This window comes from Flavobacterium sp. 2755 (assembly GCF_031455715.1).
GTDB lineage: Bacteria > Bacteroidota > Bacteroidia > Flavobacteriales > Flavobacteriaceae > Flavobacterium.
Genome location: NZ_JAVDTG010000002.1, coordinates 749,731 through 807,401 on the forward strand (window position 1 = coordinate 749,731; position 57,671 = coordinate 807,401).

A 57,671-nucleotide genomic window follows, 5' to 3' on the forward strand; every position below is an offset into this window, starting at 1 on the left:
CAATTTGATGTGCTGTTTCTTTTGCCATTCCCGCCCACAATTTGTTCTGTGTTGCCATTTTGGTGCTTTTGTAAAAATTATAAATTAAAGCAACAAATAAAAATATAATCAGCAATAAGGCAATTGGGTAATATTTTAGTTTGTTCAGTAATTCAGAATTACCATAATACAAATGTTGATATCTTCCCGGAGCATATTCAAACGTTATGGGTTCATTTTCGCTTTTTAAATTTCTCAGGAAATTTTTTAATTTTTTCTTGTCATTAAGAACATCATCAGGAACGTTTTTAGAACTCACAACGTTATCATAAAGCATTACTATAGCTGGAATTGAAGTGTTGTTGCTGAAAATTTCAAGCGGAAGATCTACATCGGTATTTTCGTCTGCATTAACGATTGTAATTTGCGCATTCGCAAAAAGGTTCATTTTTAGACGTTCTTCATTTTTAAAAATTTGGAAAAAGGTATAAGTGTTCCAAAGAATCAAAGTAATGATTGAAAAGGAAATAAGAATTATGACCCAGCGAGTTGTATTTCTACTTTCAGAAAAACGCATAAATTAATTTTTGAGGTATAAATATAACGAAATTAACACATTTTATATTTTGCAGGGCTTTAAAAGTTTTTTTGGTTTTATCTTCTAAAACTATTTCCATGAATTGAACGATTTCTCTACTTTTGTATGACCGAAATGAGGTTCGGTTAAACTAGAAAATTATGATTAGCATCAATCCAAAAGAAATATCAACGCCGCAGCTGCATGCTTATCTGCAAAGTTCGGTAGGGCCGAGACCAATTGCTTTTGCAAGTACAATAAGCGAAAAAGGAATTCCAAATTTGTCGCCATTTAGTTTCTTTAATGTCTTTAGTGCTAATCCGCCAATTCTGGTTTTTTCGCCATCAAGACGTGTGCGCGACAATACAGTAAAACATACTTTAATTAATGCCGAAGCAACAAGAGAAGTTGTTATAAATGTTGTAAATTACGATTTAGTACAACAAACTTCGTTAGCAAGTACAGAATATGGAGAAGGTGTAAACGAATTTATCAAAGCAGGTTTAACCCAGATTCCGTCAGATTTGGTAAAACCATACCGCGTAAAAGAATCTCCGGTTCAGTTTGAATGCAAGATAACGCAGATTATTCCGTTAGGAACAGAAGGAGGGGCAGGAAATCTGATTTTGTGTGAAGTAGTAAAAATGCATATTCACGAATCAATTTTAGATGAAAACGGAGCAATCGATCAGCATAAAATAGATTTGGTTTCAAGACTTGGAGGAAATTGGTATTCAAGATCCAATCAAGGGCTTTTTGAAGTAGCAAAACCCTTGACAACACTGGGAGTAGGCGTAGATGCAATTCCGGATTTTGTAAAAGAAAGTGCTGTTTTTGATGGAAATGATTTAGGAAAATTAGGCAACGTAGAAGTATTGCCTACAAGCGAAGAAGTTAGTATATTTGTGAAGGAAAATTTTTCTGTGAAAGGAGTTTTAAGCTCAGATGATCAGGAAAAGGTACACTTAGAAGCCAAAAAATATCTGAATAATGATGATATAGAATCGGCGTGGAAAGTGCTTTTAGCTAAAAAATAAGAATAGAAACAATAATTAATTATAGACGAAGATGGAAGTTATAGGAAAAGTAAAAGTGGTTAATCCTGAACAGCAAGTTAGTGCTTCATTCAAAAAAAGAGAATTAGTAGTTACTACAGATGAGCAGTATCCACAACACATTTTAATCGAATTTACACAAGATAAATGCGATTTATTGAGCAGCTATAAACAAGGAGAGGCAGTAAAAGTTTCTATCAATTTAAGAGGAAGAGAATGGGTTAATCCACAAGGAGAAACTAGATATTTCAATAGTATTCAAGGTTGGAGAATCGAAAGAATGGCGCCAGAAGGTCCTGCACAAACTCCGTCAGTTCCTGCTGCAGAAGCTTTTGCTCCAGCTACAAATTTAAACGAAGACGAACCAGACGATTTACCGTTCTAAGAAAGTTTAAATTTCAAAACATAAATTCCAAATTCCAATTCATTCGCATGAATTTGGGATTTGGAATTTTATTTTTGAGTTCATTTTGTCATTACGACCAAAGGGAGAAATGACAAGATTGCGAAAGTTTGGAATTTGGAATTTTAAAAATTGATTATTTAAAAAGATGTATTTCCTATTTGACAGATTATATTTTCCACCCGTTTCAGAAGCTGATGAAGAAGGTATTCTGGCTGTAGGTGGTGATTTGAGCCCGGAACGATTAAAACTGGCGTACAACAACGGAATTTTTCCGTGGTTTAACGAAGGTGAATCGATTCTTTGGTGGGCTCCGGATCCGCGTATGGTTTTGTTTCTAGATGAATTAATTGTTTCCAAAAGTATGCGTAACATTCTGAACAGGAATATTTTCACTGTTACTTTTAATACACGTTTTAAAGAAGTAATTTTAAACTGCCAAAAAATATTGCGCGACGGTCAGGACGGAACCTGGATTTCTGATGAAATGATCGAAGCATATTGTGAACTGCATAAAGAGGGAATTGCAAAATCTGTTGAGGTTTGGCAGGATGAGGTTTTAGTTGGCGGTTTGTACGGAATAGATTTAGGACATGTTTTTTGTGGCGAAAGTATGTTTTCTAAAGTATCAAATGCTTCAAAAGTGGGGTTTATATATTTAGTAAATCATTTAAAAAAAGAGAATTATAAATTATTAGATTGTCAGGTTTATAATCCGCATTTAGATAGTTTAGGCTGTCGCGAAATTGATCGTGACGAATTTATGTCCATTTTAAAAAGTAAATAAAAATGAGTGCAGTTCATGTTGTAAAAGAAATTTATATTTATCCGATAAAAAGCTTAGCAGGAATCAGTGTTCAATCTGCTCTAGCTGAAGAAATGGGATTTGAAAATGACCGAAGATGGATGCTAATCGATGCAGATAATCAAATGATAACGCAAAGAGAACATCGCATTATGAGTCAGTTTTATCCACAAATTTCAGATGGAAAAATCAGTATAACTTTTCAGGATCAAAAGCATGAATTTTCTATAAACGAACATTTAGAAAACGCTATAAAAGTGAATGTTTGGGATGATAAAAGCGAAGTTGTTGAGGTAAATCATGCTACTTCAAAATGGTTTAGCCAGCATTTGGGTTTTGAATGTAAACTGGTCAAAATCAGAAAAATTGGAAGCCGCAAACATGAAAGTACCAGATTAAAGGAAACTTTTAATGTAAGTCTGGCCGACGGCTATCCTTATTTATTAATTGGATCAAAAAGCCTGGATTTTTTGAATGATAAACTCAATGAAAAAATTACCATAAAAAGGTTTCGTCCAAATATTGTAATCAGCAGTCAAAACGAACATGAAGAAGACGATTTTAATACTTTTAAGATTGGAGAAGTTCAATTTAAAAATGTAAAACCTTGCGGTAGATGCATTATGGTTAATAATGATCCAGAAAATGGACGTTTAAAAAAAGAGCCTTTAAAAACCTTAAGCAAATACAGAAATGTAAATAATTCCGTTTTATTTGGGACTAATATTGTGAGTTTAAACTCTGGAAATATTAAAGTTGGAGACGCAGTTGTTTTCTAGAAATTCAGTTTTGTAAAATTCCAGTTTAGCGTATTAAAAAGAACCAATTCATTTTTTAAAGCAGGTAATTCTAAAATTAATTTAAGCGTTTCGTGCGCCATCATATTTCCAATAATTCCGGGTAAAGTTCCCAAAACGCCATTTAAATCACAATTCGGAACATCTTTTGGATCAGGCATTTCTGGAAATAAATCCCGAAGGTTTTTACTTCCGTTATGATTGAAAACAGCAATTTGCCCTTCAAATTTTAAAATACTTCCGTAAACCAAAGGCTTGTTAAGTTGAACGCAAGTATCATTGACCAAATAACGTGTTGTAAAATTATCTGAGCCATCCACAATTATATCATATTGCTGTATAATTTTTGAGGCATTTTGAGAAGTTAGTTTCTCCTGAATTGCTTCAACTTCAATTAACGGATTCAACTTTGAAAGAACATCTTTAGCCACAATTGCTTTAAATTGCCCAATTTCATTTTCAGTATATAAAATCTGTCTGTGCAGATTGTGAATTTCGATCGTATCAAAATCCATAATTCCGATAAAACCCACTCCGGCTGTTGCAATATATTGTAAAATCGGACAGCCTAAACCGCCCGCACCAATTACTAAAACACGTGCTCTTTTTAATTTTTCCTGACCTTCGTCTCCAATTTCAGGAAGAATAGTTTGTCTGTTGTAGCGGAGGAATTCTTGTATAATGCTCACTTTTGGTAATTTTAGATTGTTGATTTTAGATTTTAGATTGCTGAAAAAGATAAAAAAATCTGAAATCTAAACTCTGAAATTTGAAATAAAAGTTTTATCCCAGTCCTTCCAAACAGGTTCATAACCTGCATTTTTTATGATTTTTGAAATTTCTTCTGCAGAGCGTTCATCGCTGATTTCGAATTGTTCCAAAGATTGCGGATCAACGACATAACCACCCGGATTTGTTTTTGAACCGGCACTCATACTGGTAACTCCAATTGGAATTATATTGTTTCTGAATTTTTCATTTTCACGGGTTGAAATAGAAATTTCTAAATCTTCATTCCACAAACGATAAGCGCAGATTAATTGTGTCAAATCTTTATCGTCCATAATAAAATTGGGTTCGATAATTCCTTCGGCGGGACGGAGGCGGGGAAATGAAACCGAATATTTGGTCTGCCAATATTTTTTTTGAAGATAATCTAAATGCAAAGCATTGAAAAAGCTGTCGGTTCGCCAGTCTTCTAAACCTAGTAAAACGCCTAAACCAATTTTATGAATTCCTGCTGTTCCAATCCTATCCGGAGTTTCAAGCCTATAATCGAAATTTGATTTTTTGCCCTTGGTATGATATTTTTTATAAACTTCCTGATGATAGGTTTCCTGATAAACTAAAACCGAATACACTCCAGCGGTATGTAAACGCTCATAATCTTCGGTAGAAAGCGGCTGAACTTCAACAGAAATAATCGAAAATTCTTCCCTAATTAAAGCAATTGCATTGAGGAAATAATTGATGTTAACAGTGTAATTTGCTTCGCCGGTAACTAATAAAACATGGTCAAAACCTGTATTTTTTAGAGCTTCAACTTCGAGTTTTATTTCAGCATCAGAAAGTGTTTTTCGTTTGATTTTATTGTCTAAACTAAAACCGCAATAGGTACAGATATTTTGGCATTCGTTGCTTAAATACAACGGTGCATACATTTGAATCGTTTTCCCGAAACGTTTTTTGGTGATTTCATGGCATTTCTGCGCCATTTCTTCCAGATAATTTTGAGCAATGGGAGAGATCAAAACCAAAAAATCATCGAGATTGAGTTTGGTTTTTGCCAAAGCTCGTTCGACATCTTTTGATGTGGTTTGGTATATTTTCGATTGAATAGTATCCCAATTATATTGCTCAAAAATAGATTTGAATGTGTTCATTGGATTGTTTTTATTTCACGCAGATTTTGCAGATTTAGGCAGATTAAAATTGATTTTTATTTATTGATATTCTTTATTCTTTTTTATATTTTATTGACAACTCTTTTTATATCATTTAAGATGTTAAGGGTATTAAAGTTTACAAGTAAACCTAATTTTATATTAGTTAGTCGGAGATAGGTTGCAATTTGTTTGTAATGTATTGGTGCTAATTCTTCGACAGATTTTAATTCAATTATTACTTTATCTTCGACTAACAAATCGAGTCTAAAAGCGGCATCTAATATTATTTCTTCATAATTAATAATAATTTCTACTTGCTTTTTAACCTTTAGCTCTAATTTTTCTAGCTCATAAAACAATGCACTTTCATAAACAGACTCAAATAATCCTGGCCCTAAATTATTATATACTTTAAAAATTGCTCCTCGTACTAGATATGATATTTCATTTTCAGTCATTAATTCTTTAGTTTTTAATTTAATCAAAATTAAAGAATTTTCTTTCTTTTTAAATAAATCGTTTACACGAAAATTTTACAGATAAACAATAAATTAATCTATATTAAATCTGCCTAAATCTGCAAAATCTGCGTGAAACAAAATTTTATTCATAAAGAAATGAAGTCAAAGGACTTGAAGCCACAGCATAATTTTGTTGATTAGCAATTCGGGCTTCAAAAGCTTTTCTTCCTGCTATTACGGCTTCTTTGAAAGCTTCGGCCATTAATTTTGGATTTCCGGCAACGGCAATTGCTGTATTAACCAAAACAGCATCGGCGCCAATTTCCATTGCTTTCGCAGCGTCAGATGGAGCGCCAATTCCGGCGTCGACAATTACAGGAACATTACTTTGCTCGATTATAATCTCAAGAAAATCCATTGTTTTAAGCCCTTTATTGCTTCCAATAGGAGATCCTAAAGGCATCACGGCAGTTGTTCCAGCACTTTCTAAATGTTTACACAAAACAGGATCAGCGTGAATGTAGGGCAGAACAAAGAAACCAAGTTTAGCCAATTCTTCCGTAGCCTTTAAAGTTTCAATTGGGTCAGGCATTAAATACTTTGGATCCGGATGAATTTCCAGTTTAACCCAATTTGTTTCAAGTGCTTCACGAGCTAATTGAGCAGCAAAAACGGCTTCTTTTGCATTTCTCGCTCCGGAAGTATTCGGCAGTAAATTGATATTTGGATGTTGTAAATGTGAAAGAATCGCATCGGTTTCAGTTTCTAAATCGATACGTTTTAAGGCAACAGTAACCAATTCGCTTTCCGAAGCTAAAATCGCTTCTTCCATTTCTTTATTTGAACCAAATTTCCCTGTTCCTAAAAACAAGCGTGATTTGAAGCTTTTATCTCCAATATTAAACAATGACGTTTGCATATAATTTTTCCTTTAATTGTTTAATTAGTATTTTTTTTTCTGAACTTTCTGTAATGATTCCAGAAACCGCAATTCCGTGAATTCCGGTTTCCATTAATGGACTGACATCTTTTAATGTAATTCCGCCAATAGCATAAACAGGAACATCGATTTTATTCTTTTTCATTTTTTGGAGAATTTCAAAATAGCCTGATAATCCTAAAATCGGACTTAGTTTTTCCTTTGTAGCCGTAAATCGAAAAGGGCCTAAACCAATATAATCACAGCCATTTTTGACATGATTTTGAATGTCTTCAAAAGTATTGGCCGTTCCTCCAATAATTTTTGTTGTTCCTAAAATGGCTCTCGCTTCATCGATTTTCATATCAGTTAATCCTAAATGAACGCCGTCTGCCGCAATCTGCTCAGCGAGATGCAAATCGTCATTTATAATAAAATTAGCCAGATACTCTTCGCACAAAGGTTTTACCTTCTCTGCTAAAGCAAATGCTTCTTTGCTGGTTTGATTTTTAAAACGCATTTGTACCCATTTACAGCCAGCATCAAGAGCCTGATGAATATTGTACAATTGTTCTTTGCTGGTTTCGCCCTGCGAAATGTATTGCAATTTGTTATACATAGTGATATCCAATTAATGTTGAACTTGAACTCAGGTAATTTTCGATATATATTTTAGCATTTTTGCAGGCTTCTGTTATATTTTGATTTAAGGCCAAATTGGAAGCAATTGCAGAAGAAAGCACACAGCCCGAACCGTGTTTTTCAAAGCATTTTTTATTGGTTGGAAGCAAATCCAAAACTTCATTTTTAAGAAATAAAAGATCAGTTCCTATTGCTGATTCGTTATGTCCGCCTTTTAATAAAATATTTGTTGGAATCTCATTTTGCGACCGAAGATTCTTTGAAATAAACCCCGGAAATAAAATTTCAATTTCATGGTAATTCGGTGTAATCAAATCGATTTTAGACAAGATTTTATGTAAATCAGAATAATCTTTAATAGTCATAAATTCAAATTTTGTTGCCGATCTAAGAACAGGGTCCCAAACAATTTTAGTGGAAGGAGACAGCATTTTAATCGTCGAAATAATTCGGTTTAAATCATGTAAAGAAGAAATAATTCCAATTTTAACGGCACTGATTTTATAATTTAGAAATAACGTTTCGATAGAACGAATAACAAAACTCAAATCTGTCCATTGAATCTCATAAAATGTATTTTCGGTCTGAATCGTATTGGCTGATGTAATGGCAAAACCGGTTACTTTATGCTGTTCAAAGGTTTTGATATCAGCTAAAATACCAGCGCCGCCAGACGGATCTAAACCTGCTATTGTAAGTACGAAAGGACGATTTGCTGACATAATTTAAATTGTTTTATCGGATTTTCATTATTCCAAATAGTTCCTAAAAGAGCGATATCATCAAAGCCATTTTTCATTGTTTTTTGAATGTTTTCAGCATCAATTCCGCCTAAAGCTATCACTTTTGTTTTATAGTTTGTTCTGGATTTTAATGCTTCAAAAAGATCGGTTTTTGGCTCGTAATTTTCTTTGGAAATACTTTTAAAGACAGGGCTTAGAAATGCATAATCAAAATCATTTTCCAGAGAATTAAAATCTTCTATAGAATGTGTTGATGTGGAAAAATTATACCTACAAGGTTTTGGAAACCTTGCAGGAAAATCATGAATGCGGTTTCTTTCTTTTTCAGAAAAATGAATTCTGTTAATTCCAAAATCTTCAGCTAAGTGATGGTGATTGTGCAAAATCAGATTAGACCGAAATTCTAATTTTATCTGATTAATGAACTGTACCATTTCTAATTCTGAAAAATCAGGTTTCCGAATATGAAGCAAAGACAATCCTTCTTCAAATAAAGAATGAAAAATTCGAATTTCATCTTCAATAAAAAAAGGATTTGTAATTACAATCATATCTTTCTTCTATGCTCTTTAGTCTATTTTCTTTTAAATATAAATCTCTTTTCCCTGTTCAATAAACTCTTCTGATTTCTCCTGCATTCCTTTTTCTGCGGCAGCGACATCTCTAATTTCCTGAGATATTTTCATAGAGCAGAATTTTGGGCCACACATCGAGCAAAAATGCGCCACTTTTGCACCATCTGCTGGAAGCGTTTCATCGTGAAATTCTCTTGCTGTATCTGGATCTAAAGCCAAATTAAACTGGTCTTCCCAACGGAATTCAAAGCGTGCTTTACTCAAAGCGTTATCTCGATATTGCGCTCCCGGATGACCTTTTGCCAAATCTGCGGCATGTGCCGAAATTTTATAAGTTATCACCCCATCTTTCACGTCTTTTTTATTAGGTAAACCTAGATGTTCTTTTGGTGTTACATAACACAACATTGCACAGCCATACCAGCCAATCATAGCAGCTCCAATTGCCGATGTAATATGATCGTAACCCGGTGCAATATCTGTCGTTAAAGGGCCTAAAGTGTAAAATGGGGCTTCATGACAATGTTCTAATTGTTTGTCCATGTTTTCCTTAATCATGTGCATTGGTACGTGTCCAGGACCTTCAATAAAAACTTGCACATCATGTTTCCATGCAATTTTTGTCAATTCGCCTAAAGTTTCGAGTTCAGCAAATTGTGCAGCGTCGTTAGCATCGGCAATTGAACCCGGACGTAAACCATCTCCCAAAGAAAAAGCAACATCATATTGCTTCATGATTTCGCAGATTTCTTCAAAATGGGTGTACAAGAAATTTTCTTTATGATGAAATAAACACCATTTTGCCATAATGGAACCGCCTCTCGAAACGATTCCCGTAACACGATTTGCAGTTAAGTGAATGTATCGAAGTAAAACTCCGGCATGAATTGTAAAATAAGAAACACCTTGTTCTGCCTGCTCGATTAAAGTATCGCGGAAAATTTCCCAAGTTAAATCTTCGGCAATTCCTTTTACTTTTTCTAATGCCTGATAAATCGGAACGGTGCCAATTGGAACTGGGGAATTTCGAATAATCCATTCTCTGGTTTCGTGAATATTTTTTCCTGTAGATAAATCCATAATCGTATCAGCACCCCATCGACAAGCCCAAACGGCCTTTTCAACTTCTTCTTCAATACTCGAAGTCACAGCGCTGTTTCCAATATTGGCATTAATTTTTACTAAGAAATTGCGCCCCACAATCATAGGTTCACTTTCTGGATGATTGATATTGTTCGGAATAATAGCTCTTCCACAAGCAACTTCAGAGCGAACAAATTCTGGAGTAATTTTACTTTTTGGGGTATTGGCTCCAAAACTATGACCACCGTGTTGGCATTGCATGGCTTTAGTTTGTTCGTTTAAAAGTTCGATGCGTTGGTTTTCGCGGATCGCGATATATTCCATTTCCGGAGTAATAATTCCTTGTTTCGCGTAATACAATTGCGTTACGTTTGCGCCTTTTTTAGCTCTTTTTGGCTGATGTAAATATTCAAAACGAAGATGATTCAGAGTTTCATCTTTTAATCGGCTTTGACCGTAATCTGATGTGATTTCGCTTAAAATCTCAACATCATTTCGATCCAGAATCCAGCTTTCGCGTAAGCGTGGCAATCCTTTTCTAATATCAATTTCAATATTTGGATCTGTGTATGGACCAGAAGTATCATAAACCGTTACAGGAGGATTTTTTTCGATTCCACCGTTTGAAAGTTTCGTGTCGCTAAGATGAATCTCGCGCATCGCCACTTTTATAGGATGAATTTCACCATCGATATATACTTTTTTAGAATTCGGAAATGGGGTTCTGGATATTTGTTCTTCTGTTGTCATCGTGTTTTTTGTTTCAGGTTTGAAGTTTAAAGTTTCAAGTTGATATGGATTATGTTTTTTAACGCATTTTTTTCCGTAGAGACGCACTGCAGTGCGTCTCTACGGCCACTATATAATTGGAATTTGGTCCCGATAGCTATCGGGAGGAATTTTAGCCTCCTTGTGTGGCAGAAATAATCAAAATTTCGTCAGTTTCGTGTACGAAGAATTCGTTCCATTTGATTTTTGGAACAACGGTGTTGTTAATAGCAACGGCGATTCCGTTTTGTTTGTGCGGAATTTCGAGATCGAGTAATGATTGAACGCTTAGCGATTCAGCATTGAAATGTTTGGTTTGTTGATTGATTTTTAGTTCCATTCCTTCTTGAATTAGTATACAGTTATACTTTAGGAATGGCTACAAGAACGCATAAAAATGCGCGCAGAAGTCATCTTACTTTTCCCTACGCTAGTATGAACTAGATCAGGTTCAGAGGGTAAAATCTCAGCCTACAAGTTGTAGACACCCCTAAAGTGTGAAGCAAATATATGTAATTTTTGTTTAAAAAGTTTCAGGTTTCAAGTTTCACGCTCAAAAAACTGAAAACTGCGACTGAAAACTGAAAACTATTTTGTTCTCGTCCAGCAGTCTTCGATATGATCATTGACCATTCCGGTGGCCTGCATGTGAGCGTAAATAACGGTTGAACCTACGAATTTAAATCCGCGTTTTTTTAAATCTTTGCTGATAGCATCTGAAAGCGGAGTCGTAGCCGGAACATCTTTTAAAGTTTTAGGATTATTGTTGATAGGCTTTCCATCGGTGAATTTCCAAATGTAATCTGAAAAACTTCCAAATTCTTCCTGAACTTTCATAAAAGCCTGAGCGTTTGTAACTGCAGCTTTTATTTTTAATCCGTTTCGAATAATGCCTGTGTTTTGCATTAATTCCTCGATTTTATCTTCAGAATAATTGACGATTTTTTTATAATCAAAATGATCAAATGCATTTCTGAAATTCTCTCTTTTATTTAAAATGGTAATCCAGCTTAATCCAGCCTGAAAAGTTTCTAAAATTAAAAACTCAAATAAAGATGCATCATCATAAACGGGAACTCCCCATTCTTCGTCATGATATTTTTTGTATAAATCACTGGCAGAGCACCAGCCGCATCTTATTGGCTCCATTTTTTTTATTTTAAAGGTATAAAAAAACCTCAAATCAATTAAGATTTGAGGTTTTTGAAATTTAAATTTTCGAAATTATTTTTTCTTATATACAGAAACTGCACTTATTGAAACTCCACCTTCAGAATATGTGAATTTTACTTTTAAAGTGTTGCTAGTTAATTCTGCAATTTCATACTTTACTTCTTCATCACTATATGTTAGAGTTATAGTATTTCCATCTTTTTTCCAAGTACCTTCTTCACTATATGTACTACACTTTGAATCCCAGTATTCAGATGTTGTATCTACAAATTTACCATCGTTAGAATATGTCATTGAAGGAATTTCACATCCACCTTCGTTGTCATAAGCTTCTAATGCTTCTTGTCCATTAAAAACTACACCTTGATGAGTAATTTCCCATTTTCCTTCAATTGATCCGTTGTCATCATCATCACTGCTACAAGATACTGCTGTTAATCCTAATGTCAAAACTGACACGAAAAGAATACTTAATTTTTTCATTTGGGTTGATTTTATGTTAATTTTTTTGGCGAAAATAACCTCTTTTTTAACAAACCTCTAACGGAAAATGAAGCTGTAAGTATTTTTTTTAACATTTTCTTATAAGTTGTTGAATACCAATACCAGGTATTTATACCTGTTTTTTAAAAGGTAATTCTTTTCTTAAACAGCTTTAATTTTATATATTATTTTTCTTCTTTTTCTTTGTCTAAATATTTCTTAATTAAGTGGTGTCCTAGGTAAATTGCAGGAGTTAGTAAGATGGCAATCGATAATTTAAACGTGTATCCAATTAGTCCAGACGAAATAAGAGTGTCAAAATCGATTTTTCCAGGAAGCCAAAAAGCGATTCCTAAAACAATGAAAGAATCAAACAATTGTGAAATAACTGTAGAGCCAGTTGCTCTTAGCCATATTTTCTTTTCTCCGGTTCTTTTTTTGAAAAACCAAAAAATCCAAACATCTATTAACTGCGATACCATAAAAGCAACTATACTTCCGAAAATAATCCACATACTTTGCCCAAAAACGGCATGAAACTGCTCATTGTTAACTGGGCTGATTCCTTTTGCTGCGGGAATTACAATCGCCATAAATAAAAGTAAAAAAGCATAAGCGATTAGGCAAGCGGTTATAAAAGAGAGTTTTTTTACTCCTTTTTCGCCAAAGTATTCATTAATTAAATCGGTGGTTAGAAAAACAATCGGCCAGGGCAAAATTCCTATACTCATTACAAAAGGGCCAATCTGAATTAATTTTCCTCCAATAAGTTCAGCCACAACGGCATTCGTGATAAATATTCCTGATAGAACTACAAAGACAATTTCTTTTCGGGTCTTAAACATGTTATTTTGGTTATGATGATTCAAATTTAAACTATTTCTTCAAATGTTCGAAATGGATTAATGAGTTCGTTTGAAGTTTGCTTTTGATTGGTTAATTTTGAGATACTGTGATATTTTCTTTTGGAAATTATTTAAGCAGAAAATTATTAATGCATTTTATTATGAAAACACAAATAGATTTAAATAATCCTTTACTTCAGGAATGGTCTGGTGCTTATGGAGGAGTTCCGGATTTTACGAAATATAAAATCTCTGATTTTAAACCTGCTATTGAGTTTGCTATTCAGGAAAAATTAGAGCAGATTGATGCAATTGCAAACAATACTGAAGAACCTACTTTTGATAATACAATTGTGGCTTTAGAGCTTTCTGGCGAAAAACTAGACAGAATTCATGCCGTTTACGGAATTTACAGATCCAATTTAAGCAGTCCGGAATTTAATGTAGTTGATACAGAAATGTCTCCAAAACTGGCAGAAATTAGTGATAAACTTTATCAAAACGATAAATTGTTTCTGAGAATTGAAAAACTATACAAAGCTGCCGAAAGTAAAAACTTGAATGCCGAACAACAGCGTTTGCTTTGGCTTTATTATACCGATTTTGTTCGAGAAGGAGCGGAGTTAAATGAAGAAGATAAAAAGGAAGTGGCCAAAATTAATCAGGAACTTGCCGGACTTTTTACGCTTTTCAGCCAAAAATTACTGGCAGAGGAAAATGATCAGTTTTTAGAATTAAAATTTGAAAAGGATTTGGATGGTTTGCCTGAGGAATTTAAAAATGCCGCAATTGCTGAAGCCAAAGAAAGAAACCTGAATAGTTTAGCTAGTATTGGTAACACAAGATCTTCGATAGAACCATTTCTGACTTTCTCAAATAGAAGAGATTTACGAGAAAAAGCATTTGATATTTTTGTAAAACGCGGTGATAATAAGAATCAAAATGATACCAATGAAACGCTGGTTTCAATTTTACAATTACGTGCAAAGAAGGCTAAAATATTAGGTTTTAAGAATTTTGCTGAGTGGAGTTTGTCTAATAAAATGGCTAAAGCCCCACAGAAAACTTTGGATTTAATGGAATCGGTATGGAAACCGGCTGTTGAAAAAGTGAAAAATGATGTCGCCGCAATGCAGGAAATGGTAAATAAAGAAGGCGGAAATTTTAAAATTCAGCCTTGGGATTATCGTTATTATGCCGAAAAAGTGCGCAAAGCAAAATATGATTTAGACCAAAATGAGATAAAACAATATTTGCAGTTAGAAAATTTACGTGAAGCCATGTTTTGGGTTGCGGGCGAATTATTTAATTTAGGATTTAAACAATTATTTGATGTTCCGGTTTATCATCCTGATGTTCGCGTTTGGGAAGTTAATAATAAGAATACGGGTAAATTAATCGGACTGTGGTATTTTGATCCTTATGCGCGTGTTGGCAAGCGTTCTGGAGCGTGGATGAATTCGCATAGAGATCAGCAGAAAATAAAACAAAATGCACTGCCTATAGTATCGAATAACTGCAATTTTATAAAAGGAAATAGTGATGATCCGGTATTGATTTCTTGGGACGATGCTACAACTTTATTCCATGAATTTGGGCATGCTTTACATGGTTTATGTTCAAATGTTACTTATCCAAGTTTATCTGGAACTTCGGTTGCGAGAGATTATGTTGAATTTCCTTCGCAATTACTGGAACATTGGCTGGCAACTCCAGAAGTGCTGAATAAGTTTGCACTTCATTATAAAACAAACATGCCATTGTCTGAATCCTTGGTAGAAAGAATAGAAAAAGCGGCAAATTTTAATGAAGGTTTTGCAACTGTCGAAACCATTTCGAGTTCTTTTGTGGATATGAAACTGCATTTAACAACTGAAACTGTGGATCCGCATCAATTTGAAAAAGAGGTTTTGGCAGAAATTAATATGCCGTCAGAGATTGTGATGCGACATAGAATTCCGCAATTTGCTCATATTTTTTCAAGCGATGGATATGCAGCCGGATATTATAGTTACTTATGGGCTGACGTAATAAATGCAGATGCTTATGAAGCTTTTCTGGAAGGAGACGGCCCTTATGATAAAAAAGTAGCAGAACGTCTTTATGACATTGTTTTAAGTGTTGGGAATAGTGTAGATAATGAAAGGATGTATGAGGATTTTAGAGGACATGCTCCAAAATCGGATGCTTTGATGCGTGCGAGAAATTTTCCAGTTGAGAGTTAAAAACTGAAAATAAAAAAGCCCGAATAAATTAATATTCGGGCTTTTTATATTGAAATAATAATATATTAACCTAAAGTAACTCTTTTGAAACCTGTGATTTCAACGTTGTATCCTTTAACGTAATCACCAACTTTTTTACTATCGTCTTTGATAAAGTTTTGATCTAACAAAGCTTTTTCTTGATCTAAAGTAGTGTTGTCAGAGATAAAACGCTGTACTTTTCCTGGAATAATTTTGTCCCAAATTTGCTCTGGTTTACCTTCAGCTTTTAATTCAGCTTTAGCATCTTCTTCAGCTTGTTTTAAAACTTCTGGAGTTAATTGAGAGTAAGAAATGTATTTAGGAACATTTTTTAAAGTTTTTCCTAAACGTTTTGCTTCTTCATTATCTTTTTCGATTACAGCAATACGAGCAGCAAGTTCAGATTCAACGAAAGCAGGATCAAAATCTTTGTAAGATAATGTATCAGCTCCCATAGAAGCAACTTGCATAGAAACATCTTTAGTTAAAACGTCAGCGTTAGCAATTGGTGCAGAAATTGCAGTTAATGCAGCAATTTTGTTAACGTGAACATAAGATCCAACAAAAGCACCTTCTAAAATTTCAAAACCACCGATTTCGATTTTTTCACCGATAACACCAGTTTGCTCGATTAATTTTTCAGCAACAGTAATTCCGTTGAAATCTGAAGCTAAGAAATCTTCTTTAGAAGAAAAATTGATAGCTCTTTCTACTAAATCTTTAGCCAAAGTTACGAAAGCCTCATTTTTACCTACGAAATCTGTTTCGCAGTTTAAAGTGATGATAGCTCCTTTAGTGTTGTCAGCATTAACAAAAGAAACAGCAGCTCCTTCAGAAGACTCACGGTCAGAACGGTTAGCAGCAACTTTTTGTCCTTTTTCTCTAAGGACTTGTATAGCTTTATCGAAATCTCCATCAGCTTCAACTAAAGCTTTTTTACAGTCCATCATTCCGGCACCTGTAGATTGTCTTAATTTATTTACGTCTGCAGCAGTAATTGTTGCCATAATATTTTGAATTTTAATGTTAAAAGTAAAAATTCCATCTTTTAAATTCTAAACTCCAATTTTATTAAATTATCAACATAACGTTTTTAATTTGTGGTTGGATTTTAGAATTTAAAATTTGGAATTTAAAATTTGATTTATTCTTCAGTTGCAGGAGCAGCTTCAGCCTCAGCAGCAGGAGCAGCTTCTTCAGCTACTTCAACTTCTTTTTCAGAACCTCTGTCAGAAAGACCTTCGATAACTGCAGTAGTCACTAAAGATAAAATTTTGTCAATTGATTTAGAAGCATCATCATTTGCAGGAATAACGTAATCAACCTCTCTTGGGTCAGAATTCGTATCAACCATTGCGAAAACTGGAATGTTTAATTTTTGTGCTTCTTTTATTGCGATGTGTTCAGCTTTGATATCTACTACGAACAATGCTGCAGGTAGTCTAGACATATCAGCGATTGAACCTAAGTTTTTCTCTAATTTAGCACGTAGACGATCAACTTGCAAACGCTCTTTTTTAGATAACGTCATGAAAGTACCATCTTTCTTCATTTTATCAATAGAAGACATTTTTTTAACTGCCTTTCTGATAGTTACGAAGTTAGTTAGCATTCCACCAGGCCATCTTTCAGTGATGTAAGGCATGTTTGCAGCCTTTGCTTTATCAGCAACGATGTCTTTAGCTTGTTTTTTGGTAGCTACGAATAAGATTTTTCTACCTGATGCAGCGATTTTTTTCAAAGCTTCGTTAGCTTCTTCAATTTTAGCTGCAGTTTTATATAGATTGATAATGTGAATACCATTACGCTCCATATAAATGTAAGGGGCCATGTTTGGATCCCATTTTCTAGTCATGTGTCCAAAGTGAACACCTGCTTCTAGTAAGTCTTTTACTTCTATTTTGTTTGCCATTTTTGTACTAGTTTACGTTCTGTTGATTAGCAATGTATAAATGGCGATTTCTCTGGCTTTATACATTTAGATGCTAAACTATATCCTACCTCGATAGGAGAGCAACAATAACTGTGTTTTTTAATTTCAATAAATAATTGATAATGTCTTGTCCCATTTGAACAAGACAGGTAATATTAACGTTTAGAGAATTGGAATCTCTTACGAGCTTTCTTCTGACCGAATTTCTTACGTTCAACCATTCTTGGATCTCTTGTTAATAAACCTTCTGGTTTTAGGATAGCTCTGTTTTCGATGTTCACTTCACACATAACACGTGCTAATGCCATTCTTACAGCTTCTGCCTGACCAGTTGAACCACCTCCGTAAACGTTTACTTTTACATCAAAGTTACTAGCATTTTCTGTCATAGATAATGGTTGTAATACTTTGTATTGTAAAGTTGCAGTTGGAAAGTAAGTTGCGAATTCTTTTTTGTTTACAGTGATTTTACCTGTTCCTTCAGAAACATATACACGTGCAACAGCGGTTTTTCTTCTACCGATTTTGTGAATAACTCCCATTACTTAAGATCGTTTAGGTTAACAGTTCTAGGTTTTTGAGCTCCGTGAGTATGCTCAGCACCTACAACAACATTTAGATTTCTAAAAAGTTCAGCTCCTAATTTATTTTTAGGTAACATTCCTTTTACAGCTTTTTCTACTAATAATGCAGGGTTTTTAGATTGCAATACTTTAGCAGTTAAAGTTCTTTGTCCTCCTGGGTAACCTGTATGACGCATGTAAATTTTGTCATTCATTTTTGTACCTGTAAGGTTAATTTTTTCTGAGTTGATAACAATTACGTTATCTCCACAGTCAACGTGCGGTGTGTAACTTGGCTTGTACTTACCTCTTAAGATCATCGCAACCTTTGAAGCAAGACGACCTAAGTTGTGACCTTCTGCATCAACAACAATCCACTCTTTAGTTACAGTGGCTTTGCTAGCTGAAATTGTCTTGTAGCTTAATGCGTCCATAATATTATTTTAATTAAACATTCCATCCCCAATAAAGGGGATGCAAAAGTACAATTAATTATTTTAAAACCAAATACCTGAAAAGAATATTTTATATCCTGAAAATCAGGCTTTCAGTTTTTATTTTTAAAACCATAAAAAAACCGCCTTCACAATAACGCTAGGGCGGTTCAAAATTAAGTTTATTTTTAACTAAACAATAAATATATTGGCTATATCGACAACTTGTTGTGTCGTTAACGGTTCATCATAAGCTTCTGATCCTGCGGCAGCACCAAATGCTGTAGCTGTATTGAAGCCTGCCTGCATCGTTACTCCTTCGCCATCATAAACGGCCTGCGTTGCTGCCGGCATTCCGGCACCTCTTTCAGCATTAGAGATCCAGCCTTTTAAACCTCGCAGTCTTCTAACTTCAGAAGCGTGTCTGGCCTCAACTGAGTGAATTTGTAATGCTGCTGTCAGTAAATCCGGTGTAGATATTAAGTTAGCGGCCTGACCTTTATAAGCTCTTACGCCTGTATCTTCAAAGGCTTGTGCCAATGCCAGAAACGTAGGATAGTCATTAAAAGGATCAAATGCTCCGCCTACGGTAAAGTCAAAAGTAGGTTTTGGAACAAAATTGGCGCTCATTGTTCCGCCAAGTCCGGCAATTAAAAACGAAACGTGATCTGCTTCGTGTGCAGCGATTTGCTGAAAAACTTTTAAATCGCGTCCGCCATTTTCAGAAGCCGGAATAACTCCAGAATCTAATGCGATAGCATAAAATTCGTTTTCAAGATATTCCAGAGTCAATGCAAACTGCAAAGCTCCAATTGGTGTAGCCGGAGTTGCCGTTATGTCTTGTGCAAAAGCTTTATTTGTAAAAGCAGCTAATCCAAATGGGATTGATGCCATTGCCAGGTTTTTTCCGATATTCCCAAACTGCGTAAAACTGTCTCTTCTTGAACCAGTGCTTTTCATTAAGCTGTCATCAGTAAAGGATTCTATAAATTTTAAAATATTCATAATTTCTAATTTTTAGCTAGTTAAGATTAAGGTAAATAGTTTGCCGTGAATTTTGTGGTAATAAATCCTGCGGCAACTGGTAGGATTTTTGACGGATCTTTTGCAACGTCTAATCCGGTTGAAGTGCTTATAATATCGTCTCCAGCAAAATCTTTTGAATTCGGGTTGATTAAACTTCTAATGGCAGAAGCATGTCTTGCTTCTACAGAAACAATTTTTCCGGCTAATAATAAATAATCAGGGCTTTTAATAAGTCTGCCCGCTCCATTATAAGCGGCAACACCAGTGTCTTCAAGTGCTTTTGCGGTAGCTAAAACTTCGGTACGGCTATTAAAATTTAAAGCACCATAACTAAAGGCTAAAGAAGGAAGTAGTTGAGAACCAGGATCTGGAAGTGCTCCGGTTAAAGCGGCTTTAAAAAAATCTCTGTGCACTACTTCGTGATGATAAAGATCTGTTAGAACCTGACGTTCTGTGTCGTTAAATACGGTATTAAAGTTGGAGGCATTTACGACTTTAGTGTAAAAATCAGCTTCTAACTGCTCTAAGGCGTATGCGTAAGTTAGAACACCAAAGTCTCCTGAACCTAAGTCAAAAACACCATTTTTGACTCCAGGTAAGGAATTATCCTCCATATTGTCATCGTTATCATTGTCGCTGCAACCAGCTAAAACCAAACCTGCGGTAACTAATGTTAGTCCACTGAGCTTCAGAAAGCTCCTTCTGCTATCCAGGGAAGGGTTGACTTCCTGAATTTTAACTTCGTTTTTCATAATCTAGGCTTTTATTAAGTTAATAACATTGTATTAAGTTTATTAACGAAATTTTTAGACATGCGGTTTCAGAAAATTCTTCTTTTTTAGAATTATTTCGAATAGATGGTATTATTTGAAATAGTGGTAGGGGTTTTTTGTTTTATTTTCGGTAATTCTACTATATTTGTATTAATTACATAAACTTTTATTAGATGAAAGCTAAAGCAACTCTAAAACAAATTGCGAAGGAACTAGGTGTTTCTGTGTCTACAGTGTCTAAAGCACTAAACGACAGCCCGGAAATAAGTGAGCAGACGAAGGTGAAGATTAAAGAGTATGCCAAACTCAAAAATTATAAACCGAATGTTATTGGTCTGAATTTGAAGAATCGAAAAACCAAAACAATTGGTGTAATTATACCTAATATATTAAACTCCTTTTTTGCAAAGGTTTTTAGCGGAATCGAAAAGGTTGCCGATAAAAAAGGATATAATGTAATTACGTGTATTTCGAATGAATCTTTAGAGAAAGAAATTCATACGCTTGAAATGTTAAGCAACGGAACTATCGACGGATTTATTCTTTCGGTTTCTGAAGAAGCTCAAAAGCTACAGGATTACAATCACTTTTCGGCTATTATTAATGACGGAACACCAATTGTAATGTTTGACAGAATTGCTGATGAAGTAGAATGTGATAAAGTTGTAGTAGATGATTTTGACTCAGCTTTAAACTCGACGCAGCATTTAATCAATTTAGGTTGTAAAAATATCGCCTTAATTTCTTCTGTAGATAATTTGAGTGTTGGAAAATTAAGAGCCGATGGATATTTAAAAGCTTTAAAAGACAATAATATTCCGGTAAACGAAAAAATTATTCTTCGTACCGATTCTGAAGATGATATGAAAGCTAAAATTGACGCCATTTTTGACAATAAAGTTGATGCGATTTTTGCTTTAGATGAAAATGATTCGGTTGCGGCTTTAAGAGTTAGTTTGAAAAAAGGTTTTAAAGTACCAGAAGATATTTCGATAATTGGTTTTGCAGACGGAATTTTAGCTTCAAGACGTTTGTCTCCAAGTTTAACAACAGTAAGCCAGCACGGAATTGAAATTGGTGAAGTTGCTGCCAAAAAACTAATCGAAAGATTGGAAGAACCAGAAGGTGAAACTTCTGATTACGAAACGATCATCATTAAAACAAAATTGAAAGAAAGAGAGTCTACAAGAAAGGCTTAATTGTAAAAATATAAACGATAAAAAAAGGACTGTTCGAAAGAACAGTCCTTTTTTTATATATAATAATTTGTGTGTCATTGCGAGGAACGAAGCAACCTCACTAAAATGAGACACAAAGTTGATCCAGCAAATGAGATTGCTTCGTTCCTCGCAAAGACAAGATTGTGTTGATTGTTGATTCATAAATCTAAAATCAACAATCAAAAATCTAAAATTGCATTAATGCGCTTCTAACCAATCTTTACCCAAACCAAGTTCAACTTCCAAAGGAACTGCCATTTTAAAAGCATTTTCCATTTCGTGTTTAATCATTGGCTGGATTTTTTCTAATTCGTCATTATGCACATCAAACACAAGCTCATCATGAACCTGAAGTAACATTCTAGATTTCCAGTTTTCGTCTTGTAATTTTTTATGAATGTTGATCATGGCAATTTTAATCACATCGGCAGCACTTCCCTGAATTGGCGCATTTACAGCATTTCGTTCGGCAGCACTTCTCACAACGGCATTCGCAGAATTGATATCCTTTAAATAACGGCGACGACCTAAAATAGTTTGTACATAACCGTTTTCACGAGCAAAATCAACCTGATCCTGCATATATGATTTTAATCTCGGATAAGTTTTATAATAAGCATCAATCAAAGCAGCACTTTCACCGCGAGATAAAGAAGTCTGATTACTTAATCCGAAAGCAGAAACACCATATATAATTCCGAAGTTTACTGTTTTAGCGTTACTTCTTTGTTCGCGAGAAACTTCTTCAAGCGCTACATCAAAAACTTTTGCTGCAGTAGCTCTGTGGATATCTTCACCGTTTTGGAAAGCAGCAATCATATTTTCTTCACCACTTAAAGCAGCAATAATTCTTAATTCAATTTGCGAGTAATCGGCAGAAATTAAAGTATGGTTTTCATCGCGCGCCACAAAAGCTTTACGAATCTGACGGCCTCTTTCCGTACGAATCGGAATATTTTGCAAGTTCGGATTATTAGAACTCAAACGACCTGTTGCGGCAACAGTCTGCATATAATCGGTATGAACACGTAATGTTTTTTTATCAACTTGTTCCGGCAAAGCCAAAATATAAGTACTTTGGAGTTTCACCATTTGACGCCAGTCCAAAATTTGTTTTACAATAGGATTGTCATTTGCCAAATAAGTCAAAACTTCTTCTCCGGTAGCATATTGACCCGTTTTGGTTTTCTTTTGCTTTGCTCCGCCAATTTTAAGTTTATCAAATAAGATATCTCCTAATTGTTTTGGAGAGGCAAGATTAAATTTCTCGCCGGCAGTTTCGTAAATTTGTTGTTCTAAAGATTTGATTTCAACTTCCATTTCTTTAGACATTTCTTTTAAGAATTCAACATCAAGACGAATTCCTTCTGTTTCCATTGCAGCTAAAACGCTTACTAACGGAATTTCAATTTCATCAAAAAGCTTTTTAGTTTCCGTATTGTCTAATTCAGTAGTAAAGATTTCTTTTAATTGTAAAGTTACATCAGCATCTTCGGCAGCATATTCTTTAATATCTTCTAAAGGAACATCGCGCATCGAAAGCTGATTTTTTCCTTTTTTACCAATTAAGGTTTCAATTGATTTTGGAGAATATTTTAAATATGTTTCGGCCAAAATATCCATATTATGACGCATATCCGGATTAATCAAATAATGCGCAATCATCGTATCAAAAAGTTTTCCTTTTACCGTAACGCCATAATTAGCAAGGATTTTTAAATCGTATTTTAAATTTTGCCCAATTTTTTCGATGTTTTCATTTTCAAAAAACGGAACAAATTTGTCTACTAAAACTTTTGCTTCTTCCTGACTTTCCGGAAACGGAACATAAAAAGCTTTTCCTTTTTCGTAAGAGAAAGACATTCCCACAAGCTCTGCATGCAAAGCATCGATTCCTGTGGTTTCCGTATCAAAACAAACCGAAGTCTGTTTTTGTAAATTCTGTAAAAGCAATTTAATTCCTAAATCACCCTGAACGGTTTGATAAGAATGCTCGGTATTTTCTAAAGTATTATAAAATGAATTTCTTGCAGCTTCTGCACTTTCATCAAGAGTAGTTCCGCCTCCGCCAAAAAGATCAAATTGGTCTTCGTTTTTAGGCTGTGGTTTTTTATATAATTTAGGATCAGCTGCCGGAGCACTATTTGCCAATTCATTTCCGCCGCCAACTTTAAATAAGTTATCAAACTGTTCAGCCATTCTTCTAAATTCCAATTCCTGAAAAATAGCATCTGTTTTTTCAATATCAGGGCGAGAAAGCTCGTAGTCATCTTCATTAAAAACAACATCACAGTCGCAGATAATCGTTGCCAGTTTTTTAGACAAAATACCTTTATCTTTATTAGCTTCGATATTCTCCTTCATTTTTCCTTTTAGTAAATGCGTATTGTCTAAAAGGTTTTCCATTGTACCAAATTCTTTAAGGAACTTTTTAGCGGTAACTTCTCCAACTCCAGGCAATCCCGGAATGTTATCCACAGCGTCGCCCATCATTCCTAGAAAGTCTATAACTTGTTCAGGTCTTTCTATTTCAAATTTTGCCAAAACTTCAGGAATTCCCCAAATTTCAATTCCGTTACCCATACGGGCAGGTTTGTACATGAAAATATTTTCAGAAACCAATTGTGCAAAATCCTTATCCGGCGTTACCATAAAAACCTTATAATTTTGTTTTTCGGCTTGTTTGGCAATTGTTCCAATTAAGTCATCGGCTTCACAGCCTTCGATTTCAATAATAGGAATATGCATCGCTCTTAATAATTCCTGAATATACGGAACTGCAATTTTAATCGCCTCAGGCGTTGCATCACGATTGGCTTTATATTCTACGAACATTTCTGTTCTTACATGACTTCCGCCTTTGTCAAAAGCAACAGCCAAATGATCTGGTTTTTCTCTTTTAATAACATCTAAAAGTGAGTTCATAAAACCCATAATTGCAGATGTGTCCATTCCTTTTGAGTTTATTCTCGGGTTTTTTATAAAGGCATAATAGCCGCGAAAAATTAATGCATAAGCATCTAGAAGAAAAAGGCGTTTTTGAGTTGACATATAAAAAATATTAGTCTGTAAAAATAAACAATTGGGTTCTCAAAAATTAGACTAACAGGATTTTTTTTCCACCATATAAGTTATATAAGTTCATTTTAGCAGAGACGTACCTGTAGAGTCGCACTGCAGTGCGTCTCCGCATTTTAATATATAATGATTAGTTGCTGCGCACTAATATATTAAATGAACTTATATAACTTATATGGTGAAAAAACGAGCAAAGCGTTAATGTCAAGTTAATTTTTTTTATTCAGGGATTTCTTCATTTTGTCTTCATGTTATGGGGGTAATTTTGATCTGTAAAATAAAAGGTAATTAATTTAAATCTTAGAAATCATGAGAAATTTATTGATGTTATTAACAGCAGTTTTAGGAACAAGTGCAATGGTTCATGCGTTTCCTGCAAAAGATGGTAAAACAGTTCCTGCAAAAGAAGTAAAAGCAACAAAACACCCAAAAAACAAAACTGATAAAAAAACAAAATCAGTAAAAAGTGAAGCTCCAAAAGCAGAAACAGCAAAAGCGAAAAAATAAACAAAAAGATAATTAGAATAAAAGGTTGGTTAATTTAAAAAATAAAAGTTATGAAAAAATTAATGTTATTAGCGGTAGCAGTTTTAGGAACAACTGCAATGGTAAATGCTCAAACAACTCCAGCTCAGGCAGCGCCTGCAAAAGAAGTTAAAGCTACAAAACACCATCATAAAGGAAACAAAAAGGCAAAAGCTGAAGCTCCAAAAGAAGAAGCTGCAACCGTGAAAAAATAAGAATTACTCTCGTTTTGTTTTCGAAGCATTGTAACGGAGGCAAAACAGGAATAATGATTATGATGAATGCGATTGAAGAAAGCTGATAAAGAAATTTGTCAGCTTTTTTTATTCGTTAATTTTTTAATAACGCGTAACTGGACTTTTGATAATTGATTAATTTTAGTTGCGTTTAAATGCCTTTTTTATGAATGTTTTAATTGTTGAAGATAATAAAGAACTTGCAGTAGAGGTTTATGACTTTTTGTGCAATGCGGGGTATATTTGTAAAATTGCAAATAATTGTGCCGATGCTCTTGAAGAATTTGCAAGCAATGATTATGATGCGATGCTGCTGGATTTGGGATTACCGGACGGAGATGGTTTTGAGGTTTTGCAGACGATTCGAAAAACAAAATCAAAAATTGCGGTCATTGTGCTTACGGCACGCGGAGAATTGGATGACAGGATTAACGGACTTCATCTTGGTGCCGATGATTATTTGACAAAACCTTTTGCATTGACTGAATTAGCAGCAAGATTATTTGCCGTAATTCGCCGTATTCATGGTTTTACTTTAAACAATTTAAGTATTCACGGATTTTTGTTGCAGCTTCAGGATTATAAAGTGAGTTTTAATGAAGTGCCTTTAAGTTTGACCAAAAAAGAATTTGATATTTTTCAATATTTGGTTTTAAATAAAAATCGGGTAATTACAAGACTGCAATTAACAGAACATATTTGGGGCGACATTTTGGAGGTAAACTCCGATTCTAATTTTATAGACGTACACGTTCGTAATCTTCGAAAAAAATTAGACAAACATACTTCGATTGATTGGTTTGAAACCGTTAGAAATGTTGGTTATCGTATTAATGAATAAATAGATTTTTGTGAAGATAAAACATCAATTGGCCATTTTTAATGCACTAACAAGATTGTTGGTGATTTTGGTTTTATGGCTCATGCTTCCTATTTTGGTCGAAAATGTGGTTTACAGACACATTAATAATGGATTAATTGAAAAGAAAAAGAAATTCATTGATCATTTAAATCAACAGGAAATTAATGATTTTATCGAAAATGCAGATGATTCTACCGAAACCTATTCGCAGTTTTCTACACTTCACAGCGAATTTTTGGTTCTTTCCAGAGTTCCTATAAAACCGCATCAAAAGAAAACTTCTTTCAGTAATGAATACCGAATTATTGAAGGCGAAGAAAATGAATATCGAATTCTGCAGCATCATTTTAGTTATCAAAATGAGGAATATCAACTCGAAATTGGGAGCAGTTTAAGCGAAGTAAAAGACCTTACTTTTATTATAAAGCTTTTTATAATAATAGTTTTAGTTATTATTCTTTTGGTCACTTTTTTGGCAGATACTTTTTATATCGAATATTTACTGAAACCGTTTTATAAAATTATCGATACTAAAATAAGGCGGGTCAACGAACCGGAGGTTTTTGATCATACGCCAATAAAGGCAAAATCGAGGGATTTTAGGGAATTAGATTTGGTTTTAAACCAAATGATGAATCGTATTGCAGAACTTTTTAAAAAAGAAAAACAGTTTATTTCTAATGTTTCGCACGAGCTTTTAACTCCAATTGCTTTATTGAAAAACAAGCTGGAGAATTTATTGCAAAATGATTCTTTAGATGATAATGCGGTAGATAAAATCGCAGGTTCATTGAAAACGCTCGATATGCTGAAAAAGATCATCAATAATTTACTGCTGATTTCCCGAATCGAAAACAATCAATATGAAGCTAACGAAAATATCAGTTTTCAGGAAATAATAAAGGATTTACAGGAAGATCTGCAGGATCGTATTGATGATAAAGGAATTGAGTTTGTCAATAAAATGGAACATGATTTTGCTTTTAGGGGAAACAAAACTTTAATTCATATTTTGATTTATAATTTAGTTACCAATGCCATAAAGTACAATAAGCCGGACGGCAGTATTATTGTTTCTGATGGTTTTTTGCAAAATCAATATTTTATTTCAATTACTGATTTTGGTATCGGTTTAAACGAATCGCAAATCGAAAATATCTTCAACCGATTTGCCAGGGTAAGTTCAGATCAGGAAGGGCAGGGGTTAGGCCTTGCCATTGCTAAGAGTATTGCTGTTTTCCATCATATAGAAATTAAAGTTAACTCTCTTATAAACGAAGGAACGACATTTACTTTATTGTTTCCAGAAACTCAAAAACACAATTAAAAGTTAATTTTTTGAGATTGGTTGAATCTTCATTTTGTCTTCATTTACTGATTCTATCTTTGAGCTATAAATAAAGAAGTAGTAATCACAAAAATCAACAATCATGAAAAAATTAATTTTATTAGCGGTAGCAGTTTTAGGAACAACTGCAATGGTAAATGCTCAAACAACTCCAGTAAAAGAAACTCCTGCAAAAGAAGCAAAAGCTGCTAAAAAAGAGAAAAAAGCTGATAAAAAAGCTAAAAAAGCAGAAGCTAAGCCAGAAGCGGCAAAAGCTCAAAAATAATGCGATAAAGGTTTATTGAATAAACTTTGTTGTAGACTAAAGGTTTTAAATAATTTGGCTGCAAAAGCTGATAGAGAAATCTATCGGCTTTTGCTATTATTTGAGTTAAATTTTTGATAATAAAAAGCGATAGAATATTCATTCTTTGTTACTTTGCTTAAAACTGTAAATAAATGATCCTTCGTTTTGTAATTCTATGTGCTCTTTTTCTATTTATTGAGTTCTATTCGTATCAAGCCTTTCGTACTTTAATCAAATTAAGATGGGTATTGATCAGCTATCAAATTATTAGTGTACTGCTTTTAGTTTTCATTATATATTCTTTTACGCAATTTGACCGTTCTGTTGGGCAAACCAAACAAACCATGTTTACAATGGGGTTAATGTTATTGGTTTATGTTCCTAAAATTGTGCTTACACTTGTAATGTTTGGAGAAGATATTTTTAGAATTGGTGCCAGTATATTAAACTACTGCATGTACAATGCGCCTAGAAAAGAAATGATGCCGGACAGACGTAAGTTTGTTAGTCAGATTGCTTTAGGATTGGCGGCGGTTCCGTTTTTATCTTTGATTTACGGAATTTTTGAAGGAAAATATAATTTTAAAGTATTCAAGCAGACTATCTTTTTTCCGGATCTTCCAGATGAATTTGATGGTTTTAAAATAACACAGATTTCTGATGTTCACAGCGGAAGTTTTGATAATCCTGATAAAATTAATTATGCAATTGATTTGATTAATGAACAGGAATCAGATATGATTTTGTTTACAGGAGATATTGTTAATACACACGCAAAAGAAATGCATCCGTGGCTGGAAACTTTTAGCAGAATTAAAGATTATAAATACGGAAAATATGCTGTTTTAGGAAATCATGATTACGGAGAATACGTGACTTGGCCTTCTGAAAAAGAAAAAGATGAGAACTTTGCAGAAATCAAAAATCTTTACGGCAAAATAGGTTTTGATTTGATGCTGAATGAAAATAAATACATTCAAAAAGGTGCAGATAAAATTGCTTTAGTTGGTGTCGAAAACTGGGGACAGAATTTTAAGAAGGCCGGAGATTTGAAAAAAGCTTCGCAAGGACTTCAGGAAACTGATTTTAAAGTTTTAATGAGCCACGATCCAAGCCATTGGGAATATGAAGTGAAAAAAGATCCTAAAAACTTTCATCTAACTTTATCTGGTCATACACACGGAATGCAGTTTGGAATTGAAATTCCGGGATATTTTAAATGGAGTCTGGCGCAATACATTTATAAACAATGGGCAGGACTTTATGAAGAAGCCGGAAGATATGTTTATGTGAACCGCGGATTTGGTTTTCATGCTTATCCTGGACGAGTTGGAATTATGCCTGAAATCACGGTTATTGAACTAAAAAAAGGTAAGAATGTGGCTTAATTCGTTAAAAATGCTACATTTGTATTAATTATATCTTTTTAATAGATTAAAAGAATTAAATTTTTGGTTTTATGTCAAAATTTGGAGAACTTATAAATGCTCAGGTTCCAGTGTTAATTGACTTCTACACAGATTGGAACGAATCATCAGTATTGATGCATCCGGTAATAAAGGATGTTGCGGCTGCGCTTGGAGACAAAGCGAAGGTAATTAAAATTGATGTTGATAAAAATCAGGAACTGGCCGAAGCATTACGAATTAAAGGACTTCCGACTTTAATGATTTACAAAGAAGGACAAATGATCTGGAGACAATCTGGAGAACTTGATGCAAATACACTTATCGGAATTGTTCAGGATCAATTCGACGTATAAAAAACTTCAGAAATAAGATATTTTTCGGGTTTTCTAATGAATAATATCAAACTTATATCCATTCTCTTTTAAAAAATGCAGCGTTTTTGGTAAAGCAAATTTTAAATTTGGCGATGCTTTTATGCTGTCATGGAATACAATTACACTTCCGGATTTTACATTTTTAGTAACATTTTCAAGGCATTTTTCAGGAGTTATACTTTGGTCGAAATCAGCACTTAAAACATCCCACATTATTATTTTATAGCCAAGTTTTCGTAAAATCTTTGATTGCGCTTTTTTAATTTTTCCGTAAGGCGGACGAAATATTAAATTGTTCGGCTTTATTTCTTCTTCTAAAATCTTAGCGCAGTTATTTACATTTTCGATATACTCATTCGTGTGTATTTTCCAGCCATTTACGTGGTTCATCGTATGGTTTCCAATAGAATGACCGTCTGTGATTAATTTTTCGAATAAAGATAAATTGGCTTTAATATTTTTTCCAATACAGAAGAAAGTAGCTTTTGCATCAAACTTTTTAAGTTCAGATAAAACCCAGTCTGTAATCTCTGGGGTTGGGCCGTCATCAAACGTTAAGTATATTTTCTTTTCGTTGTTTGGAATATCCCAACAATATTTAGAAAACACCTTTTTAATAAATGAATTAGTTTTTACCCAATAAAAGCTCATTTTGATTTTATTTATATCTACGTAAAAATAAAAAATGCAGCGCTTTTTATCAAGAAGCACTGCATTTTTTTAATCAATATATTTTCCGTATATTATTATTCTTTTTCGCGTCCAAAACGTTCAAAAACATTTACATACGTATTAAATACTGTTTTATGTTTTTCGTAGAAAGCTTTGTCTTTATTTTCTCTCATAACATGAAGTAAACTTCTGTAACGCTCAATATCTGTAATAATATCCATTGCTAAATCAGTTTGATCAGTTGGAGGCAGAGTAGCGTAATAGTTTAGATTCTCTTTGTATTTATTTACCAGTTTATCTAATAAATCATGCGCTTTAGATGTTTCTCCTACTTTATAATATCCGCCTGCAAATGGCTCCACTAGAGAATAGTAGCCAAATTTATCCAATGGCATTTTTGTCATTGCTAAATTAATTACGTTTTTAGCTTTGTCGATTTTACCTTCGGCAATAAGTTCATCTACTAAACGAGACAAGTTCGTACGGTAAGTAATACTGTTTCTTCTGGTTTCAGGATCGTGATAGATTTTTTCGCTTTCGCTGTTGCCCCAATCCCATTTCATTACGATATCGTACATTTTATCGGCATCAATTTGTCCCATATCCATTGGTCCGCCATCTTTAGAAGGCACGTTTCTAACAGGAACTAATTTGTAAACCATACCGTCTAATTGCAGATAATCTTTTAACCATAAATAATCTTCATCATCAAAAGCACCACCGCTAAAATAAATTGGACGTTTCCAGTTATTATTAGCCAAAATATCCAGCATCATTAATCTGTTTTTGTAAAGAGCACTTCCTTTAATGTCAATATCCATATAAGAAACAATTGAATCATTATATTTAGGATTTACAACTTTATTTTTAAGAATGATGTTTTTGTCAACATTCACTCTAATTTTATTCGTTGGATAAAAGTGAATTGTCTGTCCGTTTTGTAAACCTACAGTTGACTTTGGATTTTTAATAAAATCAAGAAAATCTTTGATGTTCCAGCGTGTTTCAATCTTCGGAATATGAGCTACATAGTCTAGCTTATCCCCAACATATTGATCATGTGTAAATGATATTGGTAAAGGATCAGATTCATATGATTTTGCTTTCATTTGGTCGATATACCAATCCGTCATGAAAAGACTTGTATTTACAATCTTAACATCAGTTCTAAAATGTTCAATTTCCTGAGCATACCAAAGTGGGAATGTATCGTTGTCACCAATCGTAAATAAAATAGCATCCTTATCACACGAACTTAAGTATGCTTTTGCCATTGCAACAGCAGTATATCTGTTTGATCTGTCGTGATCATCCCAGTTTTGAGAAGCCATTAAAACCGGCGCTGCTAATAAACTTGCTGCAATAATAGCTGGCCCGGCAATTTTTGGAGCAATATATTTCTGGATACTTTCATATAAAGAATAAACCCCAAAGCCAATCCAGATGGCAAAGACATAGAAAGATCCAACCAGTGCATAATCTCTTTCACGAGGTTCAAAAGGTCTTTCGTTCAAATAGATTTTTAAGGCAATTCCGGTAAATAAGAATAAGGCTAAAAGCACATAAAAACTTTTAAGATCTTTATTAGCATGATACATTATTCCGATTAATCCTAAAATGAAAGGAAGGAAATAGTAAACATTACGTCCTTTGTTGTTTAAAACATCCGATGGTAATTTATCCTGAGAACCCAAATGAACAGAGTCCAGCGCTTTGATTCCGCTAATCCAGTTTCCATCTAAATTATCATATTTCCCCTGAACATCACTTTGACGTCCAACAAAATTCCACATTAAATATCTCCAGTACATATATCCAAATTGGTATTCGAACATAAAACTGAAATTATCACCAGTAGTTGGTTTTTCGATTATAAGATATTCTCCGTAGCTTTTTAAGAACTTAACATAGCCTTCGTTGTCAATTTGCTTTTGAGCATACGCATTTCTGAATTCAGAAATTGTTTTTTCTACTTCATTACGAAGCTGTCCAGTTGCTTTGTTGTATTCTTCTTCAGTTAATTGACTTGCATCAATTCCGTATTTTCCTAAATCATCCTCATAATTATAGTCTGGATTGATTCGGAATTTAGGAGGATTTGTAAAGCTAATGTAGTTTTGAATGTGTCCGGTTTCGGTACTCCACATTCTTGGCAGAATTGCTTTTTGATTGTCGTCGCTGTTTTGTTCTGCGTTTTTATAATTGTTGGTAATAATATATTTACCAGTTTTATTGTCTCTTTCGTAATTAGGTTTTTTGTCTAAATACGGAGTGTTAGCATCAAGACCGGCAAAAACTTCGGTATATTGAGGGCCATAAAATAATGGATTTACACCGTACTGTTCACGATTGTAGTAGGCTAAAACCTCGGCAGCATCTGATGGTTTGTTTTCATTAATTACCGTATTGGCATTTGCACGAACAGGAAGCATCATCCAGGTAGAGAAACCAATTAATATAAATAAAGTACAAAGGATGATGGTGTTGTAGAAAATCAATCCTTTTTGTTTGGTGAATTTTAATCCGAAATAGAAGAAAGCGATTAATAATAAAGTCACGAAAATAGTTCCGGAATTAAAAGGTAATCCTAAACTGTTTACCATGAAAATTTCGGTTTTACCGAAGAAAGCCATCGTTAAAGGCAGAAGTAATTTGAAGATAAACAACAAAATTCCTATTACAACTACATTGGCAATAAGAAAGTTTTTAATGGTAACTTTTTCGTAATGCTTAAAATAATATAAGAATCCAATTGACGGAATCGTTAATAACGCCATAAAGTGAACTCCAAAAGATAGACCAACAACCAAAGAAATGATCAATAACCATTTATTTCCTTTTGGTTTGTCCATATCTTGTTCCCAGCGTAATCCTAGCCAAAAAAGCAATGCAATCAATAAAGAAGCCATTGCGTAAACTTCTGCTTCGACAGCATTAAACCAAAAACTGTCAGAGAAAGTATAGGCTAAAGCTCCAACAAAAGAACTTCCTAAAATAACAATAGAATTATTTTGATCGATTTCGGCAAAACGCGCTACGATTTTCTTTAAAATCATAGAAGAAGACCAAAACATAAATAAAATTGTAAAGGCACTAGAAAAAACAGACATCATATTTACCATCACGGCTACATGCTGGGCATCTATAGCAAACATGGCAAAGAAAGCTCCCATCATTTGGAATAAAGGTGCTCCCGGCGGGTGGCCAACTTCTAGTTTAGCTGCTGTGGCAATATATTCGCCGCAATCCCAAAAGCTCATTGTAGGTTCGACAGTTAATGTGTAGGTAATTAAAGCGATTGCAAATGCAAACCAACCAATAATTGTATTCCATTTATTGAAATTGAATTGTGCCATATTTAGGTGTTATAATTTTGTATGTTTTTCAATCCTACAAAGAAAATGTTTTTTTATGTAAAGAAACGAGCATTAACAAAAAATTCTATAATAACTATTTGTAAATATTAATGTATTGTGTATAAGGCTCTTTGTGAAAAGTGCGAGACTTTAAAATGAAAAAGAATGAAAAAAAATATTTTTTTTGACAAAAAAGTTTGCGCAAACTAAATAAAACCTTAAATTTGCACTCGCTTAACAGCACTGCTGGTCTATGGTGTAATGGTAACACAACTGTTTTTGGTGCAGTCTTTCTAGGTTCGAGTCCTAGTAGACCAACATAAAAAGCCTCTCAAATCGAGAGGCTTTTTTTTATGCAAAAAATTTGGCTTAAAAATTTGCACAATTTAAATAAAGGTTTAATTTTGCACCCGCTTAACAGCATTGCTGGTCTATGGTGTAATGGTAACACAACTGTTTTTGGTGCAGTCTTTCTAGGTTCGAGTCCTAGTAGACCAACATAAAAAGCCTCTCAATCGAGAGGCTTTTTTTATGGAATAAATTTAAAATTTAAAGTATTTGTTTCTTCATTAAAATTTTAGTTTAAATTTTTAAGGTAATAACAGGTTTTACGGCATGATTTACTAAGCCTTCGCTAATACTTCCGTTAAAAAAGTGCGCAAAACCAGTTCTTCCATGCGTACACATTCCAATAATATCGGCGTTTATGCTGTTGGAGAAATTGATGATTCCTTTTTCAATATTGGTGTCGTTATAAATATGTGTGTCGTAATTTGTAAGATTGAAATGATTTGTAAAATCCTTAATTGCTTTTTCGATTACATGGGTTGGTTTGAAGCTGTTTGGAGTGCAAATGGTTACTAAATGTAGTTTTGCATCAAATAATTTAGTGACATTTAAGAGTTTTTCAAACGGTTTTTTCGTTTCTTCTGTAAAATCAGAAGCAAAAACAATATTCTGGACGTTGAAATCTGAAATATCTTTTTTGATGACTAAAACAGGAATTTCAGAATTTCTCACCACTTTTTCGGTATTTGAGCCAATTAATAATTCTTCAAGTCCCGAAGAGCCGTGAGAGCCCATAATAATTAAGTCAATATTGTAATCTTTGCTTACTTGAGTAATGCCGTGAATTGGTTTGTCCATTTTTACAACTTCCGTGACCTGAATTCCATCAAGAAAAGGGCTTTGTGAGATTGCGTCAAGAGTCTCATTTGCTTTTTGCATAAAAAGCATAGTTTCGGGAATACTTACACCTCCAAATATTGCATCATTGGTTTGATGCGGGAATTCGAGCATATGTAAAATAATGATTTCAGAATCGTTTTTTTTGGCGATTTGAGCGGCGATTTTTAAGGCGTGTTCTGCATGTTCTGAAAAATCAGTAGGTACTAAAATTCGTTTCATAATTTTCGGGTTAAATTATTAGAATAATATGTTTTTGAACGCTACTATAAAGATAAGAAATATTTTTAGAGCAATCTATTTATTTGATTTATAAAAAAATCACTATATTTGCACCGTTATTTATTAAAATCTAAATAATGAGGGGACTAATTGTCCCCTCTTTTTATAAAATTATGACATTTAAGGAAAAAGTAAACGAATTAATTACAGAAGCTCTTCTGGAAAAGCCATCGATCTTTTTGATTGATCTTGCGGTTTCGGATTCTTTTAAAATTAGTGTAGGTTTAGACGGAGATAATGGAGTGGCGCTTCAGGATTGTATTGACATTAGTCGTGCAATCGAGAATAATCTGGATCGTGAAGAACAGGATTTTTCGCTTGAAGTTGCATCGGTTGGAGTAGGTTCTCCTTTGAAATTAATAAGACAATACAAGAAAAATATTGGTAGAACGTTGATTGTTACTACAAATAATGAAAAAATTGAAGCAGAATTAGTAGAAGCTAACGATGTTTTTATAATTTTGTCTTGGGAGGCAAGAGAACCAAAAAAAGTAGGAAAAGGAAAAGAAACAGTTCAAAAAGAACAACAGATACCTTATACAGAAATTAAAGAGGCAGTTGTTACAGTAACATTTTAATTAAAGAATTCGCATGGAAAATTTAGCATTAATCGATTCATTCTCAGAGTTTAAAGATAATAAACTTATTGATCGTGTAACGCTTATGGCAATTTTAGAGGACGTGTTTAGAAATGCATTGAAGAAAAAATACGGTTCTGATGATAATTTCGATATCATTATAAATCCTGATAAAGGAGATATGGAGATATGGAGAAGAAGAGTTATCGTTGCTGACGAAGATCTTGATTTTGAAAATGAAGAAATTACTTTGACTGAAGCAAGAATGATCGAAGCGGATTTTGAAATTGGTGAAGAGGTTTCTGAAGAGGTAAAATTGATTGATTTAGGAAGAAGAGCTATTTTGGCTTTACGCCAAAACTTAATATCTAAAATTCACGAACACGATAATACAAATCTTTACAAGCAATTTAAAGATATTATTGGTGATATTTATACTGCCGAAGTGCATCACGTACGTCCAAGAGTTGTTATTTTAGTTGACGATGAAGGAAACGAAATTGTGCTTCCAAAAGAAAAACAAATTCCATCTGACTTTTTCCGTAAAGGAGATAATGTTCGTGGAATCATTGAAAGCGTTGAATTAAAAGGAAATAAACCACAAATTATTATGTCTAGAACTTCTGAGAAGTTTTTAGAAAAATTATTTGAACAAGAAATTCCTGAAGTATTCGACGGTTTAATTACAGTTAAAAATGTAGTGCGTATCCCGGGAGAAAAAGCAAAAGTTGCTGTAGACTCTTACGATGACAGAATTGATCCTGTTGGAGCGTGTGTAGGTATGAAAGGATCTCGTATTCACGGAATCGTTCGTGAATTAGGAAACGAAAATATCGACGTAATCAACTATACAAACAATATTCAATTGTTTATTACAAGAGCATTAAGCCCTGCAAAAGTTTCTTCAATCAAAATTGACGAAGAAAACAAAAGAGCTGAAGTTTTCTTGAAATTAGAAGAAGTTTCTAAAGCAATTGGTAGAGGAGGTCACAATATTAAATTAGCGGGTCAGCTAACAGGTTACGAATTAGATGTTATTCGTGAAGGAGATGTTGCAGGTGCAACGGCTGATGAAGACGATGTTGAATTAACAGAGTTCTCAGATGAAATCGAAGACTGGGTAATTGAAGAATTTGCTAAAATAGGTTTAGATACTGCAAAAAGTATCTTAAAACAAGAAGTAGAAGATTTAGTAAGAAGAACGGATTTAGAAGAGGAAACTATTCTTGACGTTATGAAAATACTAAAAGAAGAGTTTGATAACTAATTATCTGCTCTAACAACACAACGAAAAAGGTAATAATAAAAAGGTTATATGTCTGAAGAGAGAGTAATAAGAATAAACAAGGTTTTAAGGGAATTAAATATCTCGTTAGAAAGAGCTGTTGATTATCTAAAAGATAAGGGAATTGCTATTGATGCAAATCCAAATGCTAAAATTTCTGACAGTGAATTTAATATCCTGCAAAGCCAATTTGCGGGCGATAAGGGGAATAAGGAAGCTTCTAAAGAAGTAGGAGAAGAGAAAAGAAAAGAAAAAGAAGCATTGCGTGTTGAGCGCGAGAAAGAAATTGAGGACAAACGCAGACAAGACGAAGAGCGTCAGAAACAACAAGAAATCATCAAAGCGAGAGCTGTTGTAACTGGGCCTGTTCAAGTTGGTAAAATTGATTTAAATCCAAAAAAACCTGCTGTTGCTCCAGAAGAACCAGTTAGGGCTGAAGAGCCTAAAACTGTTACTCCATCTCAAACAGAAAAACCTGTTCAAAAAGAAACTGCACCATCAGAGCCTGTTGCTCCTGTAGTAGCTGAAGAGAAAAAGGTGGAAAAACCAATTATTACAGAGAAAAAAGAAGTAAAAGCTGAGAATTCTAAAACAGCGCAGGAACCAATTGTTTCAACTGACCCTGCAACTGCTGAAGAAACGATCACTACTCAATATCAAAAATTATCAGGAACTACTCTTACTGGGCAGACAATTGACTTATCTCAATTTAACAAGCCTAAGAAAAAGAAGGAAGAACCGAAAATTACTCCAAATAAACCTGGAGTTCCGGGAGCTGGTAACAATAATAACGCTAATAAAAATAAGCGTAAAAGAATCGCTCCTAAACCTGGTACACCGGGTGCGCCAAAACCTGCTACAGGAAATGCGCCGGGAACACCAAATCCTAATAAAATTACTCCAAATACAGGAGGCGGAGGCTTTAATGCTAACAGAAGCGCAAGACCAGGTTTTGTAAAAGGAAACCGTCCTGCAATTGTTGCAAAAGTTGAGCCTACTGAAGAAGAAGTAAAAAACCAAATTAGAGAAACTCTTGAAAAACTTCAAGGTAAAGGTGGTAAATCTAAAGCGGCTAAATACAGAAGAGATAAGAGAGAAACGCACCGTCAGAAATCTGATGATGAGCAAAGAGCTCTTGACGAAGGAAGTAAAACAATTAAAGTTACAGAATTCGTTACGGTAGGTGAAATTGCAATCATGATGGATGTGCCGATTACTAAAGTAATTGGAACTTGTATGTCTCTTGGAATCATGGTAACAATGAATCAGCGTTTAGATGCTGAAACATTAACCATTGTTGCTGATGAATTTGGTTACGAAGTTGAGTTTATTACTGTTGATATCGAAGAAGCAATCGAGGTTGTTGAAGATAAAGAAGAAGATTTAGTAACCAGAGCGCCTATCGTTACTGTAATGGGTCACGTCGATCACGGTAAAACATCTTTACTGGATTATATCCGTAAAGAAAATGTTATCGCTGGTGAGTCTGGAGGTATTACGCAACACATTGGAGCTTACGGAGTAACTCTTGATAATGGTCAAAAAATCGCATTCTTAGATACACCGGGTCACGAGGCGTTTACCGCGATGCGTGCACGTGGAGCTCAAGTTACCGATATTGCTATTATCGTAGTAGCGGCGGATGATGATATCATGCCACAAACAAAAGAAGCAATTTCTCACGCACAAGCTGCGGGAGTGCCAATTATATTTGCAATCAATAAAATTGATAAACCAAATGCTAACGTTGAGAAAATCAAAGAGCGCTTGGCTAGTATGAATTTACTTGTTGAAGATTGGGGTGGAAAAATTCAGTCGCATGATATTTCTGCAAAAGTTGGAACAGGAGTAAAAGAATTATTAGAGAAAGTTTTATTAGAAGCAGAAATCTTAGATTTAAAATCGAATCCAAATAAAGCGGCTCAAGGAACAGTTGTTGAGGCTTTCTTGGATAAAGGAAAAGGATATGTATCAACAATTTTAGTGCAGCATGGAACTCTTAAAGTTGGAGATTATATGCTTGCAGGAAAACACCATGGTAAAGTTAAGGCGATGCATGATGAAAGAGGGCATATTGTTTTAGAAGCTGGTCCTTCAACTCCGGTATCTGTTTTAGGTTTAGATGGAGCTGCAACAGCGGGTGATAAGTTTAATGTATTTGAAGACGAAAAAGAAGCAAAACAAATTGCATCTAAACGTTCTCAATTAATGCGTGAACAATCTGTACGTACGCAGCGTCATATTACACTTGACGAAATTGGACGTCGTATCGCTCTTGGTCAGTTTAAAGAATTGAACGTAATCCTTAAAGGAGACGTTGATGGATCTGTTGAAGCATTATCAGATTCGTTCTCTAAACTTTCTACTGAAGAAATTCAAATTAATATCATACATAAAGGAGTTGGTGCAATTACAGAAACTGATGTTATGTTAGCTTCTGCATCAGATGCAATCATTATCGGATTTAACGTTCGTCCTGCTGGAAATGCAAGACAGCTTGCTGATAAAGAAGAAATCGATATCCGTTACTATTCTATCATCTACGCAGCAATCGATGACTTGAAAGATGCGATGGAAGGAATGTTAGCTCCTGAAATGAAAGAAGAAGTTTTAGGAACTGCAGAGATCCGTGAGATTTTCAAAATTTCTAAAGTTGGTTCAATCGCTGGTTGTATGGTAACAGATGGTAAAATCTTAAGGACTTCTAAAATTAGAGTTATTAGAGATGGAGTTGTAGTTCATACAGGTGATCTTGTTGCTTTAAAACGATTCAAAGATGATGTTAAAGAAGTAAGCAAAGGTTACGATTGTGGTATTCAGATTAAAGGATTTAATGATATCGAAATAAGCGATGTTATTGAAGCTTACCACGAAGTAGCAATTAAAAAGAAATTGAAATAATATTCAAATCTATATGTAAGGTCCCAATGAAAATTGGGACTTTTTTTATGCGTTCTTAATTTATATTTGTCTACTTTGATATAGTTTATAAATATTCTAGCCAACTCGAATTTTAGTATTATTTTTGGGAGAATCAATTTAATACTATATAGTATGAAACCAATAATATATTCATTCGTTTTGTTTTTATGTTTTTCTAATTTGTCTTTTTGTCAGGAAGATGTAGAAAAACCTGCTCCACCAGTGGGCAATGCATTAATTGGGGATTTTTACGGTGCAGATATTTCTAATGTTTCAATTGATAAAGCAGTTTCTGTTGAAAAGCTGGAAAGTAAATTAAAGGATATAAAAAAAGCAGAAGGGATTGCTGTAAAAGGTGAAGTGACGAATGTTTGTGAAAAAAGAGGGTGTTGGATAACTCTAAAGACAGAAGATGGTTCGTCTTTCTTTGTAAAAATGAAAGATTATGCATTTTTTGTTCCAACGGCTCTAAAAGGTAAAAAAGTAGTTTTAGAAGGTAATGCAGAGCGAAAAGTCACATCTGTAGACGAGTTAAAGCATTATGCAAAAGATGCTAAAAAATCAAAAGCCGAAATAGATGCTATTACTGTGCCAAAAGAAGAAATTAGATTTTTAGCAGATGGGATAAAAGTGGTAAACTAAATTTCGATTTATAGTTGAATCTGCAAAAGCAGAAGGATTTAAAAGATGTTTAGGTTTATAAAAAGGAAAAGCGAGATATTATCTCGCTTTTCCTTTTTATTTAGTTTTTAATTATTTACCAGGCTTAAGTAAAAAGACACTTTTGTACTTTTTTCTAATGTCAATTAAATTTCTTTCAGCTTCTATTCTTGATTTAAAATTTCCAACAATAACCTTGTAATTCGGGGTGTTAAAAATTATGGTGCCGTCAATATTTGTATATTCTCTTTTGAAGTCTGATAAAGTCTTTTTTGCATCTTCGCTTTTGCCGCTAAAAATTTGAATTCGATAAGAATCGTTTGTACTTATTGATGTGTTAAATTTACGTTTGTCGTTCAATAATTGCTCAAATTTAGGGTCTTGATTCAGTGTTAAATTTTGGCTTTGAGCATGAATATTATATGCTAATGTCAACATTGTGAATGTTAAGAAAACGTTTTTTGAAGAGGTTAAAATTCTCATAATGTGATGGTTTTTATGCAAAAATACTATTTAAAGTTTGTATGTAAAATTTTAATATTATTTAGAATTGATATAAATTGATATTTAAGACTATTTTAAGGTTTTGAGAATAGTTCATAAGTCGTATTTTTGTGCAAGTTTTAAAAGAAGGTATTAGTTTTTGTCTGATTTATTACAGAAAAAATCATACCAAAAATTAGTAGATAATTATTATACTATATGAAAAAGGTGGGTAACCATAATTCGATCTCAAGAAAATTATTACTTAGTTTATCGCTAACGTTAATTTTCTCCCTAACTTCATTTGCTCAAGATCCGGCTGCAGCTCCTGCGGCGACTGAAGCTGCTGCGGCTCCTGCTGCTGCATCTGGTGGTGGTGATCCGGTAAAAGGGAAAGAACTTTTTAATGCAAATTGCGCTGCATGTCACAAATTAGATGCTAAATCAACTGGTCCGGCTCTTAGAGGAGTTGCTGCTAAACATGAAATGGCTTGGATTTACAAGTGGGTTCATAATAGCTCTGAAGTAATTAAGTCAGGTGACCCTGTTGCTGTAAAGCTTTTTGAAGAGAATAATAAGTCTGTAATGACTTCTTTTCCTCAGTTGTCTGAAGGTGATATTGATAATATTATCGCCTATACTTCTGAAGTAAAAGCTGAGCCAGCTGCAGTTCCTGGAACTGTCCCTCCTGGGGAAAAAGTTGATGGCGGTGGAATTTCTAATAATATTATTTTAGGAGCTCTTGCTTTAGTAATGGCTATTTTAGTTGTTATGTTGTTCATGGTAAACAAAGTATTAACTAAAGTTGCAAGTAATAATGGAATTGTAGTTGGGCCTAAAGAGGCTAGAACTCCGATTTGGAAAGCATTTGCTAAAAACCAATTTTTAGTATTGGTTACTTCTATATTCTTGCTTTTAGCTAGTGGTTACTTTGTTTATGGATTCTTAATGCAGGTTGGTGTTGATCAAAATTATGAGCCAATTCAGCCAATTCACTATTCTCACAAAATTCACGCTGGAGATAACGAGATCAATTGTAAATATTGTCACTCTGCTGCACGTGTAAGTAAAACTGCTGGTATTCCTTCTTTAAATGTTTGTATGAACTGTCATAAAAATATTTCTGAAGTTGCAGAAACTACTGCTACTGCTGAGTACAGCAAAGCATTTTACGATGCTCAGATTCAAAAATTATACGATGCTGTTGGATGGGATAAGACTAAACAAGCTTATACTGGAAAAACACAGCCTGTAAAATGGGTTCGTATTCACAATCTTCCTGATTTTGTTTACTTCAACCACTCACAACACGTTTCTGTTGCAGGAGTTGAATGTCAAACTTGTCACGGTCCAGTACAGGAATTTGAAATCATGAAGCAATACTCTAAATTAACAATGGGATGGTGTGTTGATTGCCATAGAAAAACTGATGTTAAGATGGAAGGAAATGCATATTATGATAAAATTCATGCTGAACTTTCTAAAAAATACGGTGTAGAGAAATTAACTGCAGCGCAAATGGGAGGTTTAGAATGCGGTAAATGCCACTATTAATCGAATTATTAAGATTTTAATATTTATATACAATGTCATCAAACAAAAAATACTGGAAAAGTGTTGAAGAACTAGAAAATAGTTCTATTGTTGAGGCGCTTAGAAATAACGAATTTGTTGAAGAGATTCCTACGGATGAATTCTTAGGAAATGCAGATGCTTTAGCTTCATCTGGAACTTCACGTCGTGACTTTTTAAAGTACGTAGGATTTAGTACTGCGGCAGTTACACTTGCTGCTTGTGAAGGTCCTGTGCACAAGTCTATCCCTTATGTATTACAACCAGAGCAAATCATTCCTGGTGTTGCAGATTATTATGCAACTACTGTTTTTGATGGTTTTGATTTTGCTAACCTTTTGGTAAAAACTCGTGAGGGTCGTCCAATTAAAATTGAAAACAATACTATCTCTGGAGCTAAGTTTTCAGCTAATGCAAGAGTTCATGCATCTATCTTAGGATTATATGATAGTATGCGTTTGAAAGCTCCTAAATTAGATGGAAAAGCTAGCAGCTGGTCAGCGGTTGATTTAAAAATTAAATCAAGTTTAGCTGATGCAAAAGCAAAAGGAGGTCAGGTAGTATTATTAACTAATACTTTAGCAAGTCCATCTACTGAGAAATTAATAGGTGAGTTTATTGCTAAAAACCCAAATGCAAAGCATGTTGTTTATGATGCGGTTTCTTCTTCTGATGCATTAGATGCATTCGAAACTGTATATGGAGAAAGAGCTTTGGTTGATTATGATTTTTCAAAAGCTTCATTAATTGTATCTGTTGGTGCTGATTTCTTAGGAGATTGGCAAGGTGGTGGATACGATGCTGGATATGCAAAAGGACGTATTCCTCAAAACGGAAAAATGTCTCGTCATTTTCAGTTTGAATCAAATATGACTTTATCTGGAGCTGCTGCTGATAAGCGTGTACCAATGAGTACAGCTGATCAAAAACAAGCTTTAGTTCAAATTTATAATATTGTTGTTGGTGCTTCTGTTCCTGTTACTTTAGATGCTAAATTTAAAGCAGAAGTTGTAAAAGCAGCACAGCAATTAAAAGCTTCTGGTGCAAAAGGAATTTTGGTATCAGGAATCGAAGATAAAAATGCACAATTATTAGTTTTAGCTATCAATCAGGCATTGGCTAGTGAAGCTTTTAGTACTGCAGGAACAAGACAAATTAGAAAAGGTTCTAATGCTGTTGTGGCACAGTTAATTAAAGATTTGAATGCAGGAAGTGTTCATACTTTAATTATGAGTGGTGTTAACCCAGTTTACACTTTAGCTGATTCTGCTTCTTTTGTATCTGGATTGAAAAAAGTAAAAACATCAGTTGCTTTTTCTTTAAAAGAAGATGAAACTGCTGCAATATCTACAATTGCTGCTCCTGCGCCTCATTATTTAGAGTCTTGGGGTGATGTGGTAATTACAAAAGGAACTTACAGTTTAACTCAGCCAACAATTCGTCCAATCTTTGATACAAAACAATTTCAAGATGTTTTATTATCAGTGACTGGAACACCTGGAACTTTCTATGATTATGTAAAAGCTAATTCTGCAGCAATCATTACTGGTTCTTCTTGGAACAAAGTTTTACATGATGGTGTTTTTGTAATTGGTTCTACTGCTTTAGCAGGTGGTTCATTTGATTTTGCTGGTGCTGCAAGTGTGCTTTCAAAATCGAAACCTGCAGGAGACTTTGAATTAGTATTGTATACTAAAACGGGTATGGGTGATGGACAACATGCAAACAACCCTTGGTTACAAGAGTTTCCAGATCCAATTACCAGAGTTTCTTGGGATAACTACGTTACAGTTTCAAATGCTGATGCTAAAAAATTAGGATTGTCAAATGAAATTGTTGCAAACGGAGGTTTAAATGGTAGTTATGCTACTATTACTATAGCTGATGGTTCTAAATTAGAAAACGTTCCGGTAATTGTTCAGCCAGGACAAGCTGTTGGAACAGTTGGTTTAGCTGTAGGTTACGGTCGTAAAGCGGCTTTAAAAGAAGAAATGCAAGTAGGTTTAAATGCTTACGCTTTATATAAAAATTTCAATAGTGTTCAGTCTGTTTCTATTGCTAAGGCAAATGGAGAGCATGAGTTTGCTTGTGTTCAAGGGCAGAAAACATTAATGGGTAGAGGAGATATCATTAAAGAAACTACTCTAGACGTATTTAATAAAGAAAATGCTGAACATTGGAACCCACAGCCAATGGTATCTTTGGATCACCAGGAAGTAAAAGCTACTACTGTTGATTTATGGGAATCATTTGATCGTTCTACTGGACACCATTTTAACCTTTCAATTGACTTAAATGCTTGTACAGGATGTGGAGCATGTGTTATTGCTTGTCATGCAGAAAACAACGTACCAGTTGTTGGTAAAGCAGAGGTAAGAAGAAGCCGTGATATGCACTGGTTGCGTATTGACAGATATTATTCTTCTGAAAGTACTTTTGAAGGTGATAACGAAAGAAAAGAAAAAATTGCTGGTTTATCTAGTTCATTATCTACATTTAATGAAATGGAAAAACCTGGAGATAACCCACAAGTAGCATTCCAGCCTGTAATGTGTCAACACTGTAACCACGCACCATGTGAAACAGTTTGTCCGGTTGCTGCAACTTCTCATGGTCGTCAAGGTCAAAACCACATGGCATATAACAGATGTGTTGGTACTCGTTACTGTGCTAATAACTGTCCATATAAAGTTCGTCGTTTCAACTGGTTCTTGTATAACAAAAACAGTGAATTCGATTATCACATGAATGATGATTTAGGTCGTATGGTATTAAACCCAGACGTAAACGTTCGTTCTCGTGGAGTTATGGAAAAATGTTCATTCTGTATCCAAAGTACTCAAGCTGTTATCCTTGAAGCTAAACGTCAAGGTAGAGTAGTAGCTAAAGACGAGTTCAACAATGCTTGTGCATGTTCTGCAGCTTGTTCTTCTGGTGCGATGGTATTTGGAGATGTAAATGATAAAGAAAGCGAAGTTGCTAAATTAGCAGAAAGCGATAGAATGTATCATTTATTAGAGCATGTTGGTACAAAACCAAATGTTTTCTACCACGTAAAAGTTAGAAACACTTAGTAAAATTATTAATTAAGAAACAATATAAAGGATTATGTCGTCTCACTACGAAGCACCCATTAGAAAACCTTTAGTTATAGGTGATAAATCATATCATGATGTAACTGTAGATGTGGCAGCGCCTGTTGAAGGACCTGCAAATAAACAATGGTGGATTGTATTTTCAATCGCATTAATAGCCTTCCTTTGGGGGTTAGGCTGTATAATTTACACCGTATCTACCGGAATTGGAACATGGGGATTAAATAAAACAGTTGGTTGGGCTTGGGATATTACTAACTTCGTTTGGTGGGTTGGTATTGGTCACGCTGGAACTTTGATTTCTGCAGTACTATTACTTTTCCGTCAACGTTGGAGAATGGCTATTAACCGTTCTGCAGAAGCAATGACTATCTTCTCAGTAGTTCAAGCAGGTTTATTTCCAATTATTCACATGGGACGTCCATGGTTAGCATACTGGGTTTTACCTATTCCAAATCAATTTGGATCTTTATGGGTAAACTTTAACTCACCATTGCTTTGGGACGTATTCGCAATCTCAACGTATCTTTCAGTATCATTAGTTTTCTGGTGGACTGGTTTATTACCTGACTTTGCAATGCTTCGTGATAGAGCTATAACTCCATTTAATAAAAGAGTTTATTCTATTCTAAGTTTCGGATGGAGTGGAAGAGCTAAAGACTGGCAGCGTTTTGAAGAAGTGTCTTTAGTATTAGCTGGTTTGGCTACACCTCTTGTACTTTCTGTACATACGATTGTATCTATGGACTTTGCTACTTCTGTAATTCCAGGATGGCATACAACAATTTTCCCTCCATACTTCGTTGCTGGAGCGGTATTCTCAGGATTTGCAATGGTAAACACATTGTTGATCGTTATGAGAAAAGTTTCTAACCTTGAAGCATATATCACATTACAACATATCGAATTAATGAACATCATTATCATGATTACAGGTTCGATTGTAGGTGTTGCTTACATCACTGAGTTATTCGTAGCTTGGTATTCAGGTGTAGAATATGAGCAATATGCGTTCTTAAACAGAGCTACCGGACCTTACTGGTGGGCATATTGGTCAATGATGACTTGTAACGTTTTCTCTCCACAATTTATGTGGTTCAAAAAATTAAGAACAAGTATCATGTTTTCATTTATTATTTCGATCGTTGTAAACATCGGAATGTGGTTTGAAAGATTCGTAATTATTGTTACTTCTTTACATAGAGATTACCTTCCATCTTCTTGGACAATGTTCTCACCAACATTTGTTGATATTGGAATTTTCATCGGAACAATTGGTTTCTTCTTTGTATTGTTTTTATTATACTCTAGAACATTCCCTGTAATTGCTCAGGCGGAGGTAAAAACAATTTTGAAAGGAACAGGAGATAATTACATTAGAGAAAGAGCAAATAAAGATTCACATCATGAGTAATAAAGTAATATACGCCATTTATAATGACGATGATATTTTGATGGATGCAGTAAAGAAAACCAGAGCTGCTCATCATCATATTGAAGAGGTTTTTACTCCATTCCCAGTTCACGGATTGGATAAAGCCATGGGTTTAGCACCAACAAGATTAGCAATTTGTGCTTTCCTATATGGATGTGTTGGTATTTCTGTTGCAACATTCATGATGAGTTATATCATGATTCATGACTGGCCGCAGGATATCGGTGGAAAACCAAGTTTTAGTTTCATTCAGAATATGCCTTCTTTTGTGCCAATTATGTTTGAGATGACTGTATTTTTCGCTGCACACTTAATGGTAATTACTTTTTATATGAGAAGTAGATTATGGCCATTTAAGCAAGCTGAGAATCCTGATGTAAGAACAACAGATGACCATTTCTTAATGGAAGTTGCTGTAAGCGATAACGAAGCAGAACTTGTTTCTTTTTTCGAAGGTACAGGAGCTGTTGAAGTTAAAGTAATTGAAAAGAATTAATTGTAGCTATGAAAAGGATATATAAAATAACACTTTTAGTTGGTATAACTATTTTAGTTTCATCTTGCCACAATAATTCGGCACCAAACTATCAGTATTTCCCGAATATGTATGAATCTGTTGCTTATGAGCCATATACAGAGGCAAAAATATTTAAAGGAGACAAAGAAGGACAGCTTCCTGTAGAAGGAACTATTAATAGAGGTTTTGAGCCTTATGAGTATGAAAATTCAACTGCAGGTTATGAATTAGCAAAAGCTAATTTAAAATCTCCTTTGACTGAAGAAGAAAGAAATTCTGGAAAAGGTAAAGAGCTTTTCGAAATTTATTGTATTAGCTGCCATGGTGCTGCTGGTAACGGTAAAGGTAAATTGGTTGAAAGAGAAAAATTTCTTGGAGTACCTAGCTATAAAGACAGAGATATCACTGAAGGAAGTATATTTCACGTTGAAACTTATGGTTTAAATGCAATGGGTTCACACGCAAATCAATTAAGTGCCCACGAACGTTGGTTAGTTGCTGACTATGTTCTAAAACTAAAAAGCCAATTATAATTGTTGAACAAACTGATCGTAATAGATATGTATACATTTTCAAGTAAATTAAAAACTTTTTCTATCATCTTAATGGTTCTTGGACTATTAGGAATTGGGTATGGTTTTTTAAGTGCGCCTAAAGATATTCAAGAAGTTGAAAAAATACTAGCTGCTGAGGCTCATGGTGAACATGGTGCTGCTCATGCGGAATCTGCAGAGGTTTCCCATAAAGAAGCAGGACATCATGAAGCTGCCGCTGAAGCTTCACACGAAGAACACAAAGGTGGAGAGCACGCAAAAGTTGGCGCTGCTGATGAACACACAGAACATTTAAATCACGTATTGCACCAATTGCAAAACAAGCCTTGGTCTGCATTATATGTAGCTTGTATTTTCTTTTTACTGCTTTCTATGGGGGTTTTAGCTTTTTACGCTATTCAACAAGTTGCTCAGGCAGGTTGGTCTCCAGTTTTGTTTAGAGTTATGCAAGGTATTACAGCTTATTTGCCTGCTGGTTCTATCATCTTTTTTATAATCTTAGTTTTATGCGGATTACATTTCAATCATATTTTTGTATGGTTAGGAGAAGGAGTTACTGATCCAAAAAGCGCTAACTATGATGAAATTATTGCTGGTAAAGCTGGTTACTTAAACTTTCCTTTCTGGATCGTTAGAGCTGGTATCTTTTTACTAGGATGGAATTTATACCGTCATTATTCAAGAAAAAACTGTTTAGCTCAAGATGAAGCTAATGATGATCTTTATTACAAAAAGAACTTTAAGTTATCTGCTGGATTCTTAGTTTTCTTTATTGTTTCTGAGTCAATTATGTCTTGGGATTGGATTATGTCATTTGATCCACACTGGTTCAGTACTTTGTTTGGATGGTATGTTTTTGCTTCTTTCTTTGTAAGCGGAATTACTTCAATAGCATTAGTTACAATATATTTAAAATCTAAAGGATATTTAGAATATGTAAATACAAGCCATATTCACGATTTAGCTAAATTCATGTTTGGTATTAGTGTTTTCTGGACTTATTTATGGTTCTCTCAATTTATGTTGATCTGGTATGCTAATATTCCAGAAGAGGTAACTTATTTTGTAACAAGAATTCAATTATATAACCTGCCTTTCTTTGGTGCAGTTGTTATGAACTTTGTTTTCCCATTATTAATATTAATCAATACTGACTTTAAGCGTCTTAGCTGGGTTATTGTTATGGCGGGTGTTGTAATATTATTAGGTCATTATGTTGATTTCTTTAATATGATTATGCCTGGTACAGTTGGAGACAAATGGTTTATTGGAGTTCCTGAAATTGCGTCTATTCTTTTCTTCTTAGGTCTATTTATATTTGTTGTATTTACTGCATTAACTAAGTCACCTTTGCTTGCAAAAAGAAATCCTTTCATCGAAGAAAGTAAACATTTTCATTATTAATATTTAAAGAAGTAAACAGATGACAAGTTTGTTGGTAATTATAGTTTTAGTTTTATTAGCAGTTGCGCTATGGCAATTGACCAAGATATTTGATCTTACTCAAGTAGGATCTTCTTCGGACGATTCTCAAGTTGCATCAGATAATGATAATAACATTCAGGGATATATTATGTTTGGCTTTTTGGCATTCATTTATATATTTACTATTTATGGTTTACTAAAATGGGGTAATTTGGCACTTCATACTCCTGCTTCTGAGCATGGAATTTTAGTAGATAGTTTAATGAATATTACTTGGGTTTTAATCTTTACAGTACAGGTTATAACACAAGGTTTACTATATTGGTTTTCTTTTAAAAATAGAGGACATAAAGATAGAAAAGCTTTATTCTTTGCAGATAGTAATAAATTAGAAGCAATCTGGAGTATTATTCCATCTGTAGTTTTAGCTTGTTTAATTCTTTATGGATTATATGCTTGGAATAACATTATGTTTGTTGACAAAGATGAAGATGTAGTTGAAATCGAATTATACGCTCAACAATTTAAATGGACTGCTAGATATGCAGGAAATGATAATGTTTTAGGAAAAGCTAACGTACGTTTAATTGAAGGAATCAACACATTAGGAGTTGATATGTCAGATCCTAATTCTCAAGATGATATTGTAGTTACTGAACTGCATATTCCTAAAGGTAAAAAAGTACATTTCAAAATGCGTTCTCAAGACGTTTTACACTCAGCTTACATGCCTCACTTTAGAGCGCAGATGAACTGTGTACCTGGAATGGTTACTGAATTTGCTTTCGTTCCAACTTACACTACTGCAGAGTACAGAGAGTTGCCATTTATGATTGAAAAAGTGGCAAATATCAATAAACTTAGAGCTGAAAAAAGTGTTGAGTTAGTTGCAAAAGGAGGAACTGCTTTAGATCCTTATACATTTGATTATTTATTATTATGTAATAAAATTTGTGGAGCTTCACACTATAACATGCAAATGAAAGTTGTTGTTGATACTCCGGAAGATTATAAAAAATGGTTAAGTGAAAAAACAACTTTAGCTCAGGACATTAAAGCGGCAGCTGCTGCTGAAAAACCAGCTGAAGGAGTTGAAGGAACTGCTGTAGATACTGCCGCTAAAGTAAAAGATACTGTAAAAGCAGTTATCGATACTGTTAAGGCTGCGGTTGCTAAAGTAGCTATGAAATAATATTATTAAGAAAATTTAAAGTACACATATATGTCAGCAGAAGCGCACGGTCACGATCACGGACACGATCACGAGCACGAACATCATCATAAAGACACGTTCATTACTAAATATATTTTTAGTATTGATCACAAAATGATTGCTAAACAATACTTAATTACTGGTATTGTTATGGGAGTAATTGGTATTGCAATGTCCTTGCTTTTCAGAATGCAATTAGCGTGGCCAGAAGAGTCTTTTAAAATATTTAATGTTTTATTAGGAGATAAATTTGCACCTGATGGTGTTATGGCAAATGATATTTATCTGGCTTTAGTTACAATTCACGGTACCATCATGGTATTCTTTGTACTGACAGCTGGTTTGAGTGGAACTTTTAGTAACTTACTTATTCCACTTCAAATTGGAGCGCGAGATATGGCTTCTGGATTTATGAACATGATTTCATACTGGTTGTTTTTTATATCTGCTGTAGTAATGTTATGCTCTTTATTTGTTGAAGCTGGACCAGCTTCTGCAGGTTGGACAATTTATCCTCCATTAAGTGCTTTACCACAAGCGATCCCAGGATCAGGAGCAGGTATGACTTTATGGTTAGTTTCAATGGCTATCTTTATTGCATCTTCATTAATGGGATCATTAAACTACATTGTAACTGTTATCAATTTGAGAACTAAAGGAATGTCTATGACTAGACTTCCACTTACAATCTGGACATTTTTCGTAACAGCTATTATTGGTGTTATTTCATTCCCAGTATTATTATCAGCTGCTTTATTATTGATTTTTGACAGAAGTTTTGGTACTTCATTCTTCTTATCTGATATCTATATTGCAGGAGAGGTTTTACACTACCAAGGAGGTTCTCCAGTATTGTTTGAGCACTTATTCTGGTTCTTAGGCCACCCTGAGGTTTATATCGTAATCTTACCAGCGATGGGTCTTGTTTCTGAAATTATGGCTACGAACTCTCGTAAACCAATCTTCGGATACAGAGCGATGATTATGTCAGTTCTTGCAATTGCATTCTTATCAACTATTGTATGGGGTCACCACATGTTTATCTCTGGTATGAATCCTTTCTTAGGATCTGTATTTACCTTTACTACTTTATTGATTGCAATTCCGTCTGCTGTAAAAGCTTTCAACTGGATTACAACTTTATGGAAAGGTAACTTACAGTTTAACCCTGCAATGTTGTTCTCTATTGGAATGGTTTCTACTTTCATCACTGGAGGTTTAACTGGAATCATTTTAGGAGATAGTACTTTAGATATTAACGTTCACGATACTTACTTCGTAATTGCTCACTTTCACTTAGTAATGGGTATCTCTGCACTTTACGGAATGTTTGCTGGTATTTACCACTGGTTCCCTAAAATGTACGGAAGAATGTTAAACAAAAACTTAGGTTATATTCACTTCTGGGTTACAGCAGTTTGTGCTTATGGAGTTTTCTTCCCAATGCACTTTATCGGATTAGCTGGTTTACCAAGACGTTATTATACAAACACTAACTTCCCATTATTTGATGATTTACAAAATGTGAATGTTTTAATTACAACATTTGCTCTTGTAGGTGGGGCGTTCCAGTTAGTATTCTTATACAACTTCTTTAGCAGTATTTTCTATGGTAAGAAAGCAATTCAAAATCCATGGAGATCTACAACTTTAGAATGGACAACTCCAGTTGAACATATTCACGGAAACTGGCCAGGAGAAATTCCTCATGTATACCGTTGGCCGTATGACTATAGTAACCCAAATCATGATGTAGATTTTGTTCCTCAAAATGTACCAATGAAAGAAGGTGAAGAAGTTTTACACCACTAGAAATATCAAAAGACCGTCAGAAATGACGGTCTTTTTTCTTTAGTTAAAGTTTTAATCGTTCAGATTTACTGTTTTACAAACTGATTAGTTTCTATATCTTTGTAGAATGAATGAGAACCTAGATCCTACTACAAAAGGATATAACCCAGAAGAATTAGATCTTGAAAAAAGATTGCGTCCACTGTCATTTGATGATTTTGCCGGCCAGGACCAAGTTTTAGAGAACTTAAAAGTTTTTGTCGCAGCTGCAAATCAGCGTGGTGAGGCACTTGATCATGCTTTGTTTCATGGACCTCCTGGGCTTGGTAAAACGACTTTGGCTAATATTCTTGCAAATGAGCTGGAAGTAGGTATCAAAATTACTTCGGGACCTGTTCTGGATAAACCGGGAGACTTAGCCGGTTTATTAACTAATCTTGATGAAAGAGATGTTTTGTTTATTGATGAGATCCATCGTTTGAGTCCTATTGTGGAAGAATACTTATATTCTGCAATGGAAGATTTCAAAATTGATATCATGATTGAATCTGGTCCAAATGCAAGAACAGTTCAGATCAATTTAAATCCTTTCACTTTAATTGGTGCAACTACCCGTTCTGGATTATTAACAGCTCCTATGAGAGCTCGTTTTGGGATTTCATCACGTTTACAATACTATTCTACAGAACTTTTAACCACTATTGTGGAGAGAAGTGCAGGTATATTAAAAATGCCAATTGATCTCGAAGCAGCAATTGAAATAGCAGGCCGCAGTCGCGGAACTCCTCGTATTGCAAATGCATTATTACGTAGAGTTCGTGATTTTGCACAGATAAAAGGCAATGGTACTATTGATCTTGAAATTGCCAGATATGCACTAAAAGCATTGAATGTAGATGCTCATGGACTTGACGAAATGGACAACAAGATATTATTAACCATTATCAATAAATTCAAAGGAGGTCCGGTTGGACTTTCAACTTTGGCTACAGCCGTATCTGAAAGCAGTGAAACTATAGAGGAAGTTTACGAACCTTTTTTAATTCAGGAAGGATTCATTATGCGTACTCCGCGAGGTCGTGAAGTTACAGAGAAAGCTTATAAACATTTAGGAAAGGTAAACACAAATATTCAAGGCGGATTATTTTAAGGATATATTATGAAGCATCTCGTTTTATTTTTACTATTTACTTATTGTTGTTCTTTTGGTCAGACTAAGTATTTTCCGCATCTTGCTTATGGAAAATCGTCGCAGCAAGTTTTAGATCTATACATTCCGGATGAGGGTTTAAAAGATGTACCAGTTGTTATACTTCTTCATGGAGGTGCATGGTCAATGGGCGGACTTGAATATACGAGTAAACATGCTCAGGATATCTGTAATAGAGGATTTGTTGTTGCGAATGTCGATTACCGTTATGTAAGTGATAATGTTTCAGCTAAAGATTTATTAGCGGATATCGATGCAGCTGTTACTTACGTTTCAGAAGCTTCTAATAAATACGGTTATGGAAAGAAAGAATATCATATTGTTGGAATTAGTGCTGGGGCCCATTTGGCATTGTTATATGGTTATACTAAAAAAAATATGAAATCTATAACAGCACTTTGCGCACCATCAAGATTAGATTCTTCTGAAGCTGTCGAATTTATGAGAAAGAATGGTCATTTGGATATTATCGAAAAACTGGCAGGAACTAAAATTGAAAATGGAACTGATCCTGCATTAATTAAAATAAGTCCTTTTAATACTATTTCGAATATACCAACATTGCTGATTCATGGTGATGCAGATAATTTGGTTAATGTCAGTCAATCTCAAAATCTTTATGATGAATTAAAAAGGAAAGGTGTAGAGACGAAATTGATAATTAGAGAAGGTAAAGGTCATGATGTTGGAATGAATACACCTGAAACTGAAATTCAGAATATTAATGATATTGCAGAATGGATTATACAGCACAATAAATAATTTTGATTATCAAGATAAAGATCAATATTCAAGGTGAATTGTTTTAATTCTATTCAAAATGTCCAAAAGTATAAAATATATTTACCCTAATAAATTATCAATAATCAGATTTTTTAAAGATGCCGAAGGTGTTCGTAGAAATCCGATACCTTTTCATAAGAGATATTTTGAGAGATTCGGGGATTCTTTTTCTATTAAAATTGGCTTATCAAAGTATATAATCTTGTCAAGAGATAATGAAATTGCACAGTATATTTTAGTTAAAAACCAGAAGAACTATCATAAGTCTAAATTTCAATCTGTATATCTTTCTAAGTATTTAGGAAAAGGGCTTTTAACTAGTGATGGTGATTTTTGGCTGAAACAGAGACGTCTTATTCAACCGGCTTTTCATAAGCAAAAGATGAATCAGTTGGTAGATAATATGAACAAAACCATTAGTGCGGAATTAGATAATTTAATTGAGGATAAAGCTATTAATCTTTTTCCTGTAATGAGTAATCTAGCATTTAATGTTGTTGCCAAATCTCTATTTCAGCTTTCGACTGCCGAAAATAAATTTCAACGAATCAAATTTATCATTGAAGAAGTTCAAAATTTTCTAATTAAAGAAATTAGGCTTCCACATAAAGCATGGTGGTTTTCATTAAGCGGTCAGGTAAAGAAACATCTCATGTTAGCTGAAGAGAATAATAGAATTATTCAGGATATTATTGAAGAAAGAAAAGCTTCAAAAGAAGAAATAAATGATTTATTGAACATGCTTTTGGAAACCAGATATGAAGATACTGGTGAAAGTATGTCTATTGAACAATTGATCGATGAAATTAAAGTTTTGTTTATCGCAGGACATGAAACAACTGCAAATGCTTTAACGTTTACACTCCATCTTTTAGGTAGAAACCCAGAAGTACAGCAAAAAATATTTGATGAAATCATTGAGATTGAGTCGCAAACGGAAGACATTATTGAACAGCTTCAAAAAATGACTTATACTAATGCTGTTTTGAACGAATCTATGCGTTTGTATCCGCCTGCCTGGATTACAGACAGGCAGAATATCGAGGATGATTCTCTGGCTCAATTCAAAATTAAAAAAGGAACATTAATTGGAGTTTCTTTTTACGAATTGCATCGAAATCCTAAATATTGGAATAATCCGGATAAATTTATTCCTGAAAGGTTTCTTGGTGAGCAAAAAAAGGAATCCATGCAATATTTTTATCCATTTGGTGCCGGACCAAGAATGTGCATTGGAACTGGATTTGCCATTTACGAAATGTGCTTAACGATATCTCAAATTGTTAAAAAGTATGTCATTAAATCGAATAATGATGTAATTCAATTTAATCCGCTAATTACTTTAAAACCTGTTAACGTCGAAGTTTCATTTTCTAAAAGATGAGTATCAATTCAAAAGAAACATATTCAAAATTTATAAAAGAAGAAGCCAAAAGGTTAGGGTTTATTTCTTGTGGCATATCTAAAGCTGGCTTTTTGGAACAAGAAGCCCCCCGGCTTGAGAAATGGTTAAATAATAATCATAATGGCCAAATGGCTTATATGGAGAACCATTTTGATAAACGCCTGAATCCAACTTTATTGGTTGATGATGGTAAAAGTGTGATTTCTCTATTGTTGAATTATTTCCCATCGGAATCTCAAAATGATAATAGTTTTAAGATTTCAAAATATGCCTATGGTCAGGATTATCACTTCGTTATAAAAGAAAAATTAAAAGAACTTCTTCATTCAATTCAAGAGAATATAGGCGAAGTTTCGGGTCGTGCTTTTGTTGATTCTGCTCCGGTTTTAGATAAAGCCTGGGCGGCAAAAAGCGGCTTAGGCTGGATTGGAAAAAACAGTAATTTAATAACTCAAAAGGTAGGTTCTTTTTACTTCATAGCTGAGCTTATCCTTGATCTTGATTTAGAATACGACCATGCAGTTACAGATCATTGTGGTTCTTGTACTGCATGTATTGATGCTTGTCCCACACAGGCAATTCTTGCACCATATATTGTAGATGGGAGCAAGTGTATTTCTTATTATACCATTGAACTAAAAGAAAATATCCCAAATGATATGCAGGGAAAATTTGATGACTGGATGTTTGGCTGTGATACTTGCCAGGATGTTTGTCCATGGAATCGATTTTCAAAGCCGCATTCTGAACCTCTTTTTAATCCAAATCCGGATTTAATTTCTTTCTCTAAAAAAGATTGGGCAGAAATTACTGAAGAAACTTTCCAAAAAGTTTTTAAAAATTCACCTATTAAAAGAACAAAATTTGACGGACTTAAACGAAATATTAAATTTCTTGAGTAAAGTCTAAATCGGAATATTTTAATACAATTTTGTTTCATTCTTCATTTTTTAATAATAATAGTAACTATTTGATAGTTAGTATTTTGTGGTTTTTGTAATCGATTTAATTTTTTTGTCTTTGTAGGATAATGTTGCGTATTTGTCGCTTAAATTAGTAAATATTAATTTTTCATTAAAAAATTAAGAAATTTCTGTTGTTTCATTGTTAAATTACTATGTTTATTGGGTTGTCAAAGTTAATTTATGTCGGCGAAATGTGTATTTCAACGTTTTTCTGGGTAGTTTATCGAGTAATGTAGCTAGTATTGAGGTGTTTATATACTTTCGCAGCACCAAATCTACTAATTTAATCCAAAGACGACTATGTGTCTTGAACCTAAAATAACTATGGTCCAAACGCTTTCCAATTATTTTTATGATTTTGAAAAATCTTTTTTCAAAAATCAAAAAACCAACCCTTTCAATTTTTCGTATCTGCTAAATAATCTGAAAATCAATTTTTGGTATTCAGCTTCTATACTATCTATTACACAAATTAATACCGAGTTTGTCTATGCGTAACTTTACTTTTAACTGGTTTAAGTTTTCCAAACCAAATTTTCTTGTTTTATTCTTTTTACTACTTAGCTATACTGCTTCAGCTCAGTTTTATACGCAGCATTATATTGCACCTGCTCCATGGCAGTATTTTAGTAAAGCAAACGAAATTGTTATAGCAACAAATTCTACAACTACTGTTACCATTACTGTATCTAAAAGTAATGGGACTTTAGTAACAAATTTAACCGCAGTAAAAGGAGCACCAGCTGTATATAGATTTGCTGGTTTACCTAAAGATG

At 34.0% G+C, this 57,671-nt stretch carries 53 protein-coding genes, 2 tRNA genes, 1 pseudogene and 1 riboswitch (2 of these 57 only partly in view); of the genes and pseudogenes, 32 read left to right on the top strand and 24 right to left on the bottom strand.

Annotated elements, in window-relative coordinates; genetic code table 11:
• Nucleotides 1-556: the start of a HAMP domain-containing sensor histidine kinase gene (locus tag J2Y38_RS07000; protein ID WP_309840878.1), read on the bottom strand. The gene continues 599 nt to the left of window position 1, outside the view; 556 of the gene's 1,155 nt are visible here — the first part of the coding sequence; its start codon is at nucleotides 554-556; the stop codon falls past the left edge of the window.
• Nucleotides 557-717: 161 nt separating this feature from the next.
• Here J2Y38_RS07000 and J2Y38_RS07005 point away from each other — a divergent pair, with 161 nt between their 5' ends.
• From J2Y38_RS07005 to J2Y38_RS07020, 4 genes are all read left to right on the top strand, one after another.
• Nucleotides 718-1,593 carry a flavin reductase family protein gene (locus J2Y38_RS07005; RefSeq protein WP_309840879.1) on the top strand — a complete coding sequence of 292 codons (876 nt, stop codon included), beginning with the start codon at nucleotides 718-720 and terminating at the stop codon, nucleotides 1,591-1,593.
• A gap of 31 nt (nucleotides 1,594-1,624) precedes the next feature.
• A complete protein-coding gene (locus tag J2Y38_RS07010) occupies nucleotides 1,625-1,996 on the top strand; it encodes a DUF3127 domain-containing protein (RefSeq protein ID WP_012023670.1) in 372 nt (123 codons plus the stop codon).
• Between the two features lie 166 nt (nucleotides 1,997-2,162).
• On the top strand, nucleotides 2,163-2,801 hold the full coding sequence (gene aat, locus J2Y38_RS07015; RefSeq protein ID WP_309840881.1) for a leucyl/phenylalanyl-tRNA--protein transferase: 639 nt from the start codon (nucleotides 2,163-2,165) through the stop codon (nucleotides 2,799-2,801).
• 2 nt (nucleotides 2,802-2,803) lie between these two features.
• Nucleotides 2,804-3,598, top strand: coding sequence for an MOSC domain-containing protein (locus tag J2Y38_RS07020; protein ID WP_309840883.1), 795 nt, complete (start codon nucleotides 2,804-2,806; stop codon nucleotides 3,596-3,598).
• On the opposite strand, the gene J2Y38_RS07025 is transcribed toward J2Y38_RS07020, so the two are convergent.
• The 12 genes from J2Y38_RS07025 to J2Y38_RS07080 all read right to left on the bottom strand — a co-directional run bounded on the left by J2Y38_RS07025 (nucleotide 3,595) and on the right by J2Y38_RS07080 (nucleotide 13,194).
• On the bottom strand, nucleotides 3,595-4,305 hold the full coding sequence (locus tag J2Y38_RS07025; RefSeq protein ID WP_309840885.1) for a HesA/MoeB/ThiF family protein: 711 nt from the start codon (nucleotides 4,303-4,305) through the stop codon (nucleotides 3,595-3,597). The genes J2Y38_RS07020 and J2Y38_RS07025 overlap by 4 nt on opposite strands.
• 66 nt (nucleotides 4,306-4,371) lie before the next feature.
• Entirely contained in the window at nucleotides 4,372-5,499 is a 1,128-nt protein-coding gene (gene thiH, locus J2Y38_RS07030) for a 2-iminoacetate synthase ThiH (RefSeq protein WP_309840887.1), read from the bottom strand.
• A gap of 83 nt (nucleotides 5,500-5,582) precedes the next feature.
• A complete protein-coding gene (locus tag J2Y38_RS07035) occupies nucleotides 5,583-5,960 on the bottom strand; it encodes a GxxExxY protein (RefSeq protein ID WP_309840888.1) in 378 nt (125 codons plus the stop codon).
• Nucleotides 5,961-6,105: 145 nt separating this feature from the next.
• Entirely contained in the window at nucleotides 6,106-6,882 is a 777-nt protein-coding gene (locus J2Y38_RS07040; protein WP_309840891.1) for a thiazole synthase, read from the bottom strand.
• Nucleotides 6,863-7,501, bottom strand: coding sequence for a thiamine phosphate synthase (locus J2Y38_RS07045; RefSeq protein ID WP_309840893.1), 639 nt, complete (start codon nucleotides 7,499-7,501; stop codon nucleotides 6,863-6,865). Before J2Y38_RS07045 ends, J2Y38_RS07040 begins: the two co-directional genes overlap by 20 nt.
• Complete coding sequence (locus J2Y38_RS07050) at nucleotides 7,494-8,246, bottom strand: hydroxymethylpyrimidine/phosphomethylpyrimidine kinase (RefSeq protein WP_309840895.1); 753 nt, start codon at nucleotides 8,244-8,246, stop codon at nucleotides 7,494-7,496. Before J2Y38_RS07050 ends, J2Y38_RS07045 begins: the two co-directional genes overlap by 8 nt.
• Nucleotides 8,213-8,818, bottom strand: a complete 606-nt coding sequence (locus J2Y38_RS07055; RefSeq protein ID WP_309840897.1) for a thiamine phosphate synthase — start codon at nucleotides 8,816-8,818, stop codon at nucleotides 8,213-8,215. Before J2Y38_RS07055 ends, J2Y38_RS07050 begins: the two co-directional genes overlap by 34 nt.
• A gap of 33 nt (nucleotides 8,819-8,851) precedes the next feature.
• A complete protein-coding gene (thiC, locus tag J2Y38_RS07060; RefSeq protein WP_309840899.1) occupies nucleotides 8,852-10,675 on the bottom strand; it encodes a phosphomethylpyrimidine synthase ThiC in 1,824 nt (607 codons plus the stop codon).
• A 151-nt stretch (nucleotides 10,676-10,826) separates the two neighbouring features.
• Nucleotides 10,827-11,033, bottom strand: coding sequence for a sulfur carrier protein ThiS (gene thiS / locus J2Y38_RS07065; protein WP_309840900.1), 207 nt, complete (start codon nucleotides 11,031-11,033; stop codon nucleotides 10,827-10,829).
• 65 nt (nucleotides 11,034-11,098) lie between these two features.
• A riboswitch (TPP riboswitch) is annotated at nucleotides 11,099-11,195 on the bottom strand.
• 86 nt (nucleotides 11,196-11,281) lie between these two features.
• Nucleotides 11,282-11,842 (bottom strand): DNA-3-methyladenine glycosylase I, encoded by a 561-nt coding sequence (locus tag J2Y38_RS07070; protein WP_309840902.1) that lies wholly within the window; start codon nucleotides 11,840-11,842, stop codon nucleotides 11,282-11,284.
• A 75-nt stretch (nucleotides 11,843-11,917) separates the two neighbouring features.
• Nucleotides 11,918-12,349 carry a lipocalin family protein gene (locus tag J2Y38_RS07075; protein ID WP_309840903.1) on the bottom strand — a complete coding sequence of 144 codons (432 nt, stop codon included), beginning with the start codon at nucleotides 12,347-12,349 and terminating at the stop codon, nucleotides 11,918-11,920.
• A gap of 185 nt (nucleotides 12,350-12,534) precedes the next feature.
• Nucleotides 12,535-13,194, bottom strand: coding sequence for a queuosine precursor transporter (locus J2Y38_RS07080; RefSeq protein ID WP_309840905.1), 660 nt, complete (start codon nucleotides 13,192-13,194; stop codon nucleotides 12,535-12,537).
• A gap of 161 nt (nucleotides 13,195-13,355) precedes the next feature.
• On the opposite strand from J2Y38_RS07080, the gene J2Y38_RS07085 reads away from it, so the two are divergent.
• Nucleotides 13,356-15,419, top strand: a complete 2,064-nt coding sequence (locus J2Y38_RS07085; protein WP_309840907.1) for a M3 family metallopeptidase — start codon at nucleotides 13,356-13,358, stop codon at nucleotides 15,417-15,419.
• A 65-nt stretch (nucleotides 15,420-15,484) separates the two neighbouring features.
• Here the strand turns inward: J2Y38_RS07085 and tsf are convergent, their stop codons facing one another.
• The 6 genes from tsf to J2Y38_RS07115 all read right to left on the bottom strand — a co-directional run bounded on the left by tsf (nucleotide 15,485) and on the right by J2Y38_RS07115 (nucleotide 20,148).
• Nucleotides 15,485-16,447 (bottom strand): translation elongation factor Ts, encoded by a 963-nt coding sequence (gene tsf, locus J2Y38_RS07090; protein WP_309840908.1) that lies wholly within the window; start codon nucleotides 16,445-16,447, stop codon nucleotides 15,485-15,487.
• Between the two features lie 137 nt (nucleotides 16,448-16,584).
• On the bottom strand, nucleotides 16,585-17,352 hold the full coding sequence (gene rpsB, locus J2Y38_RS07095) for a 30S ribosomal protein S2 (RefSeq protein WP_309840910.1): 768 nt from the start codon (nucleotides 17,350-17,352) through the stop codon (nucleotides 16,585-16,587).
• Between the two features lie 176 nt (nucleotides 17,353-17,528).
• The gene (gene rpsI / locus J2Y38_RS07100; protein ID WP_017497947.1) at nucleotides 17,529-17,915 is read right to left on the bottom strand and encodes a 30S ribosomal protein S9; all 387 of its coding nucleotides are present in this window, start codon (nucleotides 17,913-17,915) and stop codon (nucleotides 17,529-17,531) included.
• Entirely contained in the window at nucleotides 17,915-18,370 is a 456-nt protein-coding gene (gene rplM, locus J2Y38_RS07105) for a 50S ribosomal protein L13 (protein ID WP_026983738.1), read from the bottom strand. Before rplM ends, rpsI begins: the two co-directional genes overlap by 1 nt.
• Nucleotides 18,371-18,562: 192 nt before the next feature.
• On the bottom strand, nucleotides 18,563-19,375 hold the full coding sequence (locus J2Y38_RS07110) for a ferritin-like domain-containing protein (protein ID WP_309840914.1): 813 nt from the start codon (nucleotides 19,373-19,375) through the stop codon (nucleotides 18,563-18,565).
• A 26-nt stretch (nucleotides 19,376-19,401) separates the two neighbouring features.
• Nucleotides 19,402-20,148 (bottom strand): ferritin-like domain-containing protein, encoded by a 747-nt coding sequence (locus J2Y38_RS07115; RefSeq protein ID WP_053472629.1) that lies wholly within the window; start codon nucleotides 20,146-20,148, stop codon nucleotides 19,402-19,404.
• A 194-nt stretch (nucleotides 20,149-20,342) separates the two neighbouring features.
• Here J2Y38_RS07115 and J2Y38_RS07120 point away from each other — a divergent pair, with 194 nt between their 5' ends.
• Entirely contained in the window at nucleotides 20,343-21,368 is a 1,026-nt protein-coding gene (locus tag J2Y38_RS07120) for a LacI family DNA-binding transcriptional regulator (RefSeq protein WP_180856367.1), read from the top strand.
• Between the two features lie 219 nt (nucleotides 21,369-21,587).
• Here J2Y38_RS07120 and polA read toward each other — a convergent pair whose 3' ends face one another.
• Nucleotides 21,588-24,440: a DNA polymerase I gene (gene polA / locus J2Y38_RS07125; protein ID WP_309840916.1), complete on the bottom strand. Its 2,853-nt coding sequence runs from the start codon at nucleotides 24,438-24,440 to the stop codon at nucleotides 21,588-21,590.
• A gap of 336 nt (nucleotides 24,441-24,776) precedes the next feature.
• Between polA and J2Y38_RS07130 the strand changes: the two genes are divergently transcribed.
• From J2Y38_RS07130 to J2Y38_RS07160, 7 genes are all read left to right on the top strand, one after another.
• A complete protein-coding gene (locus J2Y38_RS07130; protein WP_309840917.1) occupies nucleotides 24,777-24,974 on the top strand; it encodes a hypothetical protein in 198 nt (65 codons plus the stop codon).
• Nucleotides 24,975-25,024: 50 nt separating this feature from the next.
• Entirely contained in the window at nucleotides 25,025-25,207 is a 183-nt protein-coding gene (locus J2Y38_RS07135) for a hypothetical protein (protein WP_073483120.1), read from the top strand.
• 187 nt (nucleotides 25,208-25,394) lie between these two features.
• Complete coding sequence (locus J2Y38_RS07140; protein ID WP_309840918.1) at nucleotides 25,395-26,069, top strand: response regulator transcription factor; 675 nt, start codon at nucleotides 25,395-25,397, stop codon at nucleotides 26,067-26,069.
• Between the two features lie 10 nt (nucleotides 26,070-26,079).
• Nucleotides 26,080-27,417 (top strand): HAMP domain-containing sensor histidine kinase, encoded by a 1,338-nt coding sequence (locus J2Y38_RS07145; RefSeq protein WP_309840919.1) that lies wholly within the window; start codon nucleotides 26,080-26,082, stop codon nucleotides 27,415-27,417.
• 103 nt (nucleotides 27,418-27,520) lie between these two features.
• Nucleotides 27,521-27,703 carry a hypothetical protein gene (locus tag J2Y38_RS07150; RefSeq protein ID WP_180856371.1) on the top strand — a complete coding sequence of 61 codons (183 nt, stop codon included), beginning with the start codon at nucleotides 27,521-27,523 and terminating at the stop codon, nucleotides 27,701-27,703.
• A gap of 173 nt (nucleotides 27,704-27,876) precedes the next feature.
• Nucleotides 27,877-29,112, top strand: coding sequence for a metallophosphoesterase (locus J2Y38_RS07155; protein ID WP_309840920.1), 1,236 nt, complete (start codon nucleotides 27,877-27,879; stop codon nucleotides 29,110-29,112).
• A 71-nt stretch (nucleotides 29,113-29,183) separates the two neighbouring features.
• Complete coding sequence (locus J2Y38_RS07160) at nucleotides 29,184-29,486, top strand: co-chaperone YbbN (protein ID WP_053474396.1); 303 nt, start codon at nucleotides 29,184-29,186, stop codon at nucleotides 29,484-29,486.
• A 33-nt stretch (nucleotides 29,487-29,519) separates the two neighbouring features.
• Here J2Y38_RS07160 and J2Y38_RS07165 read toward each other — a convergent pair whose 3' ends face one another.
• On the bottom strand, nucleotides 29,520-30,158 hold the full coding sequence (locus J2Y38_RS07165) for a polysaccharide deacetylase family protein (protein ID WP_309840922.1): 639 nt from the start codon (nucleotides 30,156-30,158) through the stop codon (nucleotides 29,520-29,522).
• A gap of 95 nt (nucleotides 30,159-30,253) precedes the next feature.
• The gene (locus J2Y38_RS07170; RefSeq protein ID WP_309840923.1) at nucleotides 30,254-33,535 is read right to left on the bottom strand and encodes a DUF2723 domain-containing protein; all 3,282 of its coding nucleotides are present in this window, start codon (nucleotides 33,533-33,535) and stop codon (nucleotides 30,254-30,256) included.
• Between the two features lie 247 nt (nucleotides 33,536-33,782).
• On the opposite strand from J2Y38_RS07170, the gene J2Y38_RS07175 reads away from it, so the two are divergent.
• Both J2Y38_RS07175 and J2Y38_RS07180 read left to right on the top strand, forming a co-directional pair.
• Nucleotides 33,783-33,853: transfer RNA gene (locus J2Y38_RS07175), tRNA-Gln, on the top strand.
• Between the two features lie 109 nt (nucleotides 33,854-33,962).
• A tRNA-Gln gene (locus J2Y38_RS07180) sits at nucleotides 33,963-34,033 on the top strand.
• 84 nt (nucleotides 34,034-34,117) lie between these two features.
• On the opposite strand, the gene J2Y38_RS07185 is transcribed toward J2Y38_RS07180, so the two are convergent.
• Entirely contained in the window at nucleotides 34,118-34,942 is an 825-nt protein-coding gene (locus J2Y38_RS07185; protein WP_309840924.1) for a universal stress protein, read from the bottom strand.
• Nucleotides 34,943-35,115: 173 nt separating this feature from the next.
• On the opposite strand from J2Y38_RS07185, the gene rimP reads away from it, so the two are divergent.
• From rimP to J2Y38_RS07205, 4 genes are all read left to right on the top strand, one after another.
• Nucleotides 35,116-35,580: a ribosome assembly cofactor RimP gene (gene rimP, locus J2Y38_RS07190; protein WP_053474404.1), complete on the top strand. Its 465-nt coding sequence runs from the start codon at nucleotides 35,116-35,118 to the stop codon at nucleotides 35,578-35,580.
• Between the two features lie 13 nt (nucleotides 35,581-35,593).
• Nucleotides 35,594-36,847, top strand: a complete 1,254-nt coding sequence (gene nusA, locus J2Y38_RS07195; protein ID WP_053474392.1) for a transcription termination factor NusA — start codon at nucleotides 35,594-35,596, stop codon at nucleotides 36,845-36,847.
• Between the two features lie 48 nt (nucleotides 36,848-36,895).
• Nucleotides 36,896-39,766, top strand: a complete 2,871-nt coding sequence (gene infB, locus J2Y38_RS07200) for a translation initiation factor IF-2 (protein ID WP_309840925.1) — start codon at nucleotides 36,896-36,898, stop codon at nucleotides 39,764-39,766.
• Between the two features lie 153 nt (nucleotides 39,767-39,919).
• Nucleotides 39,920-40,429 carry a DUF4920 domain-containing protein gene (locus tag J2Y38_RS07205; protein ID WP_309840926.1) on the top strand — a complete coding sequence of 170 codons (510 nt, stop codon included), beginning with the start codon at nucleotides 39,920-39,922 and terminating at the stop codon, nucleotides 40,427-40,429.
• A gap of 111 nt (nucleotides 40,430-40,540) precedes the next feature.
• On the opposite strand, the gene J2Y38_RS07210 is transcribed toward J2Y38_RS07205, so the two are convergent.
• The gene (locus J2Y38_RS07210) at nucleotides 40,541-40,930 is read right to left on the bottom strand and encodes an SPOR domain-containing protein (protein WP_053474389.1); all 390 of its coding nucleotides are present in this window, start codon (nucleotides 40,928-40,930) and stop codon (nucleotides 40,541-40,543) included.
• Between the two features lie 219 nt (nucleotides 40,931-41,149).
• On the opposite strand from J2Y38_RS07210, the gene J2Y38_RS07215 reads away from it, so the two are divergent.
• The 13 genes and pseudogenes from J2Y38_RS07215 to J2Y38_RS07275 form a co-directional block, all read left to right on the top strand.
• Nucleotides 41,150-42,484: a c-type cytochrome gene (locus J2Y38_RS07215; protein WP_309840927.1), complete on the top strand. Its 1,335-nt coding sequence runs from the start codon at nucleotides 41,150-41,152 to the stop codon at nucleotides 42,482-42,484.
• Nucleotides 42,485-42,516: 32 nt separating this feature from the next.
• Nucleotides 42,517-45,576, top strand: a complete 3,060-nt coding sequence (locus J2Y38_RS07220) for a TAT-variant-translocated molybdopterin oxidoreductase (protein WP_309840928.1) — start codon at nucleotides 42,517-42,519, stop codon at nucleotides 45,574-45,576.
• Between the two features lie 34 nt (nucleotides 45,577-45,610).
• A complete protein-coding gene (nrfD, locus tag J2Y38_RS07225; RefSeq protein WP_042566279.1) occupies nucleotides 45,611-47,011 on the top strand; it encodes an NrfD/PsrC family molybdoenzyme membrane anchor subunit in 1,401 nt (466 codons plus the stop codon).
• Nucleotides 47,004-47,528, top strand: a complete 525-nt coding sequence (locus J2Y38_RS07230; protein WP_115888310.1) for a DUF3341 domain-containing protein — start codon at nucleotides 47,004-47,006, stop codon at nucleotides 47,526-47,528. Before nrfD ends, J2Y38_RS07230 begins: the two co-directional genes overlap by 8 nt.
• 8 nt (nucleotides 47,529-47,536) lie before the next feature.
• Complete coding sequence (locus J2Y38_RS07235) at nucleotides 47,537-48,082, top strand: cytochrome c (protein WP_073483094.1); 546 nt, start codon at nucleotides 47,537-47,539, stop codon at nucleotides 48,080-48,082.
• A 27-nt stretch (nucleotides 48,083-48,109) separates the two neighbouring features.
• Nucleotides 48,110-49,507: a quinol:cytochrome C oxidoreductase gene (locus tag J2Y38_RS07240; RefSeq protein ID WP_073483092.1), complete on the top strand. Its 1,398-nt coding sequence runs from the start codon at nucleotides 48,110-48,112 to the stop codon at nucleotides 49,505-49,507.
• Between the two features lie 19 nt (nucleotides 49,508-49,526).
• Nucleotides 49,527-50,720: a cytochrome c oxidase subunit II gene (locus J2Y38_RS07245; protein ID WP_053474383.1), complete on the top strand. Its 1,194-nt coding sequence runs from the start codon at nucleotides 49,527-49,529 to the stop codon at nucleotides 50,718-50,720.
• Between the two features lie 30 nt (nucleotides 50,721-50,750).
• Nucleotides 50,751-52,553 carry a cbb3-type cytochrome c oxidase subunit I gene (locus tag J2Y38_RS07250; RefSeq protein WP_309840929.1) on the top strand — a complete coding sequence of 601 codons (1,803 nt, stop codon included), beginning with the start codon at nucleotides 50,751-50,753 and terminating at the stop codon, nucleotides 52,551-52,553.
• Nucleotides 52,554-52,659: 106 nt separating this feature from the next.
• On the top strand, nucleotides 52,660-53,682 hold the full coding sequence (gene ruvB / locus J2Y38_RS07255; protein ID WP_053474381.1) for a Holliday junction branch migration DNA helicase RuvB: 1,023 nt from the start codon (nucleotides 52,660-52,662) through the stop codon (nucleotides 53,680-53,682).
• Between the two features lie 9 nt (nucleotides 53,683-53,691).
• The gene (locus tag J2Y38_RS07260; RefSeq protein ID WP_309840930.1) at nucleotides 53,692-54,504 is read left to right on the top strand and encodes an alpha/beta hydrolase; all 813 of its coding nucleotides are present in this window, start codon (nucleotides 53,692-53,694) and stop codon (nucleotides 54,502-54,504) included.
• Nucleotides 54,505-54,562: 58 nt separating this feature from the next.
• Entirely contained in the window at nucleotides 54,563-55,909 is a 1,347-nt protein-coding gene (locus J2Y38_RS07265; RefSeq protein ID WP_309840931.1) for a cytochrome P450, read from the top strand.
• On the top strand, nucleotides 55,906-56,832 hold the full coding sequence (gene queG, locus J2Y38_RS07270; protein WP_309840932.1) for a tRNA epoxyqueuosine(34) reductase QueG: 927 nt from the start codon (nucleotides 55,906-55,908) through the stop codon (nucleotides 56,830-56,832). The genes J2Y38_RS07265 and queG overlap by 4 nt, the downstream gene beginning before the upstream one ends.
• A gap of 553 nt (nucleotides 56,833-57,385) precedes the next feature.
• Nucleotides 57,386-57,671, top strand: a pseudogene (locus J2Y38_RS07275) (hypothetical protein); its annotated part runs 3,595 nt beyond the window's last position; the annotation flags it as partial.

Bases quoted from the DNA above. Each gene is read 5' to 3' on its own strand.
- rpsI (WP_017497947.1), bottom strand. From the start codon at position 17,915: ATGGGAGTTATTCACAAAATCGGTAGAAGAAAAACCGCTGTTGCACGT.
- tsf (WP_309840908.1), bottom strand. From the start codon at position 16,447: ATGGCAACAATTACTGCTGCAGACGTAAATAAATTAAGACAATCTACA.
- thiS (WP_309840900.1), bottom strand. From the start codon at position 11,033: ATGGAACTAAAAATCAATCAACAAACCAAACATTTCAATGCTGAATCG.
- infB (WP_309840925.1), top strand. From the start codon at position 36,896: ATGTCTGAAGAGAGAGTAATAAGAATAAACAAGGTTTTAAGGGAATTA.
- J2Y38_RS07215 (WP_309840927.1), top strand. From the start codon at position 41,150: ATGAAAAAGGTGGGTAACCATAATTCGATCTCAAGAAAATTATTACTT.
- J2Y38_RS07045 (WP_309840893.1), bottom strand. From the start codon at position 7,501: ATGTATAACAAATTGCAATACATTTCGCAGGGCGAAACCAGCAAAGAA.
- queG (WP_309840932.1), top strand. From the start codon at position 55,906: ATGAGTATCAATTCAAAAGAAACATATTCAAAATTTATAAAAGAAGAA.
- J2Y38_RS07155 (WP_309840920.1), top strand. From the start codon at position 27,877: ATGATCCTTCGTTTTGTAATTCTATGTGCTCTTTTTCTATTTATTGAG.
- J2Y38_RS07210 (WP_053474389.1), bottom strand. From the start codon at position 40,930: ATGAGAATTTTAACCTCTTCAAAAAACGTTTTCTTAACATTCACAATG.
- J2Y38_RS07050 (WP_309840895.1), bottom strand. From the start codon at position 8,246: ATGTCAGCAAATCGTCCTTTCGTACTTACAATAGCAGGTTTAGATCCG.
- polA (WP_309840916.1), bottom strand. From the start codon at position 24,440: ATGTCAACTCAAAAACGCCTTTTTCTTCTAGATGCTTATGCATTAATT.
- thiH (WP_309840887.1), bottom strand. From the start codon at position 5,499: ATGAACACATTCAAATCTATTTTTGAGCAATATAATTGGGATACTATT.
- J2Y38_RS07135 (WP_073483120.1), top strand. From the start codon at position 25,025: ATGAAAAAATTAATGTTATTAGCGGTAGCAGTTTTAGGAACAACTGCA.
- J2Y38_RS07265 (WP_309840931.1), top strand. From the start codon at position 54,563: ATGTCCAAAAGTATAAAATATATTTACCCTAATAAATTATCAATAATC.
- J2Y38_RS07005 (WP_309840879.1), top strand. From the start codon at position 718: ATGATTAGCATCAATCCAAAAGAAATATCAACGCCGCAGCTGCATGCT.
- J2Y38_RS07120 (WP_180856367.1), top strand. From the start codon at position 20,343: ATGAAAGCTAAAGCAACTCTAAAACAAATTGCGAAGGAACTAGGTGTT.
- J2Y38_RS07130 (WP_309840917.1), top strand. From the start codon at position 24,777: ATGAGAAATTTATTGATGTTATTAACAGCAGTTTTAGGAACAAGTGCA.
- J2Y38_RS07080 (WP_309840905.1), bottom strand. From the start codon at position 13,194: ATGTTTAAGACCCGAAAAGAAATTGTCTTTGTAGTTCTATCAGGAATA.
- ruvB (WP_053474381.1), top strand. From the start codon at position 52,660: ATGAATGAGAACCTAGATCCTACTACAAAAGGATATAACCCAGAAGAA.
- J2Y38_RS07070 (WP_309840902.1), bottom strand. From the start codon at position 11,842: ATGGAGCCAATAAGATGCGGCTGGTGCTCTGCCAGTGATTTATACAAA.
- rpsB (WP_309840910.1), bottom strand. From the start codon at position 17,352: ATGGCAAACAAAATAGAAGTAAAAGACTTACTAGAAGCAGGTGTTCAC.
- J2Y38_RS07250 (WP_309840929.1), top strand. From the start codon at position 50,751: ATGTCAGCAGAAGCGCACGGTCACGATCACGGACACGATCACGAGCAC.
- J2Y38_RS07165 (WP_309840922.1), bottom strand. From the start codon at position 30,158: ATGAGCTTTTATTGGGTAAAAACTAATTCATTTATTAAAAAGGTGTTT.
- J2Y38_RS07115 (WP_053472629.1), bottom strand. From the start codon at position 20,148: ATGAAAAACGAAGTTAAAATTCAGGAAGTCAACCCTTCCCTGGATAGC.
- J2Y38_RS07040 (WP_309840891.1), bottom strand. From the start codon at position 6,882: ATGCAAACGTCATTGTTTAATATTGGAGATAAAAGCTTCAAATCACGC.
- rplM (WP_026983738.1), bottom strand. From the start codon at position 18,370: ATGGACGCATTAAGCTACAAGACAATTTCAGCTAGCAAAGCCACTGTA.
- aat (WP_309840881.1), top strand. From the start codon at position 2,163: ATGTATTTCCTATTTGACAGATTATATTTTCCACCCGTTTCAGAAGCT.
- J2Y38_RS07220 (WP_309840928.1), top strand. From the start codon at position 42,517: ATGTCATCAAACAAAAAATACTGGAAAAGTGTTGAAGAACTAGAAAAT.
- J2Y38_RS07240 (WP_073483092.1), top strand. From the start codon at position 48,110: ATGTATACATTTTCAAGTAAATTAAAAACTTTTTCTATCATCTTAATG.
- nrfD (WP_042566279.1), top strand. From the start codon at position 45,611: ATGTCGTCTCACTACGAAGCACCCATTAGAAAACCTTTAGTTATAGGT.
- J2Y38_RS07075 (WP_309840903.1), bottom strand. From the start codon at position 12,349: ATGAAAAAATTAAGTATTCTTTTCGTGTCAGTTTTGACATTAGGATTA.
- J2Y38_RS07035 (WP_309840888.1), bottom strand. From the start codon at position 5,960: ATGACTGAAAATGAAATATCATATCTAGTACGAGGAGCAATTTTTAAA.
- J2Y38_RS07260 (WP_309840930.1), top strand. From the start codon at position 53,692: ATGAAGCATCTCGTTTTATTTTTACTATTTACTTATTGTTGTTCTTTT.
- J2Y38_RS07020 (WP_309840883.1), top strand. From the start codon at position 2,804: ATGAGTGCAGTTCATGTTGTAAAAGAAATTTATATTTATCCGATAAAA.
- rimP (WP_053474404.1), top strand. From the start codon at position 35,116: ATGACATTTAAGGAAAAAGTAAACGAATTAATTACAGAAGCTCTTCTG.
- J2Y38_RS07150 (WP_180856371.1), top strand. From the start codon at position 27,521: ATGAAAAAATTAATTTTATTAGCGGTAGCAGTTTTAGGAACAACTGCA.
- J2Y38_RS07160 (WP_053474396.1), top strand. From the start codon at position 29,184: ATGTCAAAATTTGGAGAACTTATAAATGCTCAGGTTCCAGTGTTAATT.
- J2Y38_RS07110 (WP_309840914.1), bottom strand. From the start codon at position 19,375: ATGAATATTTTAAAATTTATAGAATCCTTTACTGATGACAGCTTAATG.
- nusA (WP_053474392.1), top strand. From the start codon at position 35,594: ATGGAAAATTTAGCATTAATCGATTCATTCTCAGAGTTTAAAGATAAT.
- J2Y38_RS07055 (WP_309840897.1), bottom strand. From the start codon at position 8,818: ATGATTGTAATTACAAATCCTTTTTTTATTGAAGATGAAATTCGAATT.
- J2Y38_RS07185 (WP_309840924.1), bottom strand. From the start codon at position 34,942: ATGAAACGAATTTTAGTACCTACTGATTTTTCAGAACATGCAGAACAC.
- J2Y38_RS07140 (WP_309840918.1), top strand. From the start codon at position 25,395: ATGAATGTTTTAATTGTTGAAGATAATAAAGAACTTGCAGTAGAGGTT.
- J2Y38_RS07205 (WP_309840926.1), top strand. From the start codon at position 39,920: ATGAAACCAATAATATATTCATTCGTTTTGTTTTTATGTTTTTCTAAT.
- J2Y38_RS07245 (WP_053474383.1), top strand. From the start codon at position 49,527: ATGACAAGTTTGTTGGTAATTATAGTTTTAGTTTTATTAGCAGTTGCG.
- thiC (WP_309840899.1), bottom strand. From the start codon at position 10,675: ATGACAACAGAAGAACAAATATCCAGAACCCCATTTCCGAATTCTAAA.
- J2Y38_RS07235 (WP_073483094.1), top strand. From the start codon at position 47,537: ATGAAAAGGATATATAAAATAACACTTTTAGTTGGTATAACTATTTTA.
- J2Y38_RS07170 (WP_309840923.1), bottom strand. From the start codon at position 33,535: ATGGCACAATTCAATTTCAATAAATGGAATACAATTATTGGTTGGTTT.
- J2Y38_RS07085 (WP_309840907.1), top strand. From the start codon at position 13,356: ATGAAAACACAAATAGATTTAAATAATCCTTTACTTCAGGAATGGTCT.
- J2Y38_RS07010 (WP_012023670.1), top strand. From the start codon at position 1,625: ATGGAAGTTATAGGAAAAGTAAAAGTGGTTAATCCTGAACAGCAAGTT.
- J2Y38_RS07230 (WP_115888310.1), top strand. From the start codon at position 47,004: ATGAGTAATAAAGTAATATACGCCATTTATAATGACGATGATATTTTG.